Source organism: Porphyromonas uenonis DSM 23387 = JCM 13868, from assembly GCF_000482365.1.
GTDB lineage: Bacteria > Bacteroidota > Bacteroidia > Bacteroidales > Porphyromonadaceae > Porphyromonas > Porphyromonas uenonis.
This window is the reverse complement of the sequence record NZ_AXVC01000025.1, coordinates 4,248-61,918: the sequence shown is the minus strand read 5'-3', so window position 1 is coordinate 61,918 and position 57,671 is coordinate 4,248. Positions and strand designations below refer to the sequence as shown.

The following is a 57,671-nucleotide window of genomic DNA, read 5'->3' as shown; positions in this document are numbered from 1 at the left end:
ATGTGGCAAGCCCTTAGTACTAAGCAGATAGACTTATCTTTTCCAATTGCAGGACAACACGCTCGCTTCCTCTCGATAGTCGCTCCTCAGATAGGCAGAGTGCAGGGCTAATCGTTTATACCCATTTGCTTCCTATCTCGATCTAGTGCCTTAGGGCATATCCAGTAGTAGATAGTAAGGTATACCCACGATATAGCAGCAATCGGGAAAAATATAATCCACAGATACCACGGTGGGGTGCTGTTGCTTAGCTCCTCGTAGTCTCCTTTCTTATCGATATGGCCGTGCCACTGCCCTTGCTTATCCCCTACTATTGTGTAGTAAATGTCTTCTCCCGGCTGGTGTAGCTCTTGAATCTTCTGAAATAGTTGTGCCTTCAGCTCGTCGAAATCCTCACCCTTTACCTCTGTCGCACTGACGACAGTGGCTCCGCGGCGCACAAAGCCGGTATATATCGTATTCTCTTGCTCGGGAAGTTTCTGTTGTCTTTTCTTCCTACACATCTTTTTTGGGGATTACTGCTCCGCTATGTTAGTGAAATGCTTTCATGCGAGAGGCAGGGGAGCCGCCTGCTCCTCGTAGCATTTAAGCTGTCGGGGGCGTGGATCCGTCGCCTCGCTTCTTCCAGTAGGCCTCTCGGTCTCGCTTGAGCTTGTTCGGGTTTATGAGATCATAGATAAACCAAAAGACGGGGGCCAATATAAAGCCAGGTATCATAAGTATCCACGCCCACCACGGTATGCGGTCGTTGTTGTTCTCATAGTAACCACCCTTTTTAGTCATACAGCCATGCCAGATACCATCTTTGTCGCCTTGTATCGTATACCACAGCTCTTCACTCTTGCCCGCTCTCTTGTCCTCAGCCTGTATAGCACGCATACGCTCTAGGAGCTCGCTCTTGACCTCTGCCAAGTCGGGCCCCTCTTCAATAGTGTCGGGGATCACGACAGCGCCACGTCTTACGAACCCTTTATACATCGTATTTGCGGAGAGGTGCTTCTGTTGTCTTTTCCTTCTACACATGTTTTTGGGGATTGTTGCTCCGCTAAGTTAGTAAAATGTTTAATGCCGAAGGTGGCTCCCTAAACACAAAAACAGAGCGACACGTGCCGCTCTGTTAATCGTTTTATCTACCTTGAGCGGAAAACGAGGCTCGAACTCGCGACCCTCAGCTTGGGAAGCTGATGCTCTACCAACTGAGCTATTTCCGCATGATACCTCCTCGGGTTGCTACCGTGCAACTAAGATAGCGTAGTCACAAGCACCCCTTTGGATTGTGGAAGCAAAGGTACAATAAATTTCGAAACCGTGTGCGCTGCAGATCGCTCTCCCCAGAGCTGACGCATGATAACCAGCCGTCGAGGAGCTGCACATGACGATAACCAGGAATACACGGTTTGGACATCACTACAGAGTGGCTACGGGACCTCACTGATTACACCTTCCTCTCGAAGAATGGAATTCCTACCTAGGAATTTGCCAAATAGCTACCTAGGAATTCCCCCAATTCCTACCTAGGAAATCAAAAATACTTCGGAGGAATCAAATGAAACTTCGGAGGAATCAAATGAAACTTCGGAGGAATCAAAAAATAAGTCCGAAGAATTTGCCCATTTCCTAGGTAGAAATTTGGTGATTTCCTAGGTAGGAAATGAAACGAGCTCATTTTTATCATGCGTCAGCCCTGACGGTCTCCCAAGTCGAAATGCGATGAGCCTACCGAATGAGGGGCAGAGGCTCCACTCATTCGACAGGCTCATACTAAGCGTGCGGCGTAGCTTAGGTGCTAGCGACGGGTGTACTGCGAGCGACCGAGCGAGTAGACGTCTCCTCCGAGACAGTCTACGGCGACGATGACCGGGAGCTCCTCGACACGTAGCTTGCGGATCGCCTCGGGCCCTAGGTCGTCGAAGGCGATCACCTCAGCCTCCTTGACACACTTGCCCATCAGAGCGGCTGCCCCACCGATAGCGGCAAAGTAAACGCCCTTGTATTGCTTGATCGCGTCAACGACCTCGGGGCTACGCAAGCCCTTGCCGATCATCACACGCAAGCCGTGCGCTATGAGCGTGGGCGAATAGGCATCCATACGTCCTCCCGTGGTGGGGCCGACGGAGCCGATGGGCTGTCCAGGCTTAGCTGGGCAAGGACCCGCATAGTAAACGACCTGCCCCTCAAAGTCAAAGGGCATCTCCTCGCCTCGCTTGAGCATCTCGACAAGACGCAGATGCGCTGCGTCACGTGCTGTGTATATAGTCCCCGAGATGTAGCACATATCTCCCGCTCTGAGCGGAGTAATCATCTCTGTCGTAAAGGGGGCTCTGAGTATCTTCTTCTCTTCCATGTCTCTATATATTATAGTGTACCCTCAGCGTGACGTGTGGCGTGGCAACTGATATTGACCGCTACGGGCAGCCCAGCAATGTGTGTCGCACCCGTATTGATAGCGACGGCTAGGGCTGTGGTGTCTCCACCGAAGCCAGCTGGACCGATGCCCATCTTATTGATCTCTTGGAGTAGCTCCTCCTCGATCTCAGCCACGGCAGGATCAGGATGACGCTCACCGATAGGACGTAGCAGAGCGCGCTTAGCTAGCTCAGCCGACCGCTCCATCGTACCACCGATGCCGATGCCGACGATGATCGGTGGACAAGGATTGCCCCCAGCGTGCGAGATGGTGTCGAGAACAAACTGCTTGATGCCTGCTACACCTTGGCTAGGCGTGAGCATCGAGAGAGCGCTCTTGTTTTCACTGCCAAAGCCCTTGGGAGCTACGGTGATGTGCATTTGATCTCCCGGCACGATGCGGTAGTGGATGACGGCTGGCGTGTTGTCGCCAGTGTTGTGTCGATGTATCGGATCGCTCACGACGGACTTGCGCAGGTAGCCGTGGGTGTAGCCTCTGCGGACGCCCTCGTTGATGGCGTCTTCGATCAGATCACCCTCGACGTGCAGATCCTGTCCCATATCGACGAAGATGACGGTCATACCCGTATCTTGGCACATGGGAGCACGTTCGCTGCGCGCTATGTGGACGTTTTCGATGATCGTGTTCAGTACGTTTCGTGCTAAAGGCGAGCGATCCTGCTTGGCACCCTGCTGCATGGCAGCCTCGATGTCGGGCGAAAGGTTGACACAAGCCTCTATGCAAAGCTTCTCCACCAAGTCTGTGATGGCTGTAGAGGATATTGTACGCATATATTAAGTGTGTAAGTAAACTGTCTAGTTAAGTGGTTATGGGCAAATGAGCTTACAGCTGTACCGCTGGCCGGCACCTGTAAGACGGACGAAGTAAATGCCAGACTGCAAGGCGTAGTCGGCAAGGGATAGCGATGTGTGAGACATCGTCAGTGGATACGACAATAGGCGCTCCCCAGTGCTTGCGAAGAGCTCTAGCTCTGCAGAAGCATCTCCTGCGAGCCACGCCTCTGGTAATAGCAGGTATAAGCGCTCCCCAGCGAGGATGACGCGAGGCGTATCTGTAGACTTCAGATCGGATGTCCCACCCTCCTTGAGATGTCCCGCCACGATAGGATCTATCCAGTAGTGCCCCAGGTAAGGCGCTCCGCCTAGCTGTGCTGGCTCCCAGTTAGAGCCGACGAGATGCCACGCATAGGGAGTGTCGTGTGGCTGGGCTTTGCTTAGTAGTAAAGGCAACGACAGGGGCTCTCCAGCAAGCCCTTCAAGAGCTATGTAGTAAGAGCCTGAGGAGAGCTTCAGGGGCTCCCCTTCTTTCGCTGGGAAGAAGGCTTGGAAAGCATCCGAGAGTGTTCGTTGCTGCGGACTTTGTCCCGCATCATTTACTAATAGATACGAAGGCCTGGGCAACGTCTGCTCGTAGAGCTTCTTGCCAGGCTTGCCACCCTCGTCGCCATATATAGCGAGCGTCACGGGTGTCCACTCCTGCATAGCGCCTAGGACCAGCACAGAGCCTAGATACTGCACGGAGGTGTCAATGTCGTAGCGCACTGCGACTCCACCGATCGTGGCGTCGTCCCTGCGTATCAGCACGCTGTCACGCATCAGACTGTAGAGCTGATGCGAGAGGCGCACAGGAGGATTTGTAGCAAAAGGATTGAGTCCCTCTAGTATTGTTTGGTCACTCGTTGGAGCTAGGTGAGGCTTCAGACACTTATCATCGGGGTAGCCCGTGAAGACTTCGCTCAGAGCGTAGTAATAGTCGTTGTACGGAGAGTTGCAAAAAGAGCTTCCTCCCGTGAGTGCCCCGATGAGGTGATGATTCTTGTCAAAGAGTCCCGACCCCGAGGAGCCACCCGCTGTCGTCCCGAGATCCCACTTCTTAATGTGTAGATGCGAATTGACCCATCGGACTGGCACAGTAGACATGTCGTAGCTCTCTAGCGGAGGCTTCTCGTCAGCTCTGTTGTAACGACGTACAGAGGCTTTCGGATGGTGTATGCCGATGACAGGCACAGGGAAGTCACGCTCCACATTCCACCCAGCGAAGTAGGGTCTGTAGCTGGGCGGTATAGCACATTGTCCCTGTGGCACATCGGGCTTAACGCCTGTGATGCGGAGCAGGCACATATCGTGCTCCTCATTGAAGGCGACCAGCTCGGCACCCGCTAGCGTCTGCTCCTCGATACCATTGAGGAGCGGGTCACCCGTAGGGCTAAAGTAGTTGAAGTAAAAGACCGTCTGCTCTGCACTCTGACGCACATAGTCGAGAGATCTATTCTTATAGCTGTTGTTGAGACAGTGTGCTGCGGTTAGGACGAGCGCATCGCCATCTTGGCGACTATTGTTGATGAGTGTGCCTGACGAAAAGGAGTGACCCCGCACCACCAGCAAGAGTTCGCTACGAGCGATGCGACTCACCTCTGGGTGTCGCACCGTAGCCTCTGCACACTCCAGCCCCTTAACGACAAACCACGGAGAGCCACCAGCCCCGCTATGATTACCGTTTGGGAGCGGTAGCTCCTCCCCGATGGTAGAGAGTAGCGCCGTCGTGATCCCCTCTAGTCGCCACGGGAGCGACTCCCCTTGACTAGAAGCAGGATAGTAATATATGGTCAAGCGCTCGCCGTAGAGTGGCGCGGTCGTAAGGCTATGGGAGGCGACATTGTTTGCCTCGGTAAAAGCGCCTCGCACCTCGCCCGCCTCATTTGCAATGATAAGCATATCGCCACGGCTCAGCTGGTAGTCGCCAAAGTACAGCGTATTCCAGCCCGCCTCCTCAAGCTGCAAGGCTCCTCGCCAAGCTCGCTCGCCCGAAGCAGTCGTGATCCAGTCACCCCACAGCTGGCTCTCGGGTAGCTGGCGGTACTCCACGGCGGGTAGCTCTAGGAGTCGTAGCCCCGATGAAGCCGTCTCCTCTTGCTGTCGCGACGAACTCGCCTGTTCCGTACGGGAGACCGCATGTAGCGGGTAAGCCCCCTGGCCATTACGTAGCGTAGCGTGACGCTCGCTCAGATCCGTCGCTATAGTCGCGGGGATCGGCGTCGCAAGCTGAGCCACAGCAGGCAGAGCCAGCAGGAGCACAACGAGCGAGAGGCACGCGCACCTGCCATAGGACAGGAAGCCCACACGGGAGCGCATCGTAAGACGGCGCAAAGCCGTCGTCAGCAGAGCCATATCGAGTCTATTCATAGGGATAGTCCGAGAGATATTCTCCCAAAGGTACGAATAAACTCAAACAAGCAGAAGCTTTCTGTAACCCCTTAAAAACCCTTGAGCTGTGAGTCATCATAGAGCAGGGCGCTCGTATCAGCTGTTTGTATCGTGCTGAATTCGTTATACGAGACTGTTGCATAAAGGCGAATCGCTGCGTTGCTTTCGGGATTCGGCTTCGGTCACATACGTAGGTATGCTCCCTTCAGACCTCACCCTCAGCGCCTTGCGCTTCATCCTTTCTGCAAAGTCTAGACAATCTTGCAAGCAAGATTGTGAGACTGTTGACTTTTGCAACAGTCTCTATACATACAAGTTCCAAAAACAGTTCCCCTCTTGGAACTTTTTAGTTCCAACGGAGGAACTTTTCGATTCCACGGAGGAAATGGATTTCTCGAGAGACGAAGAGGTGGGCGATTGCGCTATTTTTGGTATCTTCGCATAGAAATAGAAATCAGCAATGGCACAGAATATAAAAGTAGGAGACACCATCCGCTATCTCAACGCATCAGGCGGTGGTGTCGTCAAGCGCATAGAGCGTGGCGTGGCATGGGTCGAGGGCCCCGACGGCTTCGAGCTACCCACACCGATACATGAATGCGTGGTGGTGGACAGCCGGGACACCTTCGTACCAGCTTACAAACCTCCCGTAGTGAAGCGACAAGAGCCAGTAGCGCAACAACCGCAACTAGACAAGAGCAAGGCGCCTGCTGCGACACCCACTACCCCTGAGGTGGTCGAGGATGCCGAGCAGGATTTGAGCTTCGTAGCACCCCTCTCCAAGGGTCCCTGGTTTGACCGCTCGGGAGGCGAGCAGCTACAGGTGCATGTCGCCTATCTACCCGTATCGTACGAGCACTTCGGACAGTCGCCTTACGAAACTTATCTGATCAACGAGAGCAACTACCACCTCCTCTTCACCTACAGCACGACAACCTCCGCGGGGGGCTACAAACTTCGCTCGGCGGGTGTCCTAGAGCCGGATATGCGGGTGCTGGTCGAGGAGTTTGACGCGTCGGAGATCAACGATCACGCCGTCTCACACTTCCAGTTTATCGCCTACAAGCCCGAGCGTACCTATCGCTCCATGCCCCCCGTAGAGCGTCAGGTGCGGATGGATGTGGTCAAGCTGGCGAAGCGCCACTCCTTCCGTGAGAACCCCTTCTTTGATGAGGATGCGCTTGTCATTCCAGTCTTGGAGGCGTACGATGGCTCTCAGCAAGCTCCCGCAGAGGAGCCACAGCCAGCGCCCAGTCGTTCGGGAGCATTGCCACAGCGTGCGATCGAGCAGACAAAGGCTACAACGGCACCACAAAAGGGACCTCAGAAGGGGGCTCAGAAAGCTTCCCAAAAGCCACCTAAGCAGAGCGCTCCTCAGCCTCATCCTGAGCGTAAGCAACCTGAACCTACAGCGGCTCCACAGCCTGCGCCCGCAGCTCCCGAGCAAACCATCGAGAAGGTAGGACTGGAGGCAGAGCGTATCCTCCCAAACGCTACGGGGATGACTCCGCACGAGGTGCTACTCTATCAGCTGAAGAACTTTCGCCGTGAGCTGGACAAGCGTCTGGAGCGTCGCGGCAGTAAGGTGATCTTCATCCATGGCGCTGGGCAGGGTGTCCTTCATCAGCTCATCATCAACCGCATCGAGCAGGACTACCCGATGGTACAGTATCGAGATGTCACGTTTGATGGCTTCCCGATGGGCGCTATTGAGGTGACGATATCGTAGCTTTTACCCCCAATGCTAGAGATCGAGCGCAAGTACCTCGTCTGTCGTGACGACTACCTCCGAGAGGCGTCTCACCGCCACCATATCCGCCAGGGCTACCTGACGGTAGATGAGCGGGTAACTGTGCGGGTGCGCATCATCGACGAAGAGGCACGACTCACTATCAAGGGGGGCTCATCCGCCGACGGGCTCATCCGCTCTGAGTGGGAGTACCCGATCCCCTTCGCTGATGCGGAGGCGATGCTACGCCAGTGCGCTAGCAGTTGCCTAGAGAAAGTGCGCTACTACGTACCTTACGAGGGCTTCGTATGGGAGGTGGATCGCTTCGGCGGGCGGCTAGAAGGCTTGGTCATGGCAGAGGTGGAACTGACGAGCCCGACAGATTGCCCAGCATTGCCCTCTTGGCTGGGGCGTGAGGTGACGGGTGACATCCGCTACTATAACGCTATGCTAGCGCAAGAGCAAGCGCCACCACCAACTACCTAAGAGAATTAACGCAATACATATACAAAAAGAGAACTACCTATGACAACTCACCTAAGAAGAGTACTCCTGCTCCTGTTGACCAGTCTCACCCTATCGGCTGTCGCACTAGCCGACGGCGGTATGTGGCTACTGGAGCAGATGGCAGACCACGCTGACGAGCTCCGAGCTAAGGGGCTACAGATCCCCGTGGAGGAGATATACAATCCTGATGGACCCTGCTTACAGCGGGCGGTCGTGATGTTTGACGGAGGCTGCTCTGGCGTCTTCGTCTCGAACCAAGGATTGGTCCTAACCAACCACCACTGCGGCTACGACCAGATACAGAGCCACTCAGCCGTAGAGCATAACTACCTACGCGATGGCATCTGGACACAGTCCATGCGTGAGGAGCTGCCCTGTCCTGGACTAGAGGTGATCTCCATTGACAAGATCACCAACGTGACCGACCAAGTGAACAAACTGCTGAAGGAGTCTCCTTACAAGGAGGATCCGATGGCAGCTTTTTCCATTGCGACGCTCACCAAGATGATCCCCGCCATCGTAGGCGAGGAGGCGATGCGGCAGCCTGGCATTCGTTACGAGCTAAAGCCTTTCTACGGGGGCAACCGCTACTACCTCTTTACCAAGAAGGTCTTCACCGACGTGCGTCTCGTAGCGGCTCCGCCCAGCGCTATCGGTAAGTATGGCTCCGACACGGACAACTGGATGTGGCCTCGCCACACAGGAGACTTCTCTATCTTCCGTGTCTATGTGGACAAGAACAATAACCCCGCCGACTACAGCGCCGACAACGTGCCCTACAAGCCAGAGCGCTTCGCAGCGGTCTCTACTTCGGGCGTACAGCGTGACGACTTTGCGCTGATCATGGGCTTCCCTGGTACGACCAATCACTTCTTCACCGAGGCGCAGGTGGACGAGTGGTCTGAGATCGACAACAACATACGTATCGAGATGCGTGGTCTACGTCAGGAGGTGATGCTCCGTCGTATGCTCGCTGACGAAAAGGTCAATATCCAGTACGCGGCTAAGTACGCTTACTCGCAAAATGGCTACAAGCGCGCTCAAGGCGCCAACTGGGCGATCCGCACCCGCAACCTACAGGCGACCAAGCGTGCACAGCAGGATGAGTTGGCGCAATGGGCTAAGGCAAACAACCGCCCCGAGGTGACGAAGGCTATCCAAACGATTGCCGACTGTGTCGCTGCGCGCCGTGAGGCTCGTCGTGTGCAGTGGTACCTGATGGAGGGTATCCTGACGCCGATCGAGTTTCTCCAGATACCGCTAGCCGACGGCAAGAAGCTCCAGCAGTGGAGCGATCCGAAGGTGCGCGAGGAGATCATCAGCGAGCTGCGTAGTGGCTACGCGGCCTTCTATAATAAGGACTATGACCCAGCGGTCGACAAGGAGGTAGCGACGGTACTCCTGCAGCGCTACACCGAGCGCATCGATAAGGCGCACTGGCCAGTAGCTCTTCGTGAGGGTGTGGCTCAGTATGGCTCCGTGCAGGCTTACGTGGCTCATCTCTTCGACAGCTCGATCTTTGCCGATCCAGCACGCTTCGAGGCTTTCCTCAAGACTCCGTCACGTGAGCAACTCCTGAACGATCCGATGACGCAGTTTGCCGTCTCCACCATCAATCTCTTCGTCCAGATGCGTGAGCAGCAGGCTGCCTACGACGATCCGATCAAGCTGGCTCACAGAGACTACGTGCGTGGCATGATGGATATGCAGGGTGCGCGCAAGGTATGGCCCGATGCTAACCTGACGCTCCGCTTTACCTACGGTAATGTGCGTGGCTACGCTCCTCGCGACAACGTCTACTACGGTCATCAGACGACCCTCACGGGTGTGATGGAAAAGGAAGACCCCAAGAGCTGGGAGTTTGCCCTGCCTGATCGAATCAAAGAGATCTACAAGCAGAAGGACTACGGCGTCTATGCACTACCCAATGGCGAGATGCCTGTCAACTTCTGCGCTACGACCCACACGACGGGTGGTAACTCAGGTAGCCCTGTCTTCGATGGCAAGGGACGCCTTATCGGGCTCAACTTCGACCGCAACTGGGAGGGTGTCGGTGGCGACATCGAGTACCTGCCCAACTACCAGCGAAGCATTATCCTAGACATCCGTTACCTCCTCATGCTCGTCGACAAGTATGGTCACTGCCAGCGTCTGCTCGACGAGATGAACCTTGTTAAGTAATCTGCCTATGGAGACACTACAACTAGAGGAGCAGATCGTCAAGATGCTCCGCACCGTCTACGATCCTGAGATCCCTGTCAATATCTACGACCTAGGACTCATCTACAACGTGGATATACAGGACGAAGGGACCAAGGTGGTGATCACGATGACGCTCACGGCGCCCAATTGCCCGGCCGCAGACTTCATCCTGCAGGATGTACAGATCAAGGTCGAGAGCATCAAGGGCGTCAAGCGCTGTGACATAGAGCTCACCTTCGACCCGCCGTGGGATAGCTCGATGATGTCCGAGGAGGCACAGCTGGAGCTAGGCTTCCTCTAGGAAAAGCTTAGCTGATACCCTCAACTATGGGAGCTATATACTTCCTATCCGATGCACACCTAGGGTCGCCCTACCACGACGATCCTAGGCGTGCTGAACTACGACTCGTCGCCTGGCTACGCTCCATAGCGGACGATGCCGAGGCGGTCTACCTGCTAGGCGATATGCTCGACTACTGGTTTGACTACAAGTATGTCGTGCCGAGGGGGTCGGTACGCTTCCTCGCCGCTCTGGCTGATCTTGTGGAGCGGGGTGTCGAGGTGCACTACATCATGGGCAATCACGACCTCTGGCTCACCGATTACTTTACCCAAGAGCTCGGCATCATCGTGCATCGCGACACCGTCGTCTGCCAGCTCAAAGGACGCACCTTCCGCCTATCGCACGGACATCGGGAGTACGCCCTACGCTATAAGAAGGAGCGCTGGCTCTTTGGCACTTTCGAAAGCCGACTCGCAAGGCGTCTCTATGCCGCCATCCATCCACGCTGGACCGTCGGCTTCGCTCAGCGGTGGGCTTACCGCAATCGTCTGCGACAAATGCGAGCGGCTGATGATCCCTCACGACCAGGCTACAACCCGCAGATGAATGTGGAGCGGGACGAATGGCTCGTACAGTACACCAAAGAGCTAATCCCGCAGCACCCCGAGATAGACTACTATATATATGGTCACCGTCATCTGCTGCTGAATCTCTCGCTCCCCGACGACCGTCGCTGCATCATCCTCGGCGACTGGATCCACTACAACTCCTACGCCCGCTGGGACGGCGAGTCGCTCACCCTCGGGCTCTACGAAGAGCCGTAAAAAGCTCGCACCTCTGAGACGGCTGCTTACTCCTAGCGAAACTCTCTGATTACGCCTTCCTCCCGAAGAATTGAATTCCTACCTAGGAATTTGCCAAATAGGTACCTAGGAATTCCCCCAATTCCTACCTAGGAAATAAAAAATTCTTCGGAGGAATCAAATGAAACTTCGGAGGAATCAAATGAAACTTCGGAGGAATCAAAAAATAAGTCCGAAGAATTTGGCCATTTCCTAGGTAGGAATTTGGGCAATTCCTAGGGAGCAATTGAAACGAGCTCATTTTTATCATGCATCAGCCCTAGGGCGCGGGTCTAGTTCTTGCATTTGACAGTTTGTTTGTTTACCTTTGCTCTAGTAAATACAAACGAAGGCTACACAAGCTAGACCACAAGACTCTATGAAAACATCTCAGACCATCATATTAGTAGCTAGTGACCTGGGGACTACCCTTGTGTCTCGTAAGAGCGTAAGCCTCTTGGAAGAGGTAGTCGCTAGGAGAGACTGCGAGGCTGTTGTCTTAGATTTTTCTGGTGTCACGTTTGCCAGTCGTAGTTTTATGGATGAGCTGTACAACTCAGAGACCTTGGGCAGCAATCGCGTGCGATACGTCAATCTAGCTCCTGCGGTTTCAGAGGTTTGGAATGCTGTAAAGCAAACGCAAGGCAAGACCGCTAAAAGGGCATTGAGCAAAGTCAAAACGACGACCCTCGGAAGTGTTCAAGCACTGGAAGAAGCTCTCGATCAGTTAGCTTACACCTTTTGATGCAGATCAGTTGCGTCAAGAGTGTCTCCTCCGTGTTTTTAAACGGACTAGAGGAGGCCGTCAAGATTATTGCGCAGATAGAGCAGAGCTTTGACGATGAGATTAGCCTTTGCTTTGGAGAGTCCATCTTTGTGACGCCTCTCTTCATGAGTGCCGTACTAATCAAGCTCCTATCTGTAGACAAAAAGGTCCTCTTAACAACAAACAACTATCTAAGCACTGTCCACTTCGACAGCTATGGTCTACAGTTAGATTCGCCCGAAGCTACGAGTGATTGCTTTAAAGCTTTTGAAAACAAGACATACCTCCCAATACTCCGCTTTACAACAGAAGGTCAAGGTGTGCAGAGAGAGTCTCATATAGGCTCCAGCGTTGCAGAGTTTCTGAGAAGGCGAGCAAGTCTGCCTACAGAGATACATACAGCTCTAACCTACCTAATCTCAGAGACAATTGACAATATTTTGGAGCACGCATGCTCTAAGTGTGGATACATAAGTTGTCAAGCCTACCCTAGATTGGGATATATAGACTTGTCTATCTTTGACAGTGGTATCTCGCTGATAGGTAGCTTCAGAGAGTCTGGGCGCATGGATGAGACCAATAGCGACACAGAGGCTATGGAGGCTATCATAAACGACCAAGTATCTACAAAGAACTTTCCAGGAGCAGAGAATCGAGGCTTTGGTATTCGCACCTCAAGGAAAATGCTAGTAAATGGTCTCGGGGGAGAGTACTTGATTTACTCGGGCCGTGCCCTTTTCGTAAGCAACCCTAAGGGAGAGCGCATTATGGGGCTTCCGTCCAGCATAGGCGTTCGAGGCACTCTTGTAGCAATGCGTATTCCTATCAGCAAGAAAGGATTTAGCCCCGTAGACTACTATCAGTAGTTGTACCTTCGCTAGGTTTAGCCTCGGCGCCTGCATCTTCTTTGTGAATGCGGATTTGAGAGTGGTGCAACTAGCGGAGGTTTGGTCGTCTCGGATATTCTTCGTACCTTTGCAGATACAAACGATCGCGGAGTGGAGCAGTGGTAGCTCGTTGGGCTCATAACCCAAAGGTCACAGGTTCGAGTCCTGTCTCCGCAACTAAATGACTAGAGAGATGTCTCTTCCTACTTGGGGAGGGACATCTTTTTTTGATACGTAGGTAGGCTTCCCAGAGGATACTGCTGCAAAAGTCGACAGCCTCAAGTAGGGATATACGCAAAGCACGCTACGCACCGACGAGGGTGTGTAGCGTGCTTTGTAATTTGGGACAGGTCAAGAGGCGCAGACGGCGCACTCAGACCTAGATGTGTGGCTTACTTGTCAGCCTTCTTACCACGATTGCCGTAGCGGCTCATGAACTTATCAACACGTCCTGCTGTATCGACGAGCTTAGCCTTGCCCGTGTAGAAGGGGTGAGACGTGTTGGAGATCTCTATCTTGATGAGCGGATAGGTCTCGCCATCGATCTCGATAGTCTCCTTAGCGTTGGCTGTACTCTTCGTGATGAAGACTTCGTCGTTGGACATATCTTTGAATGCCACTGGACGGTAATTCTCAGGATGTAGATCCTTTTTCATTGCTTTGATGCGTTTAAGTAGTTAATAATCTTGCAGGGGCGTGGCTCTCCTTCCATCAGGTGGACAGAGGGCTAGCGAAGATCTATGCTATCGTCTAGCACCACGTGGATACCGCAAGGGCTTGCCCCGATCAAGTAGCAATCGGTGAGCTGCTCACACTTGAGGAGACAAGCTTCGGGGGGCAAAGATACAATAAATATCTGAATCTTCGTCCCCCGAGACTTTTCTAGATGAAGCCGTGTGGCTTGATGAGACGAGTAGCGATATGTAGGGACGCTCGGTCGAGCGTCCGTTGTATCAAAGGTTACAGCGTTGTGGCTTTAACGGGGACGGACGCTCGACCGAGCGTCCCTACATATCGCTACTCGTGCCAGCGGGCTAGAGCGTCACCTTGACCCAGTCGTTGCCGATCTGTAGGAGGTAGACGCCAGCGGGGAGCTGCGCGATGAGGAGCGTAGCGTCGCCCGTTGCCGTGGCGACGGGAGTGCCCGTGAGCGTGTAGAGACGGATCGTCTCACCTGCCACAGCACCCAGCACGGTGAGTGTCTGGGCCGTCTGAGCGATCTGATAGCGAGCGCCAGTGACAGCATCGATAGCGTCATGGACAGCAAAGATCACCTTGACGTCCGAGGTCTTGTCTACAGTCAGCGTGTAGCTTGCTTGCTCCTTGCCTTCGGGGATGACCTCCTCATTGACCTGCCACTCCTTGACGATGTTGTTGGTAAAAGCTTTCGCCTCAAAGAGCACCTTCGCACCCTTGGCAACAAAAGTGCCTGAGGTAATCGTCTTACCATCGACCTTAGCGGTCAGATTGCCCGCGCCCTCCTTGGAGAAGTTGACAGCGAAGGTCCCCTCTGCCTTGGCAAAGGTGACGGTCACCGTCATCGGCTTGCTGTACATATCGACCTTAAAGGTAGCATCCGTGACTGGCTTCTTGTTAAGCCCTGGAGTCATCTGCACCTTGTCATTGACACGCCACTCGGTGATCATATAGCCCTCAGCTGGTGTTGCTGTAAAGGTGAGCGGTGTGCCAGGCTCTACCTCGGCACCTGTGGTGAGCTCTGTGTCGCCCGCCATAGCCTTGATGGAGCCTCCCTCGCTAGCGGTGAAGGTAAGCTTCTGCTTCTCCTGAGGATAGACAGCACCCTCGCGAGTTATGTCTAGCTTGAGCTCAGGCATGTCATGAGTACTCTTACCGTAGTCGGGGTAGTAGGCATTGGTAGTCTTGATGCTTAGCTGGATAGCGTCTAGCGGGTCAGCGCCTCCTAAGCCACAGAAGCCACTCTCTAAGATGATGAGATCGCTCCCCTTGAGGATGTAGTCCTGTCCCTCCGTGAGCGTACGTGTCTTGTTGAGCTGCTTGACCTGCTTGAGGATTGTAGGCTGTGCTACACCATCAGCATCTTTTACCTCGAGCATGTCGGCTAGGTGGATCGTGTTCTTGTCCACGCACTCGGGAGCTAGGTGTATACCCTCCTGTCTATACTTAAAGGAGGTTAGCGCAGCACGCTTGAGTGGTAGCGAAGAGTAGGGAAGATAGTTGCCCGATAGGTCTACCTCTTTGAGCGCTACTAGCTCTTTGATGCCGTCGATCTTATAGAGGTTGCACTGGTTGAGCGTGAGGTCGGTTAGGGCAGTCACTCCAGTTAGATTGACCGTCTCTAGGTTCGGCTGATACTGTAGCTTGACCTGCTTTAGGGCGGTGTAGCCAGATAGGTCTAGCTGCTTGTTGGATAGTGTCGCATAGTGTCGATCTGAGGTATTGGCAGGGCTGGAGATGGTCACCTTCTTAAGCACCGCATGCTCTGTAGGTAGCTTGATGCCAGGGACATTGTAGAGGGAAACCTCTTCGAGCTTAGGACAGGCAGAGAGATCCACCATCTGTTCGCGACTGTCACGGAGCGTGTAGTTGTTGATACCTAGGCGAAGCGACTGTAGCGCTGGAGCCACAATCTTGCCAAAGCCTGAGAAGCCCGTAGGTGCACTGGTGTTGCGTAGCTGCGTCAGCTGAGTAGCTTCAATCTTGATGACTGTCTCCTCCGTTAGCTTAGTGGCATACTTATGATTGACAGTCTGCATTCGGCCCTTGTACGACTCTACGGTGCCGTCGCCGAAGTAGATGTTGTTCGCCTCGGTACCGAGGTAGCTCACCTCAAAGTTGACATACTGAGTACCCTTAGGTACGATCAGCTCGATCTGAGCAGTCTCAGCGGGAGTCTGAGCGGTACAGACTGCCTGCCCGAGGAACAGCGCAGTCAGTGCAAATAGTAAAACATGTAGTCGTCGTGTCATAGAACCTTCGTTTTTTAGATGATTGATTCGTACAAAAGTACGAAAAACATCGACACAGAGATCAACACTTCGTCCCAAGCCCAGGGCTGACGCATTATAACCAGCCGTCTAGGAGCTACACATGACGATAACTAGGGATACACGGCTCGAGTATCGCTGCTCTAACCGCTAATCTCTAATTTCTAATCTCTAACCTCTAATCTCTTTTTCGTATCTTTGTCCCAAGTCTATTTCTCACTGGTAGATTATGCACAGATTTAAGACCCCTACCCGACTAATTAGATGGGCGATGGTGATGACGATGGTGTGGCTCACGAGCTGCGCTAGTCGTCAGGCGACTGTGACTCCGTACGTGGCTGGCGAACAGCCTGCGAACGGGGTCGTTTACTATCTACCGAAGACGCAACTACGCATACACTTTGTCCTCTCGGAGGAGCAGTTTGAGCCTGGTCCACTGGTCGCTTATGCCTCTCGGTATCTAGGTGAAAGCTATCCGACTCAGCCTGCGAAGCGCTACCAGATAGAGCGTGTGGCGATGCATGCCCATGGCGTCCCCGACACGACTCAGGGCTTTCTGATCCAGTCGGTGGCGACACCCTCTGTCGAGCAGCTGGCCTCTCTGACACCCGAGGGACTGCTCTACTCACTCCACGGCAAGGCGTACCAGCCCACCACGACCGACTACCTAGCTGACTACCCTAAGGGGGGGACCAGCCCGGAGGCTAGTCAAGCTTTGCCGCAAGAGTATGCCCTAGCGACCTCACGTGCCAAGCAGGCAGAGGTGGCGGCAAGTAGGCTCTTCGAGCTACGGGAGCGACGTGTGGAGCTACTCTCGGGTCAAGTCGAGACGATGCCATGCGATGGCCCAGCACTCAAGATGGTCCTAGACGGGCTAGACAAGGAGCTGGCAGCACTGCAAGCGCTCTTCGCAGGTCGTACTACGAGACGATACTACGAAGAGATCGTGGACGTGTCCATTGACGAGCCAGCCTCACAACAAGTGGTGGCTCGCTTCGCTCCGCAGTATGGTTTGGTCGACAAGGAGGATCTCTCAGGAGCTCCTATCTATATAGATGTCAAAGCGGTGAAGCGCCCCGCGCCACTGAGTGAATCGGAGCTACATAAGTTGATCAAGAGTAAGGCTCTCCGCTACATCGAGCCAGGGCGAGCTCGCATCTCTCTACAGCTCCCAGAGCGCAGTCAGGCGATCACGCTAGAGCTCTCAGTAGCGCAGTGGGGACGCCCAGCACTCCTAGAGCATAAGCTAGGCGCAGACAAGCTAGGGCAGCTCCCCTACACGATATACTTCGACCTCACGAGTGGCTCTATCGAGCTGATCGAGCTACCGCAGCAATGAATAACTTGAAAAATACTAATCTATAAACGAACCATTCATATGGAAAATAAACACCCCAAGGGGCTCATCGTATTGGCCCTAACGAACATGGGAGAGCGCTTCGGCTACTATACGATGCTAGCCATATTGACGCTCTACCTACAGGCGAAGTTCGGCTTCTCCTCGGCAACGACTAGTATGCTATATGGAACCTTCCTAGCGCTGGTCTACTTCCTCCCAATCTTCGGTGGTATCATAGCTGATAAATGGCTCGGATATGGTAAGACCATCTTTGCAGGTGTCACGATCATGTTCGCTGGTTACCTCCTCCTGGGGCTACCTTTTGGCTCTGGGAGTGCGGGTATCACGATCATGCTCTTGTCCCTCTTCCTGATTGCTGCTGGTACGGGACTCTTTAAGGGTAACTTACAGGCACTCGTGGGTAAGATATATGATGACCCTCGGTTCTCTAAAGGACGTGATATGGCGTTCTCTATCTTCTACATGTTCATCAACATCGGTGCCTTCTTTGCTCCTAGCATGGGTAACTGGATTACGAACAATGTACTAGCTAAGGAGAACTACTTCTACGATGCAACAATTCCCGCAAACTACAATAAGCTCAACGATGAGACAGTCGATGCCGAAGCCTTTATCGCAGAGCTAAAAGCTAAGCACCCTGAGTATGCTCAGCTACAGGCTAAGGAGCTGGATCAAAAGATCTCAGCGGCTAAGAAGAAGGCTGGTGTCATGTTCCCCGAGGACGAAGCACAGGTTCTTCACGACCTACGTATAGCAGCCCTCCGCCAGTATACTAAAGCTGGACTAGCGAGTGATCCTCAACTGCAGATCACGGATGCTGACCATGAGATCCTCATCAGTCGCGATGCAAAGGACGAACCGGCCAAGTTTGCGATCAACGAGCGCGCGACTATGCTTCAGATCCCTGCTGAGTGGACGGCTGATCTAAACAATAAGCTCAATGCGGAGCGTGCTGACAAGGGTGAAGCGCCTCAGGAGTTGAGCTTCGAGCGAGCTTTCGGTGAGCACTATGTGTCGACGACCTTGTCACAGTCTTATAGTCTCTCGTTCTTTGTAGCTTGTATCAGCTTGATCATATCTATCTTGATCTTCGTGCTCTGTCGTAAGACGTGGAAGGCAGCAGATGTGACCGTCAAGCAAGCTAAGGCTATGGCAGCTCAGGGCGACAGCTCAGCGCATGTCGTCGAGATGTCTAAGGCTGAGGTTAAGGAGCGTCTCATCGCACTGGGACTGGTCTTCTTCGTTGTGATCTTCTTCTGGATGGCTTTCCACCAGAACGGTTTGACGATGACCTTCTTCGCACGAGACTATACGGTATCACGTGTAGACGCTGCGGGTTACATGCCGTTTAGTCTACTGATGCTGATACCTTTCATCTGCTTCATGTATGGTATCTACCTCTCTACCTTCGGGCTACTGGGCGGTAAGAAGAATGTCAAGACAGGCTTAATCCTCGTCGTGTTAGGTATCGCTGGTCTCGCCGGTGGATACTTTGTAGACATCAAGCCTATCGCTGATGCTCTGAGAAACATTACACCTCAGATCTTCCAGCAGTTCAATCCATTCTTCATCATCCTGCTAACTCCTGTCACGGTAGGACTCTTTGGTTACCTGGCCAATCGTGGTAAGGAGCCCTCAGCTCCTCGCAAGATAGGTATCGGTATGCTCCTAGCAGCTATCGGATTCTGTGTACTACTGATCCCAACGATCATATACGCACTACCCGCTCCTGCTCATATCCATGGTACCAGTGATACGCTCGTATCGCCTAATTGGCTGATCGGCACCTACTTCGTACTAACGCTTGCTGAGCTCTTCCTCAGTCCGATGGGTCTTTCCTTCGTCTCTAAGGTCGCTCCCCCTCAGTACGCTGGTCTTATGCAGGGTGGATGGCTCGCAGCAACCGCTATAGGTAACCTGCTCGTCGGTGTGATGGGCTCTCTATGGGAGAAGATGCCTATGGGCTGGTTCTGGGGCGTGCTAATCATCTGCTGTCTCCTCTCTGCCGCCTTCATATTTGCTGTCATGAAGCGCCTCGAGCGCGCTACGGCTGACTAAAGAGGCTGTACTATGAGATAACAGTCTCCAACAAAAGACTGTATCAATTCTCCACCAATAACGATGGACGTATCGCAGACTCCTTTACTAAGCAAGGGGTGGGCGATGCGTCCATTCGGTTATAGATATACAATAGAATGCTCATGAGATCTTTATCAGACATCGTTACCTCTCTCTGCTCTTCCGATCCCGTGGAAGTGACACAAGAAGAGGCGCTCCAACTCGCCAAAGATGCGACTAGCGAGGCGCTCTACGAGGCGGCGCACCGTGTGACGCGCCACTGTATGGGTGACGCCTTCGACACTTGCTCGATCATCAATGTCAAGAGCGGACACTGCTCGGAGGACTGTCACTGGTGCGCTCAGAGTGCGCACTACCATACGCAGGCGGAGGCCTACCCGCTGCTGGATGTCGAGCCGTGCGTGGCTGAGTCACGAGCCAATCGCGAGGCGGGCATCGGGCGCATAGCACTCGTGGCTAGTGGACGAGGGCAGAGTGATCGAGAGATAGAGCGTATCGCTCAGCACTACGAGGCGATGCATCAGGCGAGCGATATCAAGCTTTGCTCCTCTATGGGACTACTGACGAAGGAGCAACTCCGACGCCTGCACGAGGCTGGCGTCACCACCTACCACTGCAATCTAGAGAGCGCTCCGTCGCACTTCCCCAAGCTCTGCACGACCCACACGCAGGCTGAGAAAGAGCAGACCATTCGCTGGGCTCGTGAAGTAGGACTGCAGGTTTGCTCGGGAGGGATCATCGGTATGGGCGAGACGATGGCACAGCGCATCGAGTTCGCCTGCTATCTTCGTTCGCTCGCCATACGTTCTATACCTATTAACATACTCCAGCCGATCGCTGGTACGCCACTTGCCAAGGAGCCTCGCCTGACAGACGAGGAGTACCTGCGCACGGTAGCGCTCTTTCGTCTGATCAATCCGACAGCTTTCCTGCGCTTTAGTGGAGGACGACTGAGGCTTTCGCCAGAGGTGATGAGACAAGCTATGTACATCGGCATCAATAGTGCCATCACAGGCGACATGTTGACGACCAGCGGCATGCAAGCTCGCGAAGATATGCAGCTCATTGCCGAGATGGGCTATCGCAATACCAACGAAAAGGACTGGCGTACCGAAGAAACCGCTTAACCTATGAAGCAATACGACCCAACAGTCCAGCAAGCCTTAGCGTGGGACCGCAAGCACCTGTGGCATCCCTACACTTCTACGGAAGATCCGCTCCCAGTCTACCCCGTATCGCACGCCGAGGGGGTGCGCATCTACCTAGCCGACGGCACAGAGCTGATCGACGGCATGAGTTCCTGGTGGTGCGCTGTGCATGGGTACAACCACCCTGCGCTCAATGCTGCCGTGGAGACGCAGATCGGGAAGATGAGCCACGTCATGTTTGGCGGGCTAACGCATCAACCTGCCATAGCTCTGGGAGAGGAACTCCTAAAGATGCTCCCCGACGGGTTTGATTGGATCTTCTATGCGGACAGCGGTTCGGTGGCTGTCGAGGTAGCGCTCAAGATGGCGATCCAGTACCAGCAGTCTCTCGGAGAGAGGCAACGTGACCACTTCGTCACTATTCGTCGAGGCTACCACGGCGACACGTGGCACGCCATGAGTGTCTGCGACCCCGTCACCGGAATGCACAGTATCTTCGGCACGGCACTACCGCAGCAACAGTTCCTCGCACCGCCCTCCGTCAAGTGGGGCGAGCCGTGGCGCGACGACGCTATGGAGCCACTCCGCCAAGTGCTCGCTCAGCACGGCGAGCAGATCGCAGCGCTTATCCTAGAGCCTATCGTACAGGGCGCTGGAGGTATGTACTTTTACCATCCCAATTACCTCGTCGAGGCGCGCAAGCTGTGCGATCAGTATGGCGTGTTGCTCATCTTCGACGAGATAGCCACCGGCTTCGGACGTACGGGACGTATGTTTGCGATGGAGCATGCGGGCGTCCTGCCCGACATCGTCACCCTCGGCAAGGCACTCACGGGAGGCTATATGACCCTCTCCGCCATCGTCACGACGCAGCGCGTCGCTGAGACCGTTTGCCGTGGCGAGGCGGGCTGCTTCATGCACGGTCCCACCTTTATGGCGAACCCTTTGGCCTGCTCCGTTGCCCTCGCCAGCCTGCAGCTCCTGCAGCGCGAACCAACGCTAGAGCGTGTCGCCAAGATCGAGGCACAACTGAAGCGAGAGCTAGCACCCGCCAGCACCTTCGCTGGGGTCACCGAGGTGCGCGTTCTCGGCACTATCGGCGTGATCGAGCTAGACGAGCCAGTCGATATGGCCTTCATGCAGCGCCGCTTCGTAGAGCTCGGCATATGGGTACGACCCTTCGGCCGGCTCTGCTACATCATGCCCCCATACATCATCCAGCCCGACGACCTCTCCCGCCTCACCGCTGGCTTGCTCACAGTCGTCCAGGAGATGGTCGCTAGACAATCACGATAACAGTCACGCAGTATGAAACAAACGATAGTCATCGGTGCCGGTATCACAGGCCTCACCACGGCACTCTACCTACGAAAAGCAGGATTGCCCGTCCTCGTCCTCGAGGAAGCGGAGCGGGCTGGAGGACAAATCCGCACTTTGCGGGAAGGAGGCTACACCTTCGAAACGGGACCTAACACAGGCTCGATCTCTTTTCCCGAAGTTGCCGAACTCTTTGCCCTCCTCCCCTCAGGCTACGAAGCTGCCACGCCAGCGGGCAACTGCCGATACATTTATAAGAAAGGTCGACTGCATCGCCTCCCCTCGGGACCTTTGAGCGGGCTCACGACACCGCTCTTCACGCTGGGCGATAAGTTCCGTTTGCTAGGCGAGCCGTGGCGCAAGAAGGGCAACGATCCCTACGAATCTGTCGGATCCCTCGCGAAGCGTCGCCTAGGCAAGAGCTTCCTGCGGTATGCCGTGGACCCCTTCGTCGGGGGCATCTACGCTGGCGATCCGATGAAGCTGGAGACCCGCCACGCCCTGCCCAAGCTTTACAACCTAGAGCAGAAGTACGGGAGCTTCATTCGTGGAGCTATGGCAAAAGCCAAAGAGCCCAAGAGCGACCGTGACCGCCTAGCCACCAAAGAGGTCTACTCAGCCCAGCACGGACTGGAGACGATGATCCACGAAATGGTCGAGCAGATCGGCACAGACAACATCCTCACTGGAGCCACCGTCACATCGGTCCGACAGGGCTCAACGGGCAACTGGCTCGTCACTTACCAGCAAGGTGGAGAGCTCCACGAAGTCTCAGCCGATCGGGTGGTCTCGACCGTAGGCTCCCACACCTTGGAGAGCTTCCTCGGAGAGACGCTCCCCGACGAACTCTTATCTCCCATTACCAGTCTCTACTATGCACCGATCGTGGAGGTAGCTGTCGGCTTTGACCGTAAGGTCAGCAACTATCGTGGCTTCGGTGCGCTCATGCCTTCGTCAGAGCCGGTGGATATCCTCGGTGTTCTCTTCCCGTCGGACTGCTTTGCCGACCGCACCCCGACTGCTGAAGGAGTTCTCTACAGCATCTTCATGGGCGGGACGCGCTATCCCGACTTGATCGATCAAGACGATGAGACGGTACGTGCGCTTGCGCTTCGAGACCTTTACAAAGTGCTCCGCATCGATCCACGCATAGCTCCCGACATGATGCATATCTCGCGCCACCGCCATGCGATCCCGCAGTACAGTGCCGATAGTGAGAAGCGCTGCGCTGCCATTGCTGAGATAGAGCGTCGCTATCCTGGACTCATCATTGCGGGCAATTGTCGAGACGGCATCGGTATGGCGAACCGCATCACGCAGGCAACGCAAGTTGCCCAGCAACTAATCGCCGAGAGCGACCAGTAGATCCGCCAGAGTCAGCGCCACCATCGACTGCACGACAGGCACCGCCCGTAGTGCTATGCACGGGTCGTGACGCCCCGTGAAGGTGTGTGTCACGCGCTCGCCATCAGTCGTGAGCGTCTGTTGCGGACGAGCAATCGTTGGGGTCGGCTTAAACGCTACGCTCAGGCTCAAGTCCTGTCCCGTCGTGATCCCGCCGAGTGCACCACCATTGTGATTACTTCCGAAGGTCACCGTGCCCTCATCGCTCATCGCGAGTAATTCGTCAAGCACGGCGCTCCCTCGCTGTCCCGCTAGGTCAAAGCCATCACCAAAGGCAAAGGCGCGACTCCCCGGAATGCTCATCACGGCATAACTCAGCAGGGCTGGTATGCGGTCAAAGATCGGCTCGCCCACGCCAGCCTGCATACCACGCACCACGCACCCCACGACACCGCCCACACTATCTCGGTCAGCTTGGACCTTAGTCAGGTAGGCGGCTATCTCCTCATCTAGCGTCGCATCGGGGCAGTAGCAGAGGCGGTCATAAGTATGCTCTAGCGGATAAGTCGTGTAGTCGCCAGCTAGCGACAGAACGCCCACCTGCTGTATGAAAGCTTGCACCGTGACGCCCCACACCTGCTCTAACCATTGCTGAGCAACGGCTCCCGCCACCACACGAGCGACCGTCTCACGGCCACTCGACCGACCACCTCCAGGCTGTGGCTCCAGACCATACTTGAGCCAGTAAGTCAGGTCGGCATGATTTGCTCTAAAGGGCTTTCCGCCCAAGCTCGTAACCGTGACGTAGTCTTGCGAGCGAGCATCCTTGTTTTGTATTACGAAGGCTATCGGACTACCCAGCGTCCGCCCCTCGTCAGTCAAGCCTGAGAGCCAGACCACCTCGTCTGGCTCTCGGCGTTTTGTCGTAGATCGTGAGTAGCCTGGACGACGCAAGTCGACAAAGCGCTGCACAGCCTCCCTGTCTATCAGGAAGCCCGCAGGTATCCCATCGAGGACACCCCCCAATGCGACTCCGTGCGACTCCCCGAAGGTGGTCAGTCGCAGGTTTCGTCCGAAGCTATTCATAGTGCTTGCTTAGTGGCAACCGCTACAGCAAGAGCAGCCTCCCTCGTCGCCATCGCAGCAACCGCCCGCATGTCCGGAGAACTGTGCCGTCAGTCTCTGACGATCCTCCTCAGTAGCCGGACGCGCCTCTAGGACAGACCCGACGAAGTGCAGTGTCTGACCAGCCAAGGGGTGGTTAAAGTTCATCGTCACCGTGTCATCGCCGACCTTCTCGACGATACCAACCAGCTGATTGCCTTGGTTGTCCAGCATTGGGACGGCATTGCCCTCGTAGACGACGTCCGAGTGGAACTCACCCTTATCGTTTTTGAAGAGCTCCTTCTCCAGCTCTAGGACGTAAGCGTCAGAGACCTCACCATACGCCTCCTCAGGCGTGAGGGTAAAGTCAAACTTGTCGCCAGCCTCTAGACCCATCAGTTGCTTCTCAAAAGCCTCTAGCAGGAATCCCGCCCCGACGATCAGCGCTAGAGGTGCCTCAGGCGTTGCCTTCTCGACGATTTCTTCCTTGTCTTTGCCTGTGTAGAGCTCGTATTCGCAGGTTACGTAGCTATCCTTTGTAATCTTCATATTAGGTATAATTGTTTCGTGATAAAATGCAGTTTGTGCACCACCGCGAGCATTACATCTCACAGGTGCTACCGCAAAGGTACGAATTTAGAGGTTAGAGATTAGAAGTTAGAGATTAGAGGGGTCTAGCCAGAGGGTCATCATGCAGTGGCGACAGTCGTGGGCGATGCGCAGACGGTCTCGCCCGCGGACTAGGTAGAGTGGCAGTGCGAAGGGTGGCTTGCGACCCGTACGTGTGCAGTAACCGAGCTGATGTAGCAGGCAGTGACGGGTAAACATCACTGGGATAGACCCCTCAGGGCGCTCTACCTCCAGTGCGGGTGCGATAGGACCTGCGACTCCTAGGTGACGGTACAGCTCACGTGCCGATTCGTTGGCCACGTTGTAAGTGAAGTCCAGTGTGTCGGGCAGACCATACCGCTGACGCGCCGTAGGGTCTGACGTGTGAAGTCGGTCTATGCGCTTCTGCTGTAGGGGCTTGCCGATGGCATCTCTGCGCTGCAAAGCTTTCGCAAGGCATTGACGCTGTAGCTCCTCCGAGAGCTCTCGTCGCAGCTCTGCCACGAGTGAAGGCGGGACGAAGAGTCCGTCAAGGCTCAAGGTCACTCGTTTAGCTCGGTATGGCGTATCGCCAAGCTTGCGGAGGGTGCGCTCTATATGCTCCGTATTATCTCGCTGTGCGGGCTCTAGCGTGACTGCACGGCTACGTGTGACCGACATTTCGGGCGCCTCCGTGAGTTGCATCTCTAGGGTGAGTTGATCGGGTGTCGCCTTCAGATGTAGCGTCACGGGCATGGTGCGGGTAGAGGCGTCAGGGCGTAGGAGCTGAGCCTCTAGGAGGTGGTTGAGATTGCGCCAGAGCGTCGCCCCCTGCGGTAGCTCAATCGCCTGAGAAAGTCGCAGGCGATAGCACCCAGCTCGCCTAGCGGGCATCACCTGATTGATCTGCGCTCCGACGAGCTTCTTATCGATCGTGTAGGCGACCACTCCATCGCCATTAGCCAGCTCGATGTCGTCGCTCAGAAGTGCTATCTCGAGCTCCCGTCCTCGGCTCTGGGTCACCGTGCCGATCGGCTGGCCGAGGCTTTTGCTGCTATACGGTGTGATGCTGTCGGTAGGTATTGGCGCCCCGAGGGGCGTATTGTAGGTGGTAAAGGGGCGGGCAAAGGTCGCCTCAGGCAGTGGCGTAAAGGTATACCCCGTCGTGCCCCATGAGGGACGACGCAACTGATCACTACGTCGGGTCAAGATTTCGTCTAGCACCTTACGATAGTGGGCGATGACGTTGCGCACGTAAGGGAGCGCCTTGAGCCGTCCCTCCACCTTGAAGGAGCTGACACCCGCATCAATCATCTCCTCGATGATTTCGGTGCGGTTGAGGTCTCTCAGAGAGAGGAGGTGCTCGCCCTGGCGAAGCTTTTGCCCCTGGGCATCGACGAGATCGTAAGTCATGCGACAGTACTGAGCGCATTGCCCTCTATTGGCGCTGCGCTGTGAGAGCGCTTCGGAGATGAAGCAGCGACCGCTATAGGAGACGCAGAGCGCCCCATGGACGAATGCCTCGAGTCGCAACGGGGTCTTGTCTCGCACCGCTGCGATATCCTGACAGCTCCACTCGCGTGGCAGGACAGCCTGCTCGAAGCCGAGCTCGGAGAGCATCTGTAGCTGCTCTAGCGAATGGTTGTGGCACTGCGTGCTCGCATGTAGTGGGATGGGCGGAAGGTCCTGCGTGAGCAGGCCGAGATCCTGTATGATGAGCGCATCGGCACCCGCCTCGTAGAGTTGATGCGCCAACTCCAAAGCATGAGCTAACTGGCTATCAGTGAGGATCGTATTGAGGGCGACATAGACTCGTGCGGCGTAGGTGTGAGCCGCTTCGCAGAGCTGCCGTATATCCTCCAGCGAGACTCCGACAGCACTCCGAGCACCATACTGAGGAGCGCCTACATAGACCGCGTCGGCACCCGCCGAGAGCGCCACCAGACCACCCTCTAGCGAGGAGGCGGGAGCCAATAGCTCTATGTCACGTAGTGTGGACAATGAAGCGATACCTTAGAGCTTACTACCGAAGGATAGATCGCCCGCATCGCCTAGACCGGGAACGATGTAGGCGTGCTCGTTGAGCGCTGGGTCAATGACACCGACCCATAGCGTGACGGGAGCCTTGTCGTCAAACTGAGAGTGGAGGAAGTCAATAGCCTGTTGGCTAGCCACGATGGCGACCATATGGGTGTGTCGCGGTGTGCCACAGCTCTTGAGGAGCGCCTGCCAGGAGAGGTGCATAGAGCCTCCCGTGGCGAGCATGGGGTCAACGAGGAGTAGCTCTTTGTCGGTCAGGTCTGGCGCAGCGACATACTCGACATGTATGTCAAAGTCTTCATCATCCTTGACCTTGCGATAGGCCGAGATGAAGGCGTTTTCGGCACGATCGAAGAAGTCTAGGAAGCCGTGATGGAGAGGCAGTCCAGCACGTAGGATCGTTGCCACGACCAACTGCTCGTCTAGAACTGCCGTGGGCGCCGTGCCGAGCGGGGTCTCTACGGGACGGGTCTGATAGTGGAGCTGCTTGCTCAGTTCGTAAGCCATGATGTGGCCGATACGCTCTATGTTTGCTCTAAAGCGTAGGGGATCTCTCTGGATCTCTCGGTCTCGTATCTCAGAGATGAAGTGGGTCAGGAGTGAAGGTCTCTCGGATAGATTGTATACCTGCATGAGCTTTACTATGGTTTGGGTGCTTAAATCAGGCAAATATACAATATCTTTGTCGGATAGACGTTTGAATCACGTAGCCAACTACTCTTTTGTGAAGCAAGTCATAAGTACATATCACACCTATTCACTAGGTCGTCGCTACTGGCTGGTGGGGCTCCTGCTCCTGCTGCTGGGGGTGCCGATGGCTACCACGCTCTCTGCGCAGACGGCCCGACCGATGACGCGCCCCTATGCGGATCATAGACGATTTAACTGGGGCTTTCATGTGGGAGCGCATGTGGAGGACCTGATCATTGACAACCTTGGGCCGACGGAGGGGGAGGCGCAGACACTCTATGCGGCTGTGCCGAGCTATAGTCCAGGCTTTAGCGTAGGGGTCATTGCCAACTACAACCCACACATAGACTGGAGTATACGGATCTTGCCGACACTACACTTTGGGGAGCAGCGACTGCTCTTTAAGAACTGGGGCGAGACGAGCGAGGAGACCTTTGAATCGATACCGATGCGCACCAGTCAGATCGAGCTACCACTACTGGTCAAGTACAGCTCCGTACGCTTCAACGATACTCGCCCATACCTCGTGGGGGGCGTCTACGGTTTGCTAAATATGGGGCAGAAGAAAGGGGCTCCCCTGCAATTTGCTCCGCTCTCGGCGGGGTGGACCTTTGGCGTAGGCTGCGACATCTACCTGCGCTACTTCAAGCTCTCGCCTGAGCTACGCTTTGACTTTGGCGTGACCGACCTGATCCGCCACCACCGCCCCGACCTCGACGATGGAGCTAGCCTGCGCTATACCAATGCGCTACGCCGTGGCACTGGGCGCATGATCATGCTCACCTTCTGCTTCGAATAGTCAAGGCTACACAGATGAGACTGTTGACTTTTGCAACAGTCTCACAAATGCTAGCGTCGGGCTTTGGTCACTTACAGAGCCAAAAGAGGGCGTGTCGATTGTCGCAATCGGCACACCCTCTTTTGCTGAGTGATAGACCTGTTGTCTTACTTCAAGACTGAAATGTCGGGATTGCTTGGTATATCAAGGATCTTTAGCTCACCCTTGTCATCATAGCCCACTGTCAGCTGAATGGTCTCCTTGTATCCCTTTAGAGGCTCTACCTCTACTTGGTATAGACCCTCTGACAGCTCCGTGATGGTCAGTGAAGACATGACACTCTTGGCATCAAAGTCCTGAGCATTGATAAACGGATCGTAGTCGATTACTGGCATCTCACCGTCCTTCTCATTTAGCTTTGCATTAAGCTTGTCGCCAAGGGAGTTCGAAATCTCATCGCGGGTCTTGTCATTGACGTAAAGCTCGGTGTAGAGCTTGGTGATAAGGGCTTTAGCCTCCTCGGGGTCAACCCTTGGAGTCGTCTCTTCTTGCGTGGTGACTTCCTGAGTGGAGTCTGCTGCCGCGGTCTCATCGCCTTCCGCCTTCTTGCTGGTACATCCAGCCAAGACGAGAGCGGCAACTGCCAATAGTGCAATAAGTCTTTTCATATTGGTCATGTATAGTTTAGTGTTGATGTAAATGTATCTCTTACCTCTGGTTCACGACAGTGGCTGCCATGGAGTCTCTGCAAAGAAAGACAGTCCTTCGTTGGCAAAGATATCTAATTCGTTTGAAAAACTGAGATACCTAGCCTACATTGCCAGTATGGAAAAAAAAACTATCTTTGCTCCCAGAGTATGACGATTCCGATTCACATCATTCACAGAAGTACGGTTGTATTTTGAAGACAAGACATCGTTTCACGCAAACCGACTGCTAGCAAATAAAGGACGTAGGTTTTACTCATCTCTTTGCTCTAGTTCCAAAGGTTACAAGGAACCTTTATAATTGCCTCCCAGATATCGGCCAAACCTCTATAAGTAAACTTTTCTTATGAGAAGATTCATACTGACAATACTATCTATCCTAGCTCTAGCGGTATCTATCTATGCCCAAAATGATAAGCTAAATCCTATCGTCGGGCGTATGGTGTATCCTAAGCACGTAGTATTCCTTCCAGATAACAAGCCAGACTCCGTCATCGCATACAGCGAGACAGGGCTAGTCCCTATTATCTTTGGGATCGACAAGCATAAATACATACCTTCTCCTGAACTAGACAGTGTGGCTGCTCTCGTTGATCAAGTACTTCAAGACAAGAGAGTCGATTTCCAATATCTATGGATTGGAGGTAGTGCTTCCCCCGAGGGACCAGTGGCACACAATTACGATCTAGGTTTATGGAGATCTGAAATCCTCAAGAACTTTATTCTCGAAAATACCTCTGTGAACCCCACTTTGGTACGCACTCAAAACCTAGCAGAGGACTGGGAGGGATTTCGTAGAGCACTAATCAAGAATAAGGACTATCCCTACAGAGATCGCTTATTAGAAATCATTGATAGTACTTCAGATTGGGATTTGAGAAAAAGGAAGATCCGTGCTATTGACAACGGCAAGACTTGGCATAACCTCATCTACGGACTCTTCACCCCCTTCAGAAATGCTCGCATGGTCATTGTATGCAAAGCTTATGATGTAGAGACTCCTAAGATCCCGCCCATGCCCCCGATGCTCCTTCCGCGCCCCAAAGCAAATATGCTACCAAAGCTAGACGCCTTTTTTCTTCCCTCTGCTGAAACACGTTTCTTCGCCCTTAAAAACAATCTCCTCTTCGATGGAATCCTCGTGGCGAACCTGGGAGTGGAAGTCGAGCTATGGAGAAAGACTTCTCTAGACATTCCCTTTGTGTACTCACCCTACGACATTCGAGTCCCTGATAGGAAGATCAGACTTCTCGGCTCGCAACCAGAATTTAGATACTGGCTCGGACAAAAAGCAGGAGAGGGCCATTTCGTAGGTTTACATGGAGCTCTACTCGGATTCAACATTGCCCTCAACGACAAGGGACGCTACCAAGACCCCAACTATGCACTATGGAATGCGGGCATTGGATACGGATACTCTTGGAACTTTGGTAAAGACAAGAAATGGGCTCTAGAAGCAAACATCGGTGTTGGGTACGCAGATTATATTTACGACTCATACCGGAACTGGCACAATGGAGCCAAATTCAATAGCAATACTCACGAAAGCTACTGGGGCGTAACTAGAGCTGGACTAACCATCATGTACAAGTGGTATACCCCACGCAAATGAAATATAACCGATGAAGTACAGATTATCCATAGCCATAGTAATGGCCCTATCCATTCTCTCTTTTATTTCGTGTGATAGGACCATACACGAGTACCCTATACCTGACAAATCTCTAGTAATCTTAGAGTTTAATGCAGATAGGACTCCTCCTCCTTACTACAAAAAGGTGGTTTTCGATGAGAAATACAACTCGAAAGTAATCAAGCTTAACGAGACTCCATCACTACCTTACGAGCTAGGGGAAGGGTATCAGATGAGAATTACTGCCGAAATCTATGACGAAGCAGGAAATGTCGTGGAACGAAGGGTAGTCACTCAGCCTTACAACGCTCTTCCCCCACAGGACACGATACATGTGTATCTACCTCAGGGGAAGTACAAGGTTGCAGCCTTTGCCGATTACATTAAGGCGAATGACATCAAGGACTGGCACTACCTCACATCAGATCTCACGCACATTGGCACAGACCTCTCGACCTATCCACAGAATGCGCACTTGAGAAGTTGCGCAGTCGGGACCGAAGACTTCATCATAGACTATACCCTAACGCCAGAGGGATACCCAGCCTCTGCAGCCGATGCCCATAGAGTGATTAGAGATCGTAAGATACCTATATACATGGAGAGGCCTAACGCTCGCTATTGGCTTAGAGCTATCGACTACGGAGACTACCTACTCTCTGGCAGTAATATCGAGGATATCACAGTAAAGATTATCTATACCCAATTCGCTGCCGTCGGATATAATGTACCTGAGCGCAGACCTAATAAGTTTGGGGTGAACTACAGCGTGAACGTCAAACCAGAGATATACGTCTCTTCTGACCATAAAACTGTTTCGCTGGCGCTAGACTATATATTCACCTCTTGGAGCGAAGAGAATGTCGTTGTTGCGGACTTCTATATTTATGACCACAACAAAGAAATCAGCCACATAAAAGGCGTACACATCCCTCTCCTAAGGAACCATGAGACGCTACTTGAGGGGTATTTCCTGACCAAGAGCTTCGGAAAAGACGATGGTATAAAGATCGATGAAGATTTCGACGGAGAATTTGTTATCAAGATATAAGCAAGCGGAAATACTAGGAAATCTTTTCTCTGACGACACAAAGGAAGAGTCCCAATCACATATCATAAACCAACAATTAACAGTAGCAGTATGAATCAAAGAATCAAGTTTTTCCTGGCTTCTCTAGCTATCCTCCTGATCGGAGCTTCATGCCAGAGGAATGACCAGCTAGACAGCAATGATCCGGGTAAAGTAGTTATCAAGCTATCTCTCCCCGAAGACATGCAGGCCCTCCGTGCCTCCGCCAATAGCTCTAGTGCCAAGGGTGGTATCACTAACGTAGACATGTCGCAATACGACATCCGATACAAGCTCGCTGTCTACAACGATAACGGCGAGAGTGTCATTGCGCCTTTAGTCAAGACCGTAGACTCCTACGAGGAGATCACTTATGAGCTACGACTAACACCCAATAGAAAATACAAGTTCGTAGTCTGGGCGGACTTCGTCAAGCAAGGTGAGACCGCCGACCTTCACTACAACACCACCGACTTCACAAACATCACTTGCCTCGATGAAGCTAACAAGCAGCTGAACGACGAGTCTCGCGATGCTTATTGGATCACTAAGGACATAAATGTTGGTACGACGGCTATTAACGAGACGCTCGTACTACGCCGTCCCTTCTCTAAGATCCGCGTCGTTACTACAGACTGGGGGCTAGTTCCTGCTGACAAGCCGGACTACTTCTCTATCCAGTACTATGGCGCAGATTGTAAGAGATTCAACTCTATGAACCTCCTGACGGGCGCCTCTACGGGCACTCCTCTCACGGCGAAGGATGATGCAGGCATCATCACCTACGATGTCAATATAGACAAGGACAAGAAAGACTACATGCTCGGTTATGACTCTGATGAGCACAACCGCACCATGACCGTAGACTACCTAATGACTGACCAGTCTGAGCAGACACCTCTTCACGTAGTCTTCACGGCTAAAAAGGGTGGCAAAGACGGACAGCTTATCTCAACCTACGACTTCGCAGTCAATGTACCTATCCAGCGTAACTACCTAACCACCCTCATGGGTAACCTCCTAACGACTGCAACTAGTATCAAGGTGCTTATCGAAGAGAACTTTATTGAGGAGTACAACAATCATCAGTCTTGGTTTGCTCCTCAAGGAGTAACTTCCAAGAAGCCCGCAATTACCACCAGTGAGGTGGGTGGTAAAACAATCAAGACCTATCACATCACCAATCGTGAAGAGCTGATGTGGGTCGCTGATAACCCTAAAGAGCTAGGTGCTAATAAAGTCTTCAAGCTCGAGTCGGACATTGACATGAATGGTATTGACTGGTACCCCATCGGGCCTCGCGATGGTGCTTTTGGTGGTCCCTGCGGAACATTCGATGGAAACGGCCATACCCTACGTAACTTCAGTGTTCAGAAATTCCTCTTCAAGACCAGTGGCTTCTTCAAGAGAGAGCAACAAACAGGGGTCTTTGGGGTTTGGTATGGAGACATCAAGAATCTAACCTTCGAAAACATCACGATCAATGGTCTCGAAGGCGTAACGGTGGAGACTGGAAAGAAACATAGTGAGTCGGCTTACTTTGCCGGATGTGTTGGATACTTCTCTGGAAATCTAGAGAACGTACATGCTAAAAACGTTTTCATTAAGGGGGCTAACAGCTTCCTCAAGACCCAGAATGTGGGAGGACTCGTCGGATATACGAATCCCGATAAGCCTTTCGTATTCAAGAAGTGTAGTGTGACAAATATCACAATTCAGGCAAAGGGCTCCCAAATCGGAGGTATGGTTGGATCTCTAAATAAGAACCATACACTAACCGAGTGTACAGCTAACTACGTCAGCCTACGTGTCAATGGTTCGTCTACGACAAACATCGCAGGACTGGTCGGAGACATCGCTGATGCTACTGGGGTGAAGTTCGAAAAATGTAAAGTCGACAATGTTGAATTCCTCAAGTATGACGGGACAACGAATTCGGACTATGCTCCTACAGATCCTCTCTACGGGTCATCTAGAAAAGGTACTCCAACCATAGAGAACTAGTTCGATCCTGAGACTTGGTCTCACATATTTACTGAGAGGCGACCCTGCTCTTCGGAGCAGAGTCGCCTCTCTTTTGTATGATGGGCATACTATACAAACAAGATAAGCGTAGGAGCTAGGCTCACTACGCTTATCTGTTCTTACTCTAAACCAATATCTTTCGTATCGAAGAGCGGAAGACGGGACTCGAACCCGCGACCCCAACCTTGGCAAGGTTGTGCTCTACCAACTGAGCTACTTCCGCATATCGGACACCCCCCTCTTATATCAGCCTCCCTTGTATGTCGTGAGTCTACTGACTCAAAACCCTTTCAGAGCCATCGCTCTTCCTAACCAGCAAAGGGTGATAAAGGGTGTCCTGCCGATTTGTGAGTACAAAGGTACGAAAACTTTTTGAATCTGCAATAGCCTCGGAGGATTTATTTGTCGAATCTCCTCTTCTAGCTATTGACAGGAAGCTCGCCTTAGAACTTCGTCGCGTGACGAATGCCTAGGTCGGCGATGAGCTTACGATAGCGCTCGATATCCTTCTTAGCGAGGTAGTCGAGTAGACGACGACGCTTACCAACGAGCATCTTCAGGCTACGTGACGTAGAGAAGTCCTTCTTATTCTCCTTAAGGTGCTCCGTAAGGTGCTGGATACGATAGGTAAAGAGAGCTACCTGGCTCTCGACACTTCCAGTGTCTTGTGCAGAGGCTCCGTACTGTGCGAAGATCTCTTGCTTCTTGGTACTGTCTAGGTACATCTTGTTATGAGGTTATTTGTGAGACATTCATATCATCCTCGCCACCCAATGCCCCACCTCGATGGGGCGACAATGAGTACGACGATGTATTTCGCCTGCAAAGGTACAAATAATATTTTACCCCACAAGCCGGACCTCCGCGACGGTCAGGGCTGACGCATTAAGAGACTGTTGCAAAAGTCAACAGTCTCACAATCTTGCTTGCAAGATTGTCCTGACTTTGCAGAAAGGATGAGGCGCAAGGCGCTGAGGGTAAGGTCTGAAGGGAGCATACCTCCGTATGTGACTGTTGCAAAAGTCAACAGTCTCACAATCTTGCTTGCAAGATTGTCCTGACTTTGCAGAAAGGATGAAGCGCAAGGCGCTGAGGGTGAGGTCTGAAGGGAGCATACCTCCGTATGTGACCGAAGCCGAATCCCGAAAGCAACGCAGCGATTCGCCTTTCTGCAACAGTCTCATTAAAAATGAGCTCGTTTCATTTCCCACCTAGGAAATGACCAAATAGTCCCGTGGATATTTCTGATTTCCTACCTAGGAAATGGGCAAATTCTTCGGACTTATTTTTTGATTCCTCCGAAGTTTCATTTGATTCCTCCGAAGAATTTTTTATTTCCTAGGTAGCTATTGGACCAATTCCTAGGTAGCTATTGGGCCAATTCCTAGGTAGGAATTCCATTCTTCGGGAGGAGGGCGTAATCAGAGAGGTCCCGTAACCACTCTGTAGTGATGCTCGAACCGTGTATCCCCAGTTATCGTCAAGCGTAGTTCCTAGACGGCTGGTTGTAAGGCGTCAGCCCTGCCGCAACGGTCACTCGATCACGACGACAAGCGTGGCAAGCGCGGGACAGTTGTCGTAGACAAACTTAGCGTGTGAGCTGGCGTTGCGGACGCACATGTGGGAGCGGGGCGTGGTGCCAAGAGACGGGCTGTACTCGACGATCCGACCCTTGGGATTGTTTACGGGGACACCATGTATATAGGCTCCGCAAGTGAAGCGACTAGCCCACGGGGCAAAGCCAGCGATGCGGCTGGAACCGTCACTGGTGTAAAACATCTTAGGCTTCTTCTCCTGTAGGAGGAAGATGCCCAAGGGTGTCTCCTTGGCGTGAGGGGGCTTGTGGCGTCCCGTCGTGGCGGGGTTGATGCTCCGCACGAGGTAGTGCGCTGGTGCCTGACGCTCCAGCACAATGATGTGTTGGTTCTTGCGATCCACTACGACAACGTGCGAGAAGGTGACATCACGCTTCAAGAGCTTGACATAGCGCTTAGGTACATACCAGTCAGCCTCGGGAGACTCAACTCGCCCTTGCCAAAACTCACTGCCCAGTGTGTCAGTCATCGCTATGAGCGTCCCGTCACGACCATAAAGCTCTGGCTTGTTGGTGTCTGTGGGTGCGTAGAGGGGCACCGACTGATAGCGCTCCACGCCGAGCGAGTCGGAGACTAGCCTGTAGCTATCACGAGACCACACTTTCGTGAGGGGAGCTTCGCCGTTTAGGTTCTTATAGTTTTGCAGGACGCCCCACTGATGAGGTTCTGCCTGTAGCTGCTCTATGCGGAGGAGCTGCTCTCGTATCTGATCCCACTGAATGGTTCGCGTCTCCTCCTTATATTCATAGGAATCCTCGAGCGTATATTTGTCAAAGGAGAGCTCTCGGTCAATGACGATCTGCTCAGCCGTAAGCTCAGGCTGAGGCTCAGCTACGACCGTGTCTGCAGCTGTAATCGTATCCACATTTGTCACCTCGGCACTGCTATCCGTGGAGGGCTGGCAAGCCAGTAAGAGGGTTAGGGCAAGCGGTAAGAAGGTCATAATGTTTTTCATAAGAGTGTAAGTTAGTTGGAGCTATCGATCCCTTTGAGCTGAGGCAAGTGCCAGTGATAGTGCACCGCCAGGATGCGTATCAGGATGACCATGCCAGCCGATATGAGCTGTGCGTAGACCGTATCTATAGGTACGAAGCGAAGCATCAGTGTGTAGATGACGCCTCCAGCGATGCAGGCCAGGGCGTAAATGTCTTGTCGGCAGATGAGTGGAGTCACGTTGAGGATGATGTCTCGCAGTAGTCCCCCGAAGGAGCCGGTCACCGTACCCATGATGACCGCCACCCAGCTGGGGAAGCCCATGGCGAGCGTCTTGTCCACACCCACCACCATAAAGAGTCCCAGTCCGATAGCGTCAAAGATAAAGACTGTCGGCGCTGTGCGGATCAAGATCTTCCTAAAGATATATACGTAGAGCAGCGCCACAAAGGTGATGATCAGATAGGAGGGCTGGAGCATCCAGAAGGGGGTCGCCCCGAGGAAGAGGTCGCGTAGCGTACCTCCGCCCACAGCGGTCGTGACTCCCAGCACGTAGGCGCCAAACCAGTCCATCTGCTTGGTCGATGCCAAGCGGATCCCGGAGATGGCGAAGGCGAAGGTCCCGACGAAGTCTAGAATACTCGTGACCGTCACCTCAGACCACGTGAGAGTTGAGAGGTCAAAGCCTGATATCTGGTCCAACATCTATCCTCTATCTCTAATGCTTAGCTCTTGAGGAGAGTAGCGAGCGCACATTGTCTATGAGCAGACGTACGGCAACGGAGTTGAAGCCTCCCTCGGGAATGATCAAGTCGGCGTAGCGTCGTGAAGGCTCGACAAACTGCTGGTGCATCGGCTTGACCGTCGTGAGATACTGCTCGATGACTGAGTCGACACTACGTCCTCGCTCCTTGACGTCACGCTGTATACGACGTGCTAGGCGCACATCGTCGTCCGTCTGCACGTAGATCTTGACATCCATCAGGTCGCGCAGCTCTTCATTCTCAAAGATCAAGATGCCGTCAATGATCAGCACGCAAGGCGGATCTATGGTGACCGTCTCGGGGATGCGGTTGTGATTGACAAAGGAGTAGACGGGGCGCTCCACGCTATGCCCCTCGCAGAGCTGGCTAATCTGCTCGCACATAAGCTTCGTGTCGAAGGCGTCGGGGTGGTCGTAGTTAAGCTTAGCACGCTGCTCCAGAGGCAGCTCGTCGTGCGCCCTGTAATAGTAGTCGTGGCTGAGGACTACGACATCCTCATCAGCAAAGGTCTCTTGCAGACGGCGCACCAGGGTACTCTTGCCCGAGGCGGTCCCGCCCGCTACGCCTATGATAATCGGTTTGTGCTTCATAGCTTCAGCGAAATAGTCTTATGCGTTTACTATAAATAGGTATTTCCGCGTAGCGCAGCGCTCCATAGTCTCTAGCAAAGAGTCGTACGAAGCCCCCGCTAGCGAGAGCTGTAGGTAAGTTCCCTCAGGGAAGGCGTCTATATCTGCGACCAACTCAGCAAGCGTCAGCGACACTGTGTGCGATGGCGGTAGCGAAGCTTTCGTCTTGCGACGACAACGTGCCAGGCGACGCTGCAGGTTTATGGCAGCCAGTACCAGCGGCGTGGTCACGCGTCGGCTCCACCAGCCGCGCCCCTGATGCTTGAGGTAGAAGAGGCGCATCGCTCCGTAGAAGTTCTCCTCGTAGCGTACCCTATCGACCGCCTGCTCCGACTCGCCCTTGTAGTGTAGTACTGGCGTGGGGAGGTAGTAGTTGTGGTAGCCCGCCCGCTCTATCGTGTAGCAGAGGTCAATGTCCTCGCCATACATGAAGTAGCGCTCGTCCAGTCCGCCCACCGCTTGGTATAGTGCCCGTCTCATCATCAGGAAGGCGCCCGTCAGCACCGGCACTTGCTGCACCTCGTCAGGCGAGAGATGCCCCTGGTAGTAACCATTGAACCAAGCGGAGCGAGGTGCCAAGCGGTAGAGACGTGTCAAGCGGCAGAAGCTATGCCACAGCGTAGGCACGCCCCGCTTGCACTCAGGGTGCATCGCCCCAGACTGGTTAATGAGGCGAGGCCCTACGGCGCCCGCCTCGGGATGAGTACGGAGGAAGGTCAAGCAGTACGACAGCGTTGACTCCCCGATTAGCGTATCAGGATTGAGTAACAAGAGGTAGTCGCCACTTGCCTCGGCAATAGCTTGGTTATTGCCACGAGCAAAGCCTCCATTCGTCGGGCTCTCCAGCAGCTTAACCTTAGGCTCTGCGCCAAAAGCTGTGCGGAGACGAGCCATCGAGTCATCGCCCGAAGCATTGTCCAGCACGATCACCTCACTCTCGCCCTCGATCAGGCGACAGCTAGCCAGCACCGAGCGAACCGCCTCGATGGTTAGCTGCGGGACCTTGTAGTTGACGAGGACGACCGAGAGGAGCATAGCACTACCCTTCTAGTGCTAGGCAGAGACCACGATGAGGTAGTAGTTCTTCTTGCCTCGCTGTACCAGCAGATAGCGACCAGCGATCAAGTCATCGGTGGTGACTACGCAGTCTTGGTCAGCCACCTTCTCCTTGTTAAGGCTGATGCCGTTCGAATCAATCAGCTTGCGTAGCTCGCCCTTGGACTTAAAGATCGGAGCATGCTCCACCAGTAAGTCTAGCAGCTTGACACCACCAGCCTGCTCTAGGAGCGTCCGTCCGACGTTGTAGTGTGGTACGCCTGCCATCACCTCCTCGAGTAGCTCTTCGGGCATCTGGCGCAGTTGGTCGTGCGTGTTATTGCCAAATAGTATCTGCCCAGCCGACATGCTCTGCTCATAGTCCTCACGTCCGTGAACCATGACCGTGAGCTCCTCTGCAAGCGTATGCTGGAGCAGGCGCTCATGTGGAGCCTGACGGTGACGCTCTATGAGCGAATCAATCTCCTCTAGTGGTATGCTGGTAAAGATCTTGACAAAGCGCTCGGCATCCTCGTCCGAGACGTTGAGCCAGAACTGGCAGAAAGTGTAGGGTGACGTGTAGCGACGATCTAGCCAGACATTGCCTTTCTCTGTCTTGCCAAACTTCGTACCGTCCGCCTTCTTGATGAGCGGACAGGTCACGCCAAAGGCTTCGCCACCATCGATACGACGTATCAGCTCCGTACCAGTCGTAATGTTGCCCCACTGATCGGAGCCACCCATCTGCACACGGCAACCGTACTCACGGTAGAGGTGCAGGTAGTCGTAGCCCTGGAGGAGCTGGTAGGAGAACTCGGTGAAGGAGAGTCCCGCCTCGGCATTTGCCTCGAGACGACGCTTGACGCTATCCTTCGCCATCATATAGTTCACCGTAATATGCTTACCGATGTCTCGGATGAAGTTGAGGAAGCTGTAGTCCTTCATCCAGTCGTAGTTGTTGAGCAGTAGCGCCTTATTGGGAGCGTCCGACTCAAAGTCCAGGAAGTGCCCCAGCTGCCGACCGATGCACTCCTGATTGTGTCGGAGCGTGTCCATGTCAAGGAGGTTGCGCTCCTGAGACTTCATCGATGGGTCGCCGATCATACCGGTAGCTCCACCCAGTAGAGCTATCGGTCTGTGCCCAGCACGCTGTAAGTGCCGTAGCATCATCACGCCGACAAGGTGACCGATGTGGAGCGAGTCAGCCGTCGGGTCAAAGCCCACGTAGGCAGTCGTCAGATGCTCTGTGAGTTGCTCTTCGGTACCTGGCATGATGTTATGAATCATCCCACGCGCCTTCAGTTCGCTAATCAGTGAGGAGTGGCTCATAGTTATTCGTTATCTGTTTGTTAGGTCACAAAGATACGAATTTGCTAGTTAATAGACGTTTCCACCGCTGGAACCGAAGAGTTCCTCCAGTGGAACTAAAAAGTTCCACCGCTGGAACTCGAAAGTTCCTCCGTTGGAACTCGAAAGTTCCAGCCTTGGAACTAAAAAGTTCCAAAGCCGGAACTAACTTTGGAACTCGTATGTACTAGAAAGATAGCACGATACGATCGCTTCGGCACCTTGCCCCCTCAAGAACGACGACGAGCGGACTCACGACATGGTGAGCCCGCCCGTACTATTATGGTCGATATTATATCGCTCGGTCTAGCGCTGTCGCATCAGGCGTCGTGCCAGTGAGGTCGATGAGGTACCGAAGTCCTCAATAGGACCGAAGCTAATGCCTATTACACCAGATATTCCTGCCTCGTCTATCTGAGCCATAACCCCTGCATACTCATTGACATAAGTAGGCAGTGCGATGGTTCTCTTCTTGTCAAAGACGAATCCGCTCTTCTCTAGCTTATCAATAAGATCGGGTGAGTGAAGTGCCTTTGAGTCAGAGCAGATGACTATCGCAGCTCCATAGAGCGACTCATCCTTGTCTGCTGGGAATAAGATAATTGACGGGAAGTACTTGCAGCGTGTCTGAACGCCTTGGAAGGGTAGCTCGTTAGAGAGCATATCCACGACTGCAGCCGTATAGTTTAGGTCGGCATACTTCTTCATGACATCTTCTATCTTCTCCTTCTCAAAGCCAAAGAGTGGCATCGGGAAGTCTACCTCCTCGTAAGGAAGGAGCTGCTCTATATCACTATTGTAGTAGTACTGGATCCCTGGGCGGAAAGTCTCTTTAGCCTTTGCGTCCTTAGGAATGTTCATATCTACATTGGCAATGAGCTTGATGCTCTTGTCGTAGTAGATAGGGTTGCCCTCCTTATCCTTGAGCCCTGTAGGCTTGAAGCCCTGAGCCTTAAGGTAAACATCAAGCTGCTCAGGCGTAGGACGGTGGAGCGTGTCGCAAGAGATCTTGCACTCCTCGAGGAAGTGGTTGGTCTTAAGGTCGAGCCAGTAAGTCACTTCATTGTAGACCTCATGGCCAGTCTTGAACTTGAAGACGCCCTTGTCAGGCTTGCTCGCCTCGGCATCAAAAGTGTGTCCCATGCGAGCCTCGAAGAGCTGAACCATCTCAAGGGTAGCTCCGTAAGGTAGGAGGGGCATCCAGATACCGCTAGCCTTGTCCTGAAGAGGATCGACGCGTAGCCAGTTGGTCTTCTTGTTGTCGTTGCTACCCCACCAGAAGATAGGCTCAGTCTTCTCGCCATCTACGAGGACAACTGAGGAAACGCGGCTACCGCGTGGTGCGCTGGTGTAGATCTCCTCCGAAGCCTTAGCGGTGCGGAGGTTGCTCTTGACGAAGCCGTTGTTGAGCAGATACTCGTCGATGAACTGCTTAGCGGTCTCCTGCGAAGCAAACTGTACGCGAGCGACCTGATAGAGACCAGCCCGGTCAAAGTAGTAGACGATCTCTCGTACTGCCTTGGTGTCTTGAGGCGTAGCGGTCAGGGTCATCAGCTCTTCTGAGCGCTCGACCTTGTTGCCACGACCCTCCTCGATCTGAGCCACCTCATCGATGGCGATACCGTAACGCTCGATGGGGAGCATCCACTGCGAGATCCGCTCAGGTCCCTGAGGCGTGTCACCGCCCGTGATGGGGTTGTCATCATCACAGCTCGTGAAGGTGAAGAGTCCTGCTATGAGGAGCAGGAGGATTGATGTGATTCTTTTCATAGGGGAAACGTTTTATAGTTAGACTGTTTAGTGTATATGTTCGCTTAGCACGCATCATCGACGCAGTGTGTTGATGGCCGCGATGAAGAGGATCTTGCCCGTCTCGGGGTGTACGATAGAAGCAAAGAATGGCCTGTCGAAGGCGATGCTACGAGACTCAAGCGGATCACCTATACCAGGCTCCACGGCCCCTATAACCGTTGCAGCGGCTCCCTCGACGCCCTTCTCATTCCACTGGAGTGTCGCTTGGTGGTATAGGCGGTTCTGTCGACCTGACTGCTCGCTCATCTGCTGCGCTAGAAACTTCGGGTCAAACATACGGCTGAGCTCCGTGAGAGGTACTCCCAGCGTCTTGCATAGTCCTAGCCCCATGAGCTCAGGCGTCAAGTCTAGTGTGGGGATTCCAGCGTTCAGGCGGGGCAAGCGTATATCTAGTGCATAGCGCTTGCCAGCCGTGGTAAATCTGCGTAACTCTTCGGTTGTCGGCAGGCTCTGCGAGAGCGGTAGCGTACGATCTTTCGGTAAGATGAGCAGCATACGAAATGGTGTCTTACCATACTTTTGCAACTCCTCACTGGCTAGTAGACCAACGGAAAGCGCCTCAAAGCGATCATCTGCAAAGTAGTCGATGGAGCTGTCATTGTAGATAGACATCATCATAGCCGGCTCCTCCTTGCCAGTGGCATTGGTGAACTTGCCCGCTTGGGTCTGCTCTTCGCTCGTATCCCATTGCCACGCAGCTGCAAAGAAGGCGGTATTAACTAGGATGGCAAGCGGGTCTTGCTCCCCAGCACGACTAGGGTCGAGCATATGCGGTATCTTGCCGTAGGTCTTGCGACTGATCCAAGCATTGAGCGCCTCATAAGAGGCTGGATCGCTGAGGTCGAGCGTCGCTGTCGGAGCTCCAAAGAAGTCATAGAGTTGCCGTGGGTAGGACTTGATCAAGTGACTTTGATACTTTGAGGAGACCCAAAAGCTATTAGATGGGAAGTAGCAGGCGTATTCACCCGCACTCCACATCACCTTGTTGAGCTGCTGGACATACTTTGCTACAGAGGCAAGGCTCTGTGTAGCGGGTAGCTTCAGTGCCGATCTGTATTCATCAAAAGCTTCGTCCGACAGACCTGTCGCATTCATCCCAAGGGCCGTCTCGATAGAGATCGGTGAGAGCACGAGATTAGCACTGGAAGCCCGATTCTCCAGAAGAGCCCCAAAGAGCTTAAGGCTAAAGGCATTGCCAGCCTCTACCAGTGGCATGCTCTCTGCGGGCAGGGAGGCATGAGACATGTTAGGGGTCTTAGGCATAGGCGTACCGGCTGCGGGAGCCTTGCCGCCAACTAAGAAAGTGATAGGACCCTCCTTGGGGTCTCGCAGCTCCTCGTCGCAAGCGCTCAGTGTGACAAGTGCCACCGCAAGCGTTAGAACCAAGCCAAAAGTCGAACTATACTTCATTGGTTATCATAAGTTAGTGTTGGTATGCGGAGCTACGGTAAAGCGTTGCAACTAGGCCACTCCTATATAGGATCTACGATAAAGCCTGTCAGGGAGGGGGGCGCTACAATCTTCTTCTGTAACTGTCGCTAGGCAAATATAGTCATTATTTTCTTATAGCAGCTCAATAAATGTAAAACATTGCTCTCGCAAGCCAAGTAGTCCGCTGAAGTGAGTGACCTCTCACATCTAATTTCTAATCTCTAACCTCTACCCTCCGACTGCTCGGGAGGAATTTCTAGATAGCCCACGAGGAAACGGAACTCCTTCACGGAGGGGCGAAATAAAAGTTCGGAAGAACGAAATGAGACTTCGGAAGAAAGATTTCGAAGTTCCGAAGAGTTTTTTCGTTTCTTGCTGGCAACTAAAAAATCTCCACGGAGGAAGTGGGGATTTCCTCGGTGGAGACCTTGAAGGAGTTGCCGATTACTGTGTAAAAGCCAGGTAAAGAGCCCGTTTTACAGCTTACGGTGATCTACGTAGACGGTGTCGGCAAAGAAGGTGTCACGGACTCCGTCGGGGTAGCGGTCCACGACGATGACCGTCGGATAGGCGACGGAGAGAAAGCGTGCGAGCTCTTCGCGTGCTTGCTGGCGTGCATTACGGATATAGCCGGAGCGGTACACCTCGTTGATGAGGCGCTGCGGGACGCGTCGCTTGGCTCTATTCTCTTGCTCTGCAGTGAGGGTTGGCATGGTGAAGCCTCTGCGCAGTGGGTGGACGTCGACCACGTTGTAGCCTATCTCGTGTGGGGTGACCTCTTCGGGGGGTAGCTGCACGTAGAGTGTGTCGCCGACGACTCGTGTGGGGAGCTTGTCTAGATCAAAGTCTATGTAGGTACGTGCCTGTATGACGTAGGCTAGTACCATGCCGTCGACGGTGTCTACCATGGGGATCTCTTGGTAGCACTCGCCTGTGGAGAGCTTGAGTATCTCCTCGATGGAGCGGACTGTCATGGCGTGTGTGACTACATCGCTGTAGTCTTCGGTCTTGCTCTTGGAGCAGCTACGCCATAGGCTCACGATACCGATGACGAGGAGTATCGCGATGATGATGTAGAGGATGCGCTTGAACCATTTGCCCATAGTATTGCGGAGCTACAGTGATGAGGAGGTTTGTGTGTTAGGCTGTACGAGTGCTGAGCCTCGCTCGATGATGACGACCGTAGGCGGTAGCTCGTATGAGAGCAGAAGCTGTGTGAGCCATCGGCGTAGCTTCTCGATGGAGCGCTGCCGTATCTGAGCGATGAGCTGGTCATTGGCTGTGATCTCCTGCTGGAGCACTTGGTATGCTCTCTCCTTGACACGGGCTCGATCCTGCGGGGTGATTGGGTCTCGGAGCGGTGCTACGTACTCATACTCAGTCCTTAGCGTGAAGTCTCGCCCTCGTAGCTCTACCTGTATGGGAGAAATATAGAGAGTGAGGCGCTGCTGCTCCGTATCGTAGGTCACGTCATCGGCGGAGAAGCCGGTCAGGTCGGTGTAGCTAACGAGTGTCGCATCAAAAGAGTAGATGCCTACACGGTTGCCTATCTTGGTCTGATTGCTCAGCCACTTGGTGAAGTCCTTGAAGCTATTGATGTCGTAGAAGGATATCTTCGGATCCTGTAGGGTAACCGCCTTCTGCAGTGTGGTCTCCGTGAGTAGTAGCTTGCCAACGCTCTGGTACTGCTGCACGATCGCTTCCTGCAGTAGCTCTTCGGGCTTCTTGCGCTTGGAGCAGCTAGGCAGGCTCACGAGCAAGCAGAGGAGCGCTGTGAGGGATAAGAGGGCTTGGCACCGAAGATGCTTCATAACTGTGCGGTACTATAATATAGGTGCGGTGTTACTGCTCGACTATCTTAAGGACGGCGGGGAGCAACTCGGCTATATCGCGGGCTATCATACCGCGTGGTGAGTGACGCTCGCCGTAATGATTGGCGGTCAGCCCGTGGATGTAAACGCCTAGCGGTGCTGCCTCGGCGGGTGTGTAGCCCTGCGCTAGGAGCGAGAGAATGATGCCGGTGAGCACGTCTCCGCTGCCAGCGGTGGCAAGGGCTGGCGTGCCTGAACTGTTGAAGATGACCTCGCCAGTGGGGAGACAGGTAGCGGTGTTGGCACCCTTGAGTACGATGATGATCTCCTGCTCCATGGCTAGCTCCTGCGCTTTGGTCAGGCGGTGGTGGTCATCGAGCGCGTTTCCTGTGATGCGGTCTAGCTCGCCTGGATGTGGCGTGAGGATCGTATCCTTGGGCAGGACGCTCAGCAGCTCGGGGTGGAGCGCTAGGAGATTGAGCGCATCGGCATCGAGGAGTAGCGGGGTGGCGGGCTGTATGTTTTGCAGTAGATGCTCTAGTAGATGTAGCGTGAGTGGCGCTGTACCGATGCCGGGGCCCATGGCTATGGCTTGGTAGTTGAGCAGATCCTTGGGAAGGCTGCCGACGATGGTCTCCTCTTTGTCCTTCTCTATGAGCGCCTCGGGGAGAAGCGTGTTCGCTAGCCGAGCAAGTGAGCTAGGCAGGTGCATGGTGAGCTTGCCTAGTCCCGAACGCATGGCACCCATTCCCGCGAGCATGGGAGCGCCAGCCATCGCTTCGGATCCAGCGATGAGGAGGGCGTGACCCTGTGTCCCTTTGTGCGCAAAGTGCGAGAGCGGCTTCAAGGCTCTATGGGCATCCTGCGGGGTGTAGAGATAGTAGTCGGCCTGGATGGCGGGGTCGTCGTCCATGTTGAGACTGAGCGAGAGGATGCGCAGCGTGCCAGTGTAGCACTCATTGTCCGATAGGAGGAGGGCTATCTTGGGGCTTTCGCAGGTGAGGGTGTAGTCCGCCTGGATGATTGCCTGGAGATTGTTCTCGCTATTGTCCTTGTCATAGAGTCCCGAGGGGATGTCCACGGCGATGACGGTGGCTGGCGAAGCGTTGATCAATTGATCTACCAGCACGGCGAAGCCACCCTCGAGAGGGCGTGAGAGGCCTGTGCCAAAGAGCGCGTCGATGACGAGCGTCTGGGCGGTCAAGAGCGGGGGCTGAAACTCATCTGCGACGATGGTCAAAGCGTCTTGGTGAAACTCCTGTAGCTTCGTCTGCTGCCAAGCGCACGCCTCCGAGAGCTCCTCCTCTTGCTTGCAGAAGAGGTAGCAGTGCACACGGTGTCCGTCCTGCATGAGGCGTCGTGCTATGGCGAGGCCGTCAGCTCCGTTATTGCCTGGGCCTGCGAAGACGTAGGTGATACCCTGTGGAAGGTCTGAGATACTCCTAAGCTCTGCTACAAAGCGCTGAGCGACACGCTCCACGAGATCGTGGATGGAGAGATGATCACGCTCGAGGATATAGCTATCCGTGGTGCCCCATTGGCGTCCGACGAGTATCTTTTTCATTGTTTCGGCTGGTATGGTTAGTTGTTTGCTAGTTGACTACGACTTGTCTAGCGCTAGTCCATCGATCCGCGGACGATGCCGCGCTTGCTGTCGCTGATGAAGTCGTAGATGAGGTCACGCTCGTAGCTCTGCGGGTAGCGGTTCTGGATCTCTACGAGTGCCTCGCTGTTGTTGAGCCCGCCCTGATAAAGCGTGCGGTAGACGTCGTTGATGAGGAAGATCTGCTCATTGGTGAAGCCTCTGCGACGTAGCCCCACGATGTTGATCCCACAGTAAACGATCGGGTCGCGCCCCACGAGACAGTAGGGCGGGATGTCTTTGGTCACCTTGGAGCCACCCTGTATCATCACGTGCTGAGAGATGCGGACGAACTGATGCACTAGCACGGCACCGCTGAGGATGGCGTAATCGTCTATCTCGACTTCGCCAGCGAGCTGCGTGGCATTGCCTAGGATGATGTGATCCTTGAGAATGCAGTCGTGCGCTACGTGTGAGTAAGCCATGATGAGGCAGTTGCTCCCGACGATGGTGGTGCCACGCGAGGCGGTGCCACGATTGACGGTGGCGAACTCGCGGATGGTCGTATGGTCGCCGATGACGGCGGTCGTCTCCTCGCCTCTGAACTTGAGGTCTTGCGGTATCCCTGCGATCACGGCATAGGGATGTATATGACAGTCGCTACCGATACGTGCACCGCTACGGATGATACATCCTTGGTCTAGGACGGTGCGGTCGCCGATGACGGTATTCGCCTCGATGGTGACAAAGGGGCCGACCGTCACCTCTGCGCCTAGCTGAGCGTCAGGATGCACCTGAGCGAGAGGAGAGATGTGCGTTTGAGCCATATGGTGGATATGATTGTTTACTTCTTATTCTTTACTATCTGCGCCATGAAGTCAGCCTCGCAGACGAGCTGGTTGCCGACGAAGGTGAGCCCTCTGACGCTCGCCAAGCCACGACGCACCTCACTGGTGAGCATGACCTTGAAGAGGAGGGTGTCTCCGGGGACGACCTTGTTTCTGAACTTCACATTGTTGATCGTCAGGAAGTAGGTCGAGTAGAGCTCGGGGTCCTCGATGCCACTCAGGACGAGCAGTCCAGCGGTCTGCGCCATCGCCTCTACGATGAGCACGCCTGGCATAACAGGCTCTGTGGGGAAGTGCCCGAGGAAGAAGGTCTCGTTGAAGCTCACGTTCTTGACCCCTACGATATGGTTTTTGTCTAGATGGATCACTTTGTCCACTAGGAGGAAGGGGTAGCGGTGCGGGAGAAGCCCTTTGATCTGGTTAAGGTCCAGTACTGGTGTCGCATTGGGATCATAAACGGGTGGCTGTGTCTCCATTCCTTTGATCTCCTTGCGGATCGCCCGTGCGAGCTTGTTATTGATCTTGTGTCCTGGCTTGGTCGCTATGATATGTCCCTGCACGAAGATACCCGTCAAAGCCAGATCACCTAGGATGTCGATGATCTTATGGCGCGCAGGCTCGTTGGGGATGCCCTCCTTCGGGTTGATCACGCCCAGCTGAGTCACCTCAGCTACGGGACGGTGCAGCGCCTCGGCGAGCGCCTTAGCATCGCCTTCGGAGAGTGGCGCATCGTTAATCACCATCGCGTTGGCTAGGTCTCCGCCTTTGATCAGTCCCTGGCTGAGGAGAGGCAGTATCTCTCGTACGAAGACGAAGGAGCGCGCCTCGGCAACCTCCTCGCCGAAGCGACTCAGGTCGCGCAGCGAAGCGTATTGGTTGCTCAGCAGCGGTGAGGCAAAGCTCAGGTGCGCCTCTATGCCGAGCTGGTCTGATGGCAGGAGAAGGATAGACGCTCCCGTCTCCTCATCTTTCACCTCAATAGGTTTGCGCACGACAAAGACCTCACGAACTGCGTTTTGCTCCTTGAGCCCAGCCTCTTGGATGGCCTGCACATAAGGCTGCGCCGAGCCGTCTAGTATAGGTGCTTCGTCGCCATCGACCGTGATAAGACAGTTGTCCACCCCGAGAGCGTAGAGCGCGCCGAGGCAATGCTCGAGTGTAGAGACCTGCACAGCTCCACGCTCTATGCGAGTAGCACGCTGCGTCGTCGAGACATAGTCAGCATAGGCAGGGATGACGGGGCTGCCCTCTAGATCAGAGCGACAGATCTGGTAACCACTATGGGGCTTCGCTGGTGAAAGGGTCAAGGTGCGATTAGCTCCCGTGTGAAGCCCTACACCCTGGAAGGTGAGTGTCGTAGCGAGTGTGTACTGATTCATAACGTGAGTGTGTCTGCTTTTACAAATGAGTCTATTTAGTTTCCGAGGAAGATTGCTCTTCGAGCTTGTCTACACGACGCATCAGCTCAGGAAGCTTGGGAAGCATGGCAAAGGCACGCAAAGCTTTGCCCACAGGCATGGCGGGAGCTCCCATCACGACGCTGTGTGGCTGAAGATTGCCCAGCACGCCTGTCTGGCCGCCGAGCTGCGAATGGTCGCCCACCGTGAGGTGACCCGCGATGCCCACCTGACCGCCCAGCTGACACCACTCCTTGATGTGTGCCGAGCCAGCTAGTCCCGCCTGAGCTGCGATGACCGTGTGCTCGTCGACCGTACAGTTGTGCGCGATCTGTACGAGGTTGTCGATCTTGACACCCGATGCTATGCGCGTCACGCCCATCGTAGCACGATCTATGCAGCTATTCGCTCCTATCTCCACATTGTCTCCTATCTCCACGTGTCCTATCTGCGGGATCTTGTCATAGCCGTGCTCCGTAGGGGCAAAGCCAAAGCCATCGGCACCGATCACCGTGCCCGCATGAATGCGACAATGATGCCCGATGACGCTGTCCGAGTAAAGCGTAACCCGTGGATGTAGCGTCGTGTGGTCACCGATAGAGCAGTTGGCCCCGATGACGCAGTGTGCCGATATGACGACCTGCTCGCCCAGCTTGACATCCGCTTCGATGCAAGCGTACGGGCCGATGATGCACTCCTTGGGGATCTCCACAGAGGGGTCCACGATAGCCGTCGGATGGACACCCGTCCAGTGCGGCTCCTGCTGAGAGACGTAGAGCCGCATCAGCTGCGAGAGCGTCTCGTAAGGGTTTGCCACACGGATCAAAGTCGTAGGGCAAGGCTGTGTCGGAGTAAACTTCTCGTCGACGAGTACCGCCGAGGCGTGTGTCGTGTAGAGGTAGGGCTCGTACTTCATGTTGGCGAGAAAGCTCAAGTCACCCGCCTTCGCCTGCTCAATACCTGCGAAGCCTTGTAGCTGAGCCGTACCGTCGCCCTCGAGGGTACCTCCGATTAGCTTAGCAATGTCTGCAACTGTGTACATCTTATTAGTCTATGATACCCTTGTCGATCAATGTCCGCTCCATCTGACGTGCTAGATCAGAGGCGGCTTGCGCAGCAGCCGAGGCAAAGCGCTCGTCATTGCCCGCATAGATGATACCACGCGAACTATTGACGATCAGCCCGCAGTCGCTCGTCATCGCATGCTCAGCGACCGCCTCCAGACTACCACCCTGAGCGCCTACACCTGGCACGAGGAGGAAGGCATTGGGAGCCACCGCACGCACACGCTCCATCAGATTGCTCTGCGTAGCGCCCACGACAAACATGATATGGTCAGCGCCCTCCCAGCTCAGAGCCGTCTGGAGCACCTGCTCGAAGAGACAAGTCTCCTCACCCGTATGGAGCATCTGAAAGTCCTGCGCACCCTGATTGCTCGTCAAGGCGAGTAGGATGACCCACTTGTCGCTATACTCAAGGAATGGTAGCACACTGTCGCTTCCCATATAGGGAGCCACGGTGAGCGCATCCACCTTAAAGTTTTCATAGAAGGCCCGTGCATACATCTTGCTTGTATTGCCTATGTCCCCCCGCTTAGCATCAGCAATGATCAGCTGCTCGGGGTAGTGCTGACGTATGTAGTCCACCGTATCGCCGAAGACCTGCATACCAAAAGCCCCAAGCGTCTCATAGAAAGCCAAGTTGAGCTTGAAAGCTATCGCATACTGTGCCGTAGCATCGATGATCGCCTTGTTAAAGTCTAGGATAGGATTATCCCCCTTCAGCAGATGGGGAGGCAACTTCTGTATATCTGGATCAAGACCTACGCAGAGATAGCTCCGCTTGGCCCGTATTTGTTCTATGATTTGCTCGCGATTCATAAGATAATCTTCTGTTTATTCGAAGTGAGTAGTCGTATACGGTCTACTAAGGTAGTGAAAAAGTATCATATAGGTACCATACACCCGAAAACCCTCAGTGTCGCAACCTCACAAATAGATAGGAATATAAAGGAGAGCCTACACCCCGCATGAGGGACTGTAGGCTCTCCTCGTATGACTCTAGACAATATACGCTAAGTCGCGTATAGCTAGACAGTGACTACTCGTGGCTCTCCTCGGAGTCACTGTGCTCCTCGCCTGCAGCCTCCTCAGAGTCAGCTGCAACATCCTTACCACGTGCTACACGTGTCAGCTTGACACCACAAACGACAGCCTGTGGAGCGTCGACCAGCTCGAGACCCTCGAAGGAGAGCTCGTGTACCTGGATCGTCTTGCCCAGCTTGAGGTTATTGACGTCGATCACTAGATTTTCAGGGATCTTGTCGTAGACAGCGCGTACACGTAGTGTGCGCTTCTCACGAACCAGCTTACCACCAGCTTTCACACCGACAGCGTGACCCTCGAGGATGACTGGGACGTTCATGACGATAGGCTTCTCCTCGTTCACCTCGTAGAGGTCTGCGTGGAGTGTCTTGTCACTCACTGGGTGAAACTGTACATCCTTCAGTATAGCCTTATACTGCTTACCCTCTACGTCTAGCTCGATGAGATGGATCTCAGGAGTGTAGATCAGCTTGTTGAGGTCGTCAGCCTTGACGACGAGATGCTGTGTCTCGCTACCCCCATAGAGGACTACAGGTACGAGGTCCTCACGACGGAGAGCCTTGGTAGCTTTCTTGCCGAGCTGGTCGGCCTTGCGCACGGTGGCGCTGAGCTTAAAATGCTTCATTAGTACAATTAGTTAGTGTTACTCAAAATTAGTCTTGCTAATCTCCCATTACACTGTGGCACTCTGCCAGAGCCCATACGTAGCGTACCTAGACGACAACGCCAGACACGCGCCAGCTCAGCTAGAGACCAAAGAGCCCCCCTCACACGAGAGCGGGGTGTACAATTGGATTCATAGGAAAACCGTCCGCAAAGGTACAACTTTTCTAGAGAACAACACCCCTCACCCGTCCTCATACCAGGGCTGACGCATTATAACCAGTCGTCTAGAAGCTACACATGACGATAGCTAAGAATGCACGGTTCGAGTATCGCTACAGAGTGGCTACGGGACCTCTCTGATTACACCTTTCTCCCGAAGAATGGAATTCCTACCTAGGAATTTGCCAAATAGCTACCTAGGAATTGGGCAAATTCCTAGGTAGGAAATAAAAAATTCTTCGGAGGAATCAAATGAAACTTCGGAAGAATCAAACGATAAGTCCGAAGAATTTGCCCATTTCCTAGGTAGCAAATCAGAAATATCTACGGAGGAATTTGGCAAATTCCTAGGGGGGGGAGATTAGAGAGCGGAGTTTGGATACAGAAACAGGGTGCAAATCACTTGTGACTTGCACCCTGCTATCTGTTGCGGAGAGGGAGGGTTGTAAACCAAACCTTCTAACTCCTTATATCGTAGCTGTTTATATTCCTCTAAGATTTAATTGTAGCCAAATTGTAGCCATAGGAGAGTATTTTGAGAATACTCATAGCTATTGCTGTGAGATTTGCTCGCTTGCATTTCTCGGGTTCAAAGGTACGAATAAGTAGAACAACCTCCAAATATCTGGGAATAAAATTACTCTAAGTTTCTTGGCTACAATTCCAGTGCACGGTGCAAGCCCTTATATATAGATAAGGCTTGCACCGTGCACTGGCGGTCATTATATGAGATGCTACTCACTTCAGCTTATCTCATTATGACGTCCCCTAAAACAATGAGGGGGTATGCCCAAAAGATCTATGAAGTGCTATCGCTATGCAGAGAAGTGTGTTGATGAACATACACTGGTAGAATATTACCAATGAATGGTGTTTAGATATTCGTCTATAAAGGGCTTTGAATAGGATCTTTGCAGATGATAATTCAACAGTAGAAGAAACATGAACAAAAATCGACCCGTTAAGCCCGCAAGAGATAGACGATTGTATGTCATTTGTCCAACATTAGATATGATGTTGGCTTCGTGTGACAATGTCAAGCAAATAGCATATGATAGCGGATTAGACTACTCGAACTTTGTAAAGACTTGCAAGTTCCAAAGAGACATTCGCCTCAGTACTTATCAAAGATGTGCTGAAGCTTTTGGTATGGATACGCTCATTCTGCATTTGCCGTTAGGCGCGGTTGAATCTTTCGCCTCTGTGCAAACTCACCATGGGAATCAATGTCTTATGGTGCAGAAAGAGGACTTACTACGTATTCTTCGCCATTTTCACCCGCTGGAAATAGATGACACATTATCCAATATTAAACGTCTCATTGAGATCTTTCTGAAAGAAACCGAACATGAGCTACTGAAAAAGCTACTTCCACTTCTAGCTGAAACCTTTCAAACATTGGCAGAATCCTATGGAGACGTACAACCCTAGCACACTCCTCGATGAAATTCAAGGTCTTCGAGAGGAAGTACGCCAAGTCGCAGACTTCATCAAAGAACTCAAAAGAGAGTATAGCGTCCTTGAGGAAAAGATCGAGCTAAATTCATCAGACGTTATGCGTTTATTAGGAATATCAAAAGCTTCTCTTGCTCGATGGCGAGATGCCAATGCTGTTCCATATCGCTATGTATCCTGCAATCATGTCCTTTATCCTTTTAAGGGTCTATATATAGCTGTAAAATCAGGACGTGCTACGTTCAAAGGATTTAGACGCATAGAAGCATTGCAACGGTTGAATGCTTACAAAGATGGCATACTAAAAGGTTATTTGGGGGAAGATGCACAAAATCTTTTTGAAGAGCTATGACACTGAAAGAAGAAGTCCTGCAGTTGACCAATCGAGGATTAGAGGTTTTCTACTTCTATATGCCAATTGACTTTGTTCCCAAGCGGAACTTTCGTAATCCTCTCTATGATGACAAACGAGCATCTTGTAATATCTATTTTGATCCAAAGTCAGACTCATATCGAATGAAAGACTTTGGAAATGAAGCATACTCAGGTGATTGCTTCTGGTTTGCTGCAACAATTTTGGGGCTTGATGTCCGATCTGAATTCAAGAAGGTTCTAGTGACTATTATCCAGGATCTAAATCTAAAGATTTCTATTGAATACAGAAGAGACACAAGCATGAAAGTAGCTCGCTCCACCTCCCCTAAGCAATCCGTTGAACAGAGTCAAAGGAGGTGTACAGGATCGATGGATAAAGTGGAATACATAGCAAACAAAAAATCGTTCAGAGTTTATGAGCGACCCTTTACGCAAAAGGAGCTTGCTTTTTGGGAGCAATATGGGATCTCCTTGGAAACATTGGAGCAATACCACGTCAAATCGTTGTCTTGCTACGAATCGGTGAGTAGAGAGGGAAAACCTTTTAAGCTCATCTCTTCTTCTAAAGAACCCATTTTCTGTTACGCTCACAACGATTTCGTCAAAATATATCGACCGAATAGTAAACTGAGGTTTCTATATGGTGGAGAAAAATCGGAAGAGTATGTATTTGGGCTAGCACAACTACCTAATAAAGGAGATATACTATTTATTACGGGAGGAGAAAAAGATGTCCTCTCTCTGTCTGCACACCATTTCAATGCTATTTGTTTCAATAGCGAGACTGCACAAATACCAAGAGGTATTATCGAAAGTCTTTCACTTCGCTTCTTACACCTCATCATCTTATACGACTCTGATGAAACAGGGGTCAGAGAGGCACAAAAACAGGTGGAAGCGCTTTCTGAATTTGGAGTGCTTAGACTACAACTACCTTTGAGTGGTATCAAAACGGAGAAAGACATCTCTGACTACTTTGCCCTAGGGCATAGTCAGCAGGATTTAAGAGATCTTCTCGCGCGAATGTTTTCCAGCCTATACAGCGAAACAAGGATGATATTGCAATCTTGTGAGATTGATTACGACAACCCTCCTGATGTTTCTAAGTCGGTTGTCTCAGTCAATGGAGTCCCTCTTGGCTCTCAGGACAATCTTTTCTGCATTACAGGTGGAGAGGGTACGGGCAAGAGTAATTACATTGGTTCTATCCTTGCAGGCACATTATGTGCTGAAAGGTTAGATTCAGAGCGAACATTAGGATTAGAAATAACACCCAATCCGAAAGCCTTGGCTGTTTTGCACTATGACACAGAGCAGTCTGAGGCTCAACTATACAAGAATTTGGGAAAGACATTACGGAGAGCCGATGTAGAGACTGTTCCTGACTTTTACCACTCTCTATATCTAGCCTCACTTTCTCGTAAGGATCGGTTGAAGCTTATTCGTGAAAGCATGGACTTGTTTCGTCATAAACATGGAGGGATACACTTAGTAGTTATTGATGGGATTGCAGACTTGGTGCGTTCTGCAAACGATGAGACCGAAAGTATCGCTGTCGTAGATGAGCTTTACAGACTAGCGGGGATTTATAACACCTGCATCATTTGTGTATTACACTTTGTTCCAAACGGTATCAAGCTTCGTGGGCACATAGGCTCAGAATTACAGCGTAAGTCAGCAGGAATTCTTTCAATTGAGAAGGATGACAATCCTGAATACTCTGTAGTCAAGGCTTTGAAGGTGAGAGATGGGAGCCCTTTAGATGTTCCTATGATGCTCTTTGGATGGGATAAAGAGCTGGGGATGCATGTCTATCGTGGTGAAAAGTCTAAGGAGGATAAGGAGAAGCGAAAAACAGACGAATTGATCTCAATTGTTATGGAAGCCTTTCAAAGCAACCGCCGTCTCTCTTACCAAGAGTTGTGCGATGTCTTAATGCGAGAGATGGGAGTCAAAGAGCGCACAGCAAAGAAGTATATTGCTTATATGAGAGAGCAACGTATCTTGTCACAAGATACTGCAGGGAACTATCAAAAAGGAGAACTATGTCATACTTAGACTATCTTACAGAAGATCCTTGGCAAAAGCGACTGTTTGATAAGCTAGCGAACGTGGAAGAAAAACTAGACCAGTTGCTGGTATTACGAGAGCAAGCCATAGAAGCTGCTGTTCGGCCACCGCTCAAGCCTGAGTATCTTGACATCATTGATGTGTCTAAATTGCTAAAGGTTGAGCAAAAGACCATCTACAATTGGGTATGGGCGGGTAAGATTCCCTACCTCAAAGCCAATGGTCGCCTACTATTCCTTCGTGAAGAAATCGATGAGATGCTACGAAAACGAGATGACTGGTAATATAGTTTCTCCCGATCGTTTGGTTGAATTAAAATAATTGCTTACCTTTGCAAGCAGAAAGATAGTCGCAGGTTGCCTGCACTTCAAATATAACAGTACTCGCTTAGCATACCGTAAGATCTGCTGGCGAGTCATTTTTTTTTTATAGATACTATGTCGAATAAAGAATCACGCTCCATTCAGGAACAAATCGATTTACTGAAGCATAGAGGCATGATTATAGAAGATGAGGAGTTCGCCCATCTTCATTTAAGTCATATCAGCTACTACCGTTTGAAGGGGTATTGGTGGGATATGCAGAAAGACAAAGAAAACCATGTTTTTCAAACGGGTTCTCGCTTTGAAGATGTTATTGCACGGTATTCTTTTGACAAAGAATTACGGCTTATCTTGTTTGATGCCATTGAAACAATAGAGATCGCCTTACGAACAAAGATGATTTACCATCTGTCTCAATCCTATGGTGGTCTGTTTTATATGGACAATACTCTCTTTGTCAGCGAATTGCTTCATCGGCAACATCTGGAAGATTTGATGACTGAATTTCTTCGTAGTGGTGAGGTTTTCATAAAAGAGTATAAACGAAAGTATGGTGTTTGGAAAGGTGGAAAATGTGTATCTCTTACTCAGCAACCTGATGCATGGGTTATTTTTGAAGTGGCTACCTTTGGCACGCTTTCAAAGTTATACAAGAATCTTAGCCACCAAATTCCTGAGAAAGCGAAAATTGCTAATGAGTTCGGGCTCAATCTGCATAATGAGTTATCAAGTTGGTTAGAAGCTATTTCATATTTGAGAAATATTGTAGCCCATCATTCAAGAGTATGGAGTCGAAATATGGTAAAACGTCCAATGGATATTAGTAATCCAAGAGGCATTTGGCTACAATATCCTTTATCGGAATTCTCCAAAAAGAAGCCATATCTAATCATTACTTCCATGTTATACTTGTGCAATGCTATCAATGCAGGAGATACATATAAGAGAAAGATAATCTCACTGATAGAGGAAAATCCGGACATCCCTATTTATAAGATAGGTTTTCCAGACCATTGGAATAGGGAATCTATCTGGCGATAATTTTGTGCGGGAATATGAATCGCAGTATTCTTGTACTTTGCTTACGTCTACTAAAAAATAAACGCAAGATTTTTTACTTCCATTGGATAATAAACATGCGTTTAGTGTCTCCACTTGGGTCTGAAGTTTTGTGACCGGTAGTCTTCTTCTTTGTCTTGAGCAGGATGACTCTCGTCCTTTACTCCGGCTGAATGATTGTTATCGGACAAATCCTCTCCTTGCTTCATTTTATCTATTTCTTCTTTTTCTTCCTCTGGCGGAGAGAGTGTGAGGGCAATCTTTCTATCCAGCTCGGCTGCCTCCCCTTTGAGCGCACGTAGTTCTTCCTCCTTCTTCCACGAGCTATTGACAATGGCATTGTAGACCTCCTTATTTGCTGAAACCTTTGCTATCTCCTTCTCGTGAGATTCGATCACTTTTGGAATGCGCTCTAACGCATTGAAGAAGTTCAGACAAGCCAACTTAGGATCATTTGCCAGCTTGCCGTTGTTGTAGGTGTAGTAAATACTACCCTCGCCCTTTACGAAGAAGCGGTTCACCGATAGGTCAAATAAGTTCTGCGAGGAACTTTCCGTCTTGACCATAACAGAGAAGCCAT

At 52.7% G+C, this 57,671-nt stretch carries 50 protein-coding genes and 3 tRNA genes; 22 read left to right on the top strand and 31 right to left on the bottom strand.

Translation table 11 applies throughout. The annotated features are described in order from the left end of the window. Positions 1-107 precede the first annotated feature (107 nt). The 6 genes from L215_RS0102390 to L215_RS0102365 all read right to left on the bottom strand — a co-directional run bounded on the left by L215_RS0102390 (position 108) and on the right by L215_RS0102365 (position 5,610). Positions 108-503, bottom strand: coding sequence for a hypothetical protein (locus tag L215_RS0102390; protein WP_025883902.1), 396 nt, complete (start codon positions 501-503; stop codon positions 108-110). An 82-nt stretch (positions 504-585) separates the two neighbouring features. Beyond that, positions 586-978: an SIMPL domain-containing protein gene (locus L215_RS0102385; protein WP_027451284.1), complete on the bottom strand. Its 393-nt coding sequence runs from the start codon at positions 976-978 to the stop codon at positions 586-588. 160 nt (positions 979-1,138) lie between these two features. Beyond that, positions 1,139-1,211, bottom strand: a tRNA-Gly gene (locus L215_RS0102380). A 575-nt stretch (positions 1,212-1,786) separates the two neighbouring features. After that, positions 1,787-2,344, bottom strand: a complete 558-nt coding sequence (locus L215_RS0102375) for a Fe-S-containing hydro-lyase (RefSeq protein ID WP_025883904.1) — start codon at positions 2,342-2,344, stop codon at positions 1,787-1,789. Positions 2,345-2,355: 11 nt separating this feature from the next. Beyond that, positions 2,356-3,198: a fumarate hydratase gene (locus L215_RS0102370; protein ID WP_007364869.1), complete on the bottom strand. Its 843-nt coding sequence runs from the start codon at positions 3,196-3,198 to the stop codon at positions 2,356-2,358. Positions 3,199-3,234: 36 nt separating this feature from the next. Beyond that, entirely contained in the window at positions 3,235-5,610 is a 2,376-nt protein-coding gene (locus L215_RS0102365) for a trypsin-like peptidase domain-containing protein (protein WP_025883908.1), read from the bottom strand. Between the two features lie 481 nt (positions 5,611-6,091). Here L215_RS0102365 and L215_RS0102355 point away from each other — a divergent pair, with 481 nt between their 5' ends. The 8 genes from L215_RS0102355 to L215_RS0102320 all read left to right on the top strand — a co-directional run bounded on the left by L215_RS0102355 (position 6,092) and on the right by L215_RS0102320 (position 13,024). Then, on the top strand, positions 6,092-7,360 hold the full coding sequence (locus L215_RS0102355) for a DUF2027 domain-containing protein (RefSeq protein ID WP_027451283.1): 1,269 nt from the start codon (positions 6,092-6,094) through the stop codon (positions 7,358-7,360). A gap of 12 nt (positions 7,361-7,372) precedes the next feature. After that, complete coding sequence (locus tag L215_RS0102350; protein ID WP_025883717.1) at positions 7,373-7,846, top strand: CYTH domain-containing protein; 474 nt, start codon at positions 7,373-7,375, stop codon at positions 7,844-7,846. A gap of 39 nt (positions 7,847-7,885) precedes the next feature. Next, complete coding sequence (locus L215_RS0102345; RefSeq protein ID WP_027451282.1) at positions 7,886-10,048, top strand: S46 family peptidase; 2,163 nt, start codon at positions 7,886-7,888, stop codon at positions 10,046-10,048. A 7-nt stretch (positions 10,049-10,055) separates the two neighbouring features. After that, entirely contained in the window at positions 10,056-10,370 is a 315-nt protein-coding gene (locus L215_RS0102340; protein ID WP_025883716.1) for an iron-sulfur cluster assembly protein, read from the top strand. A gap of 26 nt (positions 10,371-10,396) precedes the next feature. Further along, positions 10,397-11,176, top strand: a complete 780-nt coding sequence (locus L215_RS0102335) for a UDP-2,3-diacylglucosamine diphosphatase (protein WP_025883715.1) — start codon at positions 10,397-10,399, stop codon at positions 11,174-11,176. 397 nt (positions 11,177-11,573) lie between these two features. After that, entirely contained in the window at positions 11,574-11,939 is a 366-nt protein-coding gene (locus L215_RS0102330; RefSeq protein WP_025883714.1) for a hypothetical protein, read from the top strand. Next, positions 11,936-12,826: a hypothetical protein gene (locus tag L215_RS0102325; protein WP_154657833.1), complete on the top strand. Its 891-nt coding sequence runs from the start codon at positions 11,936-11,938 to the stop codon at positions 12,824-12,826. The genes L215_RS0102330 and L215_RS0102325 overlap by 4 nt, the downstream gene beginning before the upstream one ends. A gap of 126 nt (positions 12,827-12,952) precedes the next feature. Beyond that, a tRNA-Met gene (locus tag L215_RS0102320) sits at positions 12,953-13,024 on the top strand. Between the two features lie 215 nt (positions 13,025-13,239). Here L215_RS0102320 and L215_RS0102315 read toward each other — a convergent pair. Both L215_RS0102315 and L215_RS0102310 read right to left on the bottom strand, forming a co-directional pair. Then, entirely contained in the window at positions 13,240-13,503 is a 264-nt protein-coding gene (locus L215_RS0102315) for a type B 50S ribosomal protein L31 (RefSeq protein WP_004330764.1), read from the bottom strand. Positions 13,504-13,881: 378 nt separating this feature from the next. Next, on the bottom strand, positions 13,882-15,795 hold the full coding sequence (locus tag L215_RS0102310; RefSeq protein WP_027451281.1) for an InlB B-repeat-containing protein: 1,914 nt from the start codon (positions 15,793-15,795) through the stop codon (positions 13,882-13,884). A 247-nt stretch (positions 15,796-16,042) separates the two neighbouring features. On the opposite strand from L215_RS0102310, the gene L215_RS0102305 reads away from it, so the two are divergent. The 5 genes from L215_RS0102305 to hemG all read left to right on the top strand — a co-directional run bounded on the left by L215_RS0102305 (position 16,043) and on the right by hemG (position 23,082). Further along, positions 16,043-17,152, top strand: a complete 1,110-nt coding sequence (locus tag L215_RS0102305) for a DUF4831 family protein (protein WP_238296510.1) — start codon at positions 16,043-16,045, stop codon at positions 17,150-17,152. Positions 17,153-17,191: 39 nt separating this feature from the next. After that, positions 17,192-19,231, top strand: a complete 2,040-nt coding sequence (locus tag L215_RS0102300) for a peptide MFS transporter (protein WP_027451280.1) — start codon at positions 17,192-17,194, stop codon at positions 19,229-19,231. A 143-nt stretch (positions 19,232-19,374) separates the two neighbouring features. Beyond that, entirely contained in the window at positions 19,375-20,379 is a 1,005-nt protein-coding gene (gene bioB, locus L215_RS0102295; protein WP_044111631.1) for a biotin synthase BioB, read from the top strand. 3 nt (positions 20,380-20,382) lie between these two features. Further along, positions 20,383-21,696, top strand: coding sequence for an adenosylmethionine--8-amino-7-oxononanoate transaminase (gene bioA, locus L215_RS0102290; protein ID WP_025883709.1), 1,314 nt, complete (start codon positions 20,383-20,385; stop codon positions 21,694-21,696). A 12-nt stretch (positions 21,697-21,708) separates the two neighbouring features. Continuing rightward, positions 21,709-23,082: a protoporphyrinogen oxidase gene (hemG, locus tag L215_RS0102285; protein ID WP_025883708.1), complete on the top strand. Its 1,374-nt coding sequence runs from the start codon at positions 21,709-21,711 to the stop codon at positions 23,080-23,082. Here the strand turns inward: hemG and aroC are convergent. The 4 genes from aroC to upp all read right to left on the bottom strand — a co-directional run bounded on the left by aroC (position 23,059) and on the right by upp (position 27,426). Next, a complete protein-coding gene (aroC, locus tag L215_RS0102280) occupies positions 23,059-24,147 on the bottom strand; it encodes a chorismate synthase (RefSeq protein ID WP_027451278.1) in 1,089 nt (362 codons plus the stop codon). The genes hemG and aroC overlap by 24 nt on opposite strands. A gap of 9 nt (positions 24,148-24,156) precedes the next feature. Further along, the gene (locus tag L215_RS0102275; RefSeq protein ID WP_027451277.1) at positions 24,157-24,714 is read right to left on the bottom strand and encodes an FKBP-type peptidyl-prolyl cis-trans isomerase; all 558 of its coding nucleotides are present in this window, start codon (positions 24,712-24,714) and stop codon (positions 24,157-24,159) included. Positions 24,715-24,822: 108 nt separating this feature from the next. Continuing rightward, on the bottom strand, positions 24,823-26,754 hold the full coding sequence (locus tag L215_RS0102270) for a peptidase U32 family protein (protein ID WP_025883707.1): 1,932 nt from the start codon (positions 26,752-26,754) through the stop codon (positions 24,823-24,825). Positions 26,755-26,766: 12 nt separating this feature from the next. Beyond that, the gene (upp, locus tag L215_RS0102265) at positions 26,767-27,426 is read right to left on the bottom strand and encodes a uracil phosphoribosyltransferase (protein WP_025883706.1); all 660 of its coding nucleotides are present in this window, start codon (positions 27,424-27,426) and stop codon (positions 26,767-26,769) included. Positions 27,427-27,517: 91 nt separating this feature from the next. Here upp and porT point away from each other — a divergent pair, with 91 nt between their 5' ends. Beyond that, positions 27,518-28,282 (top strand): type IX secretion/gliding motility protein PorT/SprT, encoded by a 765-nt coding sequence (porT, locus tag L215_RS0102260; RefSeq protein WP_238296505.1) that lies wholly within the window; start codon positions 27,518-27,520, stop codon positions 28,280-28,282. 146 nt (positions 28,283-28,428) lie between these two features. Here the strand turns inward: porT and L215_RS0102255 are convergent, their stop codons facing one another. Continuing rightward, positions 28,429-28,929, bottom strand: a complete 501-nt coding sequence (locus L215_RS0102255) for a DUF3828 domain-containing protein (protein WP_161634283.1) — start codon at positions 28,927-28,929, stop codon at positions 28,429-28,431. Positions 28,930-29,314: 385 nt separating this feature from the next. Between L215_RS0102255 and L215_RS0102250 the strand changes: the two genes are divergently transcribed. From L215_RS0102250 to L215_RS0102240, 3 genes are all read left to right on the top strand, one after another. After that, on the top strand, positions 29,315-30,580 hold the full coding sequence (locus tag L215_RS0102250) for a DUF3575 domain-containing protein (protein ID WP_025883701.1): 1,266 nt from the start codon (positions 29,315-29,317) through the stop codon (positions 30,578-30,580). A gap of 10 nt (positions 30,581-30,590) precedes the next feature. Next, positions 30,591-31,652, top strand: coding sequence for a DUF6562 domain-containing protein (locus tag L215_RS0102245; RefSeq protein ID WP_025883699.1), 1,062 nt, complete (start codon positions 30,591-30,593; stop codon positions 31,650-31,652). 90 nt (positions 31,653-31,742) lie between these two features. After that, on the top strand, positions 31,743-33,674 hold the full coding sequence (locus L215_RS0102240) for a DUF6562 domain-containing protein (protein ID WP_025883698.1): 1,932 nt from the start codon (positions 31,743-31,745) through the stop codon (positions 33,672-33,674). 171 nt (positions 33,675-33,845) lie between these two features. Here the strand turns inward: L215_RS0102240 and L215_RS0102235 are convergent. The 17 genes from L215_RS0102235 to L215_RS0102155 all read right to left on the bottom strand — a co-directional run bounded on the left by L215_RS0102235 (position 33,846) and on the right by L215_RS0102155 (position 51,609). Continuing rightward, positions 33,846-33,918 (bottom strand) — tRNA-Gly (locus L215_RS0102235). A 220-nt stretch (positions 33,919-34,138) separates the two neighbouring features. Beyond that, a complete protein-coding gene (rpsO, locus tag L215_RS0102230; RefSeq protein WP_025883697.1) occupies positions 34,139-34,420 on the bottom strand; it encodes a 30S ribosomal protein S15 in 282 nt (93 codons plus the stop codon). An 808-nt stretch (positions 34,421-35,228) separates the two neighbouring features. Further along, positions 35,229-36,245: a L,D-transpeptidase gene (locus L215_RS0102225; RefSeq protein ID WP_025883847.1), complete on the bottom strand. Its 1,017-nt coding sequence runs from the start codon at positions 36,243-36,245 to the stop codon at positions 35,229-35,231. A gap of 11 nt (positions 36,246-36,256) precedes the next feature. Then, entirely contained in the window at positions 36,257-36,928 is a 672-nt protein-coding gene (locus tag L215_RS0102220; protein ID WP_025883848.1) for a trimeric intracellular cation channel family protein, read from the bottom strand. A gap of 13 nt (positions 36,929-36,941) precedes the next feature. Further along, positions 36,942-37,577: a uridine kinase gene (gene udk, locus L215_RS0102215; protein ID WP_025883849.1), complete on the bottom strand. Its 636-nt coding sequence runs from the start codon at positions 37,575-37,577 to the stop codon at positions 36,942-36,944. Positions 37,578-37,595: 18 nt separating this feature from the next. Next, a complete protein-coding gene (locus L215_RS0102210) occupies positions 37,596-38,651 on the bottom strand; it encodes a glycosyltransferase family 2 protein (protein WP_025883850.1) in 1,056 nt (351 codons plus the stop codon). Between the two features lie 18 nt (positions 38,652-38,669). Further along, a complete protein-coding gene (gene tyrS, locus L215_RS0102205) occupies positions 38,670-39,980 on the bottom strand; it encodes a tyrosine--tRNA ligase (protein WP_027451274.1) in 1,311 nt (436 codons plus the stop codon). Between the two features lie 324 nt (positions 39,981-40,304). Continuing rightward, positions 40,305-41,768, bottom strand: coding sequence for a hypothetical protein (locus L215_RS0102200; protein ID WP_027451273.1), 1,464 nt, complete (start codon positions 41,766-41,768; stop codon positions 40,305-40,307). A gap of 54 nt (positions 41,769-41,822) precedes the next feature. After that, complete coding sequence (locus tag L215_RS0102195; protein ID WP_025883851.1) at positions 41,823-43,220, bottom strand: serpin family protein; 1,398 nt, start codon at positions 43,218-43,220, stop codon at positions 41,823-41,825. 497 nt (positions 43,221-43,717) lie between these two features. Further along, the gene (locus tag L215_RS0102190; RefSeq protein WP_025883853.1) at positions 43,718-44,344 is read right to left on the bottom strand and encodes a DUF4230 domain-containing protein; all 627 of its coding nucleotides are present in this window, start codon (positions 44,342-44,344) and stop codon (positions 43,718-43,720) included. A 12-nt stretch (positions 44,345-44,356) separates the two neighbouring features. Next, complete coding sequence (locus L215_RS0102185; protein WP_025883855.1) at positions 44,357-45,052, bottom strand: DUF4230 domain-containing protein; 696 nt, start codon at positions 45,050-45,052, stop codon at positions 44,357-44,359. Positions 45,053-45,083: 31 nt separating this feature from the next. Next, on the bottom strand, positions 45,084-46,616 hold the full coding sequence (locus tag L215_RS0102180) for an NAD(P)H-hydrate dehydratase (protein WP_027451272.1): 1,533 nt from the start codon (positions 46,614-46,616) through the stop codon (positions 45,084-45,086). Positions 46,617-46,669: 53 nt separating this feature from the next. Continuing rightward, positions 46,670-47,461, bottom strand: coding sequence for an acyl-ACP--UDP-N-acetylglucosamine O-acyltransferase (gene lpxA / locus L215_RS0102175; protein ID WP_025883856.1), 792 nt, complete (start codon positions 47,459-47,461; stop codon positions 46,670-46,672). A 17-nt stretch (positions 47,462-47,478) separates the two neighbouring features. Then, positions 47,479-48,861 carry a bifunctional UDP-3-O-[3-hydroxymyristoyl] N-acetylglucosamine deacetylase/3-hydroxyacyl-ACP dehydratase gene (locus L215_RS0102170; protein ID WP_025883858.1) on the bottom strand — a complete coding sequence of 461 codons (1,383 nt, stop codon included), beginning with the start codon at positions 48,859-48,861 and terminating at the stop codon, positions 47,479-47,481. A gap of 31 nt (positions 48,862-48,892) precedes the next feature. Then, positions 48,893-49,921 carry a UDP-3-O-(3-hydroxymyristoyl)glucosamine N-acyltransferase gene (gene lpxD, locus L215_RS0102165; protein ID WP_025883859.1) on the bottom strand — a complete coding sequence of 343 codons (1,029 nt, stop codon included), beginning with the start codon at positions 49,919-49,921 and terminating at the stop codon, positions 48,893-48,895. A gap of 4 nt (positions 49,922-49,925) precedes the next feature. Beyond that, the gene (gene pyrF / locus L215_RS0102160; RefSeq protein WP_025883860.1) at positions 49,926-50,759 is read right to left on the bottom strand and encodes an orotidine-5'-phosphate decarboxylase; all 834 of its coding nucleotides are present in this window, start codon (positions 50,757-50,759) and stop codon (positions 49,926-49,928) included. A 220-nt stretch (positions 50,760-50,979) separates the two neighbouring features. After that, positions 50,980-51,609 carry a 50S ribosomal protein L25/general stress protein Ctc gene (locus tag L215_RS0102155; protein ID WP_025883862.1) on the bottom strand — a complete coding sequence of 210 codons (630 nt, stop codon included), beginning with the start codon at positions 51,607-51,609 and terminating at the stop codon, positions 50,980-50,982. A 1,349-nt stretch (positions 51,610-52,958) separates the two neighbouring features. Between L215_RS0102155 and L215_RS09570 the strand changes: the two genes are divergently transcribed. The 5 genes from L215_RS09570 (at position 52,959) to L215_RS0102130 (ending at position 57,073) form a co-directional block, all read left to right on the top strand. Beyond that, positions 52,959-53,240: a P-loop NTPase family protein gene (locus L215_RS09570; RefSeq protein ID WP_154657831.1), complete on the top strand. Its 282-nt coding sequence runs from the start codon at positions 52,959-52,961 to the stop codon at positions 53,238-53,240. After that, positions 53,221-53,616 (top strand): hypothetical protein, encoded by a 396-nt coding sequence (locus L215_RS0102145; RefSeq protein WP_025883864.1) that lies wholly within the window; start codon positions 53,221-53,223, stop codon positions 53,614-53,616. The genes L215_RS09570 and L215_RS0102145 overlap by 20 nt, the downstream gene beginning before the upstream one ends. Next, a complete protein-coding gene (locus tag L215_RS0102140) occupies positions 53,613-55,697 on the top strand; it encodes a bifunctional DNA primase/helicase (RefSeq protein ID WP_025883865.1) in 2,085 nt (694 codons plus the stop codon). Before L215_RS0102145 ends, L215_RS0102140 begins: the two co-directional genes overlap by 4 nt. Beyond that, on the top strand, positions 55,685-55,993 hold the full coding sequence (locus L215_RS0102135; protein ID WP_025883866.1) for a helix-turn-helix domain-containing protein: 309 nt from the start codon (positions 55,685-55,687) through the stop codon (positions 55,991-55,993). The genes L215_RS0102140 and L215_RS0102135 overlap by 13 nt, the downstream gene beginning before the upstream one ends. Before the next feature lie 153 nt (positions 55,994-56,146). Next, positions 56,147-57,073 carry an Abi family protein gene (locus L215_RS0102130; RefSeq protein WP_025883867.1) on the top strand — a complete coding sequence of 309 codons (927 nt, stop codon included), beginning with the start codon at positions 56,147-56,149 and terminating at the stop codon, positions 57,071-57,073. 101 nt (positions 57,074-57,174) lie between these two features. Here the strand turns inward: L215_RS0102130 and L215_RS0102125 are convergent. After that, the coding region (locus L215_RS0102125) for a hypothetical protein (protein WP_456238376.1) at positions 57,175-57,671 on the bottom strand (497 nt) is incomplete at its 5' end.

Bases quoted from the DNA above. Each gene is read 5' to 3' on its own strand.
- L215_RS0102390 (WP_025883902.1), bottom strand. From the start codon at position 503: ATGTGTAGGAAGAAAAGACAACAGAAACTTCCCGAGCAAGAGAATACG.
- L215_RS0102385 (WP_027451284.1), bottom strand. From the start codon at position 978: ATGTATAAAGGGTTCGTAAGACGTGGCGCTGTCGTGATCCCCGACACT.
- L215_RS0102375 (WP_025883904.1), bottom strand. From the start codon at position 2,344: ATGGAAGAGAAGAAGATACTCAGAGCCCCCTTTACGACAGAGATGATT.
- L215_RS0102370 (WP_007364869.1), bottom strand. From the start codon at position 3,198: ATGCGTACAATATCCTCTACAGCCATCACAGACTTGGTGGAGAAGCTT.
- L215_RS0102365 (WP_025883908.1), bottom strand. From the start codon at position 5,610: ATGAATAGACTCGATATGGCTCTGCTGACGACGGCTTTGCGCCGTCTT.
- L215_RS0102355 (WP_027451283.1), top strand. From the start codon at position 6,092: ATGGCACAGAATATAAAAGTAGGAGACACCATCCGCTATCTCAACGCA.
- L215_RS0102350 (WP_025883717.1), top strand. From the start codon at position 7,373: ATGCTAGAGATCGAGCGCAAGTACCTCGTCTGTCGTGACGACTACCTC.
- L215_RS0102345 (WP_027451282.1), top strand. From the start codon at position 7,886: ATGACAACTCACCTAAGAAGAGTACTCCTGCTCCTGTTGACCAGTCTC.
- L215_RS0102340 (WP_025883716.1), top strand. From the start codon at position 10,056: ATGGAGACACTACAACTAGAGGAGCAGATCGTCAAGATGCTCCGCACC.
- L215_RS0102335 (WP_025883715.1), top strand. From the start codon at position 10,397: ATGGGAGCTATATACTTCCTATCCGATGCACACCTAGGGTCGCCCTAC.
- L215_RS0102330 (WP_025883714.1), top strand. From the start codon at position 11,574: ATGAAAACATCTCAGACCATCATATTAGTAGCTAGTGACCTGGGGACT.
- L215_RS0102315 (WP_004330764.1), bottom strand. From the start codon at position 13,503: ATGAAAAAGGATCTACATCCTGAGAATTACCGTCCAGTGGCATTCAAA.
- L215_RS0102310 (WP_027451281.1), bottom strand. From the start codon at position 15,795: ATGACACGACGACTACATGTTTTACTATTTGCACTGACTGCGCTGTTC.
- L215_RS0102305 (WP_238296510.1), top strand. From the start codon at position 16,043: ATGCACAGATTTAAGACCCCTACCCGACTAATTAGATGGGCGATGGTG.
- L215_RS0102300 (WP_027451280.1), top strand. From the start codon at position 17,192: ATGGAAAATAAACACCCCAAGGGGCTCATCGTATTGGCCCTAACGAAC.
- bioB (WP_044111631.1), top strand. From the start codon at position 19,375: ATGAGATCTTTATCAGACATCGTTACCTCTCTCTGCTCTTCCGATCCC.
- bioA (WP_025883709.1), top strand. From the start codon at position 20,383: ATGAAGCAATACGACCCAACAGTCCAGCAAGCCTTAGCGTGGGACCGC.
- hemG (WP_025883708.1), top strand. From the start codon at position 21,709: ATGAAACAAACGATAGTCATCGGTGCCGGTATCACAGGCCTCACCACG.
- aroC (WP_027451278.1), bottom strand. From the start codon at position 24,147: ATGAATAGCTTCGGACGAAACCTGCGACTGACCACCTTCGGGGAGTCG.
- L215_RS0102275 (WP_027451277.1), bottom strand. From the start codon at position 24,714: ATGAAGATTACAAAGGATAGCTACGTAACCTGCGAATACGAGCTCTAC.
- upp (WP_025883706.1), bottom strand. From the start codon at position 27,426: ATGCAGGTATACAATCTATCCGAGAGACCTTCACTCCTGACCCACTTC.
- L215_RS0102255 (WP_161634283.1), bottom strand. From the start codon at position 28,929: ATGAAAAGACTTATTGCACTATTGGCAGTTGCCGCTCTCGTCTTGGCT.
- L215_RS0102250 (WP_025883701.1), top strand. From the start codon at position 29,315: ATGAGAAGATTCATACTGACAATACTATCTATCCTAGCTCTAGCGGTA.
- L215_RS0102245 (WP_025883699.1), top strand. From the start codon at position 30,591: ATGAAGTACAGATTATCCATAGCCATAGTAATGGCCCTATCCATTCTC.
- L215_RS0102240 (WP_025883698.1), top strand. From the start codon at position 31,743: ATGAATCAAAGAATCAAGTTTTTCCTGGCTTCTCTAGCTATCCTCCTG.
- rpsO (WP_025883697.1), bottom strand. From the start codon at position 34,420: ATGTACCTAGACAGTACCAAGAAGCAAGAGATCTTCGCACAGTACGGA.
- L215_RS0102225 (WP_025883847.1), bottom strand. From the start codon at position 36,245: ATGAAAAACATTATGACCTTCTTACCGCTTGCCCTAACCCTCTTACTG.
- L215_RS0102220 (WP_025883848.1), bottom strand. From the start codon at position 36,928: ATGTTGGACCAGATATCAGGCTTTGACCTCTCAACTCTCACGTGGTCT.
- udk (WP_025883849.1), bottom strand. From the start codon at position 37,577: ATGAAGCACAAACCGATTATCATAGGCGTAGCGGGCGGGACCGCCTCG.
- L215_RS0102210 (WP_025883850.1), bottom strand. From the start codon at position 38,651: ATGCTCCTCTCGGTCGTCCTCGTCAACTACAAGGTCCCGCAGCTAACC.
- tyrS (WP_027451274.1), bottom strand. From the start codon at position 39,980: ATGAGCCACTCCTCACTGATTAGCGAACTGAAGGCGCGTGGGATGATT.
- L215_RS0102200 (WP_027451273.1), bottom strand. From the start codon at position 41,768: ATGAAAAGAATCACATCAATCCTCCTGCTCCTCATAGCAGGACTCTTC.
- L215_RS0102195 (WP_025883851.1), bottom strand. From the start codon at position 43,220: ATGAAGTATAGTTCGACTTTTGGCTTGGTTCTAACGCTTGCGGTGGCA.
- L215_RS0102190 (WP_025883853.1), bottom strand. From the start codon at position 44,344: ATGGGCAAATGGTTCAAGCGCATCCTCTACATCATCATCGCGATACTC.
- L215_RS0102185 (WP_025883855.1), bottom strand. From the start codon at position 45,052: ATGAAGCATCTTCGGTGCCAAGCCCTCTTATCCCTCACAGCGCTCCTC.
- L215_RS0102180 (WP_027451272.1), bottom strand. From the start codon at position 46,616: ATGAAAAAGATACTCGTCGGACGCCAATGGGGCACCACGGATAGCTAT.
- lpxA (WP_025883856.1), bottom strand. From the start codon at position 47,461: ATGGCTCAAACGCACATCTCTCCTCTCGCTCAGGTGCATCCTGACGCT.
- L215_RS0102170 (WP_025883858.1), bottom strand. From the start codon at position 48,861: ATGAATCAGTACACACTCGCTACGACACTCACCTTCCAGGGTGTAGGG.
- lpxD (WP_025883859.1), bottom strand. From the start codon at position 49,921: ATGTACACAGTTGCAGACATTGCTAAGCTAATCGGAGGTACCCTCGAG.
- pyrF (WP_025883860.1), bottom strand. From the start codon at position 50,759: ATGAATCGCGAGCAAATCATAGAACAAATACGGGCCAAGCGGAGCTAT.
- L215_RS0102155 (WP_025883862.1), bottom strand. From the start codon at position 51,609: ATGAAGCATTTTAAGCTCAGCGCCACCGTGCGCAAGGCCGACCAGCTC.
- L215_RS09570 (WP_154657831.1), top strand. From the start codon at position 52,959: ATGGATACGCTCATTCTGCATTTGCCGTTAGGCGCGGTTGAATCTTTC.
- L215_RS0102145 (WP_025883864.1), top strand. From the start codon at position 53,221: ATGGAGACGTACAACCCTAGCACACTCCTCGATGAAATTCAAGGTCTT.
- L215_RS0102140 (WP_025883865.1), top strand. From the start codon at position 53,613: ATGACACTGAAAGAAGAAGTCCTGCAGTTGACCAATCGAGGATTAGAG.
- L215_RS0102135 (WP_025883866.1), top strand. From the start codon at position 55,685: ATGTCATACTTAGACTATCTTACAGAAGATCCTTGGCAAAAGCGACTG.
- L215_RS0102130 (WP_025883867.1), top strand. From the start codon at position 56,147: ATGTCGAATAAAGAATCACGCTCCATTCAGGAACAAATCGATTTACTG.